General features: G+C 40.0%; 42 protein-coding genes (2 of these 42 running past the window's edge). 23 read left to right on the plus strand and 19 right to left on the minus strand.

The genetic code is table 11. The features are described from left to right. The 7 genes from IPO27_03940 to IPO27_03970 all read left to right on the plus strand — a co-directional run. Nucleotides 1-310 carry the 3' portion of a hypothetical protein gene (locus IPO27_03940; GenBank protein ID MBK8845747.1) on the plus strand. It extends 47 nt beyond the left edge of the window, so 310 of the gene's 357 nt are visible here — the last part of the coding sequence; the start codon falls outside the window, past its left edge; its stop codon occupies nt 308-310. 6 nt (nt 311-316) lie between these two features. Then, nucleotides 317-1,519, plus strand: a complete 1,203-nt coding sequence (locus IPO27_03945) for a hypothetical protein (protein ID MBK8845748.1) — start codon at nt 317-319, stop codon at nt 1,517-1,519. A 21-nt stretch (nt 1,520-1,540) separates the two neighbouring features. Then, nucleotides 1,541-3,718: a hypothetical protein gene (locus IPO27_03950; protein MBK8845749.1), complete on the plus strand. Its 2,178-nt coding sequence runs from the start codon at nt 1,541-1,543 to the stop codon at nt 3,716-3,718. Next, a complete protein-coding gene (locus IPO27_03955; GenBank protein ID MBK8845750.1) occupies nt 3,715-8,190 on the plus strand; it encodes a SprB repeat-containing protein in 4,476 nt (1,491 codons plus the stop codon). The genes IPO27_03950 and IPO27_03955 overlap by 4 nt, the downstream gene beginning before the upstream one ends. After that, complete coding sequence (locus IPO27_03960) at nt 8,153-9,073, plus strand: T9SS type A sorting domain-containing protein (GenBank protein MBK8845751.1); 921 nt, start codon at nt 8,153-8,155, stop codon at nt 9,071-9,073. The genes IPO27_03955 and IPO27_03960 overlap by 38 nt, the downstream gene beginning before the upstream one ends. Before the next feature lie 458 nt (nt 9,074-9,531). Beyond that, complete coding sequence (locus tag IPO27_03965) at nt 9,532-10,812, plus strand: T9SS type A sorting domain-containing protein (protein ID MBK8845752.1); 1,281 nt, start codon at nt 9,532-9,534, stop codon at nt 10,810-10,812. Nucleotides 10,813-10,959: 147 nt separating this feature from the next. Then, entirely contained in the window at nt 10,960-12,987 is a 2,028-nt protein-coding gene (locus IPO27_03970; GenBank protein MBK8845753.1) for a thioredoxin domain-containing protein, read from the plus strand. Here IPO27_03970 and ruvC read toward each other — a convergent pair. Beyond that, nucleotides 12,974-13,540 carry a crossover junction endodeoxyribonuclease RuvC gene (gene ruvC / locus IPO27_03975; protein MBK8845754.1) on the minus strand — a complete coding sequence of 189 codons (567 nt, stop codon included), beginning with the start codon at nt 13,538-13,540 and terminating at the stop codon, nt 12,974-12,976. The genes IPO27_03970 and ruvC overlap by 14 nt on opposite strands. A 129-nt stretch (nt 13,541-13,669) precedes the next feature. On the opposite strand from ruvC, the gene IPO27_03980 reads away from it, so the two are divergent. Next, nucleotides 13,670-17,413 (plus strand): GHKL domain-containing protein, encoded by a 3,744-nt coding sequence (locus tag IPO27_03980; protein ID MBK8845755.1) that lies wholly within the window; start codon nt 13,670-13,672, stop codon nt 17,411-17,413. On the opposite strand, the gene IPO27_03985 is transcribed toward IPO27_03980, so the two are convergent. The 6 genes from IPO27_03985 to IPO27_04010 form a co-directional block, all read right to left on the minus strand. Further along, complete coding sequence (locus IPO27_03985) at nt 17,410-18,024, minus strand: hypothetical protein (protein MBK8845756.1); 615 nt, start codon at nt 18,022-18,024, stop codon at nt 17,410-17,412. The two genes, IPO27_03980 and IPO27_03985, sit on opposite strands and share 4 nt — an antisense overlap. Nucleotides 18,025-18,056: 32 nt before the next feature. Continuing rightward, the gene (locus IPO27_03990) at nt 18,057-18,896 is read right to left on the minus strand and encodes a hypothetical protein (protein ID MBK8845757.1); all 840 of its coding nucleotides are present in this window, start codon (nt 18,894-18,896) and stop codon (nt 18,057-18,059) included. After that, on the minus strand, nt 18,862-19,677 hold the full coding sequence (locus tag IPO27_03995) for a hypothetical protein (protein MBK8845758.1): 816 nt from the start codon (nt 19,675-19,677) through the stop codon (nt 18,862-18,864). Before IPO27_03995 ends, IPO27_03990 begins: the two co-directional genes overlap by 35 nt. A 4-nt stretch (nt 19,678-19,681) precedes the next feature. After that, nucleotides 19,682-20,068, minus strand: a complete 387-nt coding sequence (locus IPO27_04000) for a membrane protein insertion efficiency factor YidD (protein ID MBK8845759.1) — start codon at nt 20,066-20,068, stop codon at nt 19,682-19,684. Then, nucleotides 20,034-20,714, minus strand: a complete 681-nt coding sequence (locus IPO27_04005; protein ID MBK8845760.1) for a hypothetical protein — start codon at nt 20,712-20,714, stop codon at nt 20,034-20,036. The genes IPO27_04000 and IPO27_04005 overlap by 35 nt, the downstream gene beginning before the upstream one ends. Before the next feature lie 135 nt (nt 20,715-20,849). Further along, nucleotides 20,850-21,284, minus strand: coding sequence for a hypothetical protein (locus IPO27_04010; GenBank protein MBK8845761.1), 435 nt, complete (start codon nt 21,282-21,284; stop codon nt 20,850-20,852). Between the two features lie 214 nt (nt 21,285-21,498). On the opposite strand from IPO27_04010, the gene meaB reads away from it, so the two are divergent. Beyond that, nucleotides 21,499-22,365, plus strand: coding sequence for a methylmalonyl Co-A mutase-associated GTPase MeaB (gene meaB / locus IPO27_04015; GenBank protein MBK8845762.1), 867 nt, complete (start codon nt 21,499-21,501; stop codon nt 22,363-22,365). Between the two features lie 147 nt (nt 22,366-22,512). On the opposite strand, the gene IPO27_04020 is transcribed toward meaB, so the two are convergent. After that, nucleotides 22,513-22,695 (minus strand): hypothetical protein, encoded by a 183-nt coding sequence (locus tag IPO27_04020; GenBank protein MBK8845763.1) that lies wholly within the window; start codon nt 22,693-22,695, stop codon nt 22,513-22,515. Between the two features lie 190 nt (nt 22,696-22,885). Then, complete coding sequence (locus IPO27_04025) at nt 22,886-24,052, minus strand: T9SS type A sorting domain-containing protein (protein MBK8845764.1); 1,167 nt, start codon at nt 24,050-24,052, stop codon at nt 22,886-22,888. Between the two features lie 60 nt (nt 24,053-24,112). On the opposite strand from IPO27_04025, the gene IPO27_04030 reads away from it, so the two are divergent. Next, a complete protein-coding gene (locus tag IPO27_04030) occupies nt 24,113-24,475 on the plus strand; it encodes a DUF4258 domain-containing protein (GenBank protein ID MBK8845765.1) in 363 nt (120 codons plus the stop codon). A 69-nt stretch (nt 24,476-24,544) separates the two neighbouring features. Here IPO27_04030 and IPO27_04035 read toward each other — a convergent pair whose 3' ends face one another. Next, a complete protein-coding gene (locus IPO27_04035; GenBank protein ID MBK8845766.1) occupies nt 24,545-26,818 on the minus strand; it encodes a T9SS type A sorting domain-containing protein in 2,274 nt (757 codons plus the stop codon). Nucleotides 26,819-26,908: 90 nt separating this feature from the next. Here IPO27_04035 and IPO27_04040 point away from each other — a divergent pair, with 90 nt between their 5' ends. Beyond that, nucleotides 26,909-27,409, plus strand: a complete 501-nt coding sequence (locus tag IPO27_04040) for a DinB family protein (GenBank protein ID MBK8845767.1) — start codon at nt 26,909-26,911, stop codon at nt 27,407-27,409. 13 nt (nt 27,410-27,422) lie between these two features. On the opposite strand, the gene ruvA is transcribed toward IPO27_04040, so the two are convergent. Genes ruvA through IPO27_04055 form a run of 3 tightly spaced genes read right to left on the minus strand, consistent with a single transcriptional unit; the run spans nt 27,423 to nt 31,069 of the window. Further along, nucleotides 27,423-28,013 carry a Holliday junction branch migration protein RuvA gene (gene ruvA, locus IPO27_04045; protein MBK8845768.1) on the minus strand — a complete coding sequence of 197 codons (591 nt, stop codon included), beginning with the start codon at nt 28,011-28,013 and terminating at the stop codon, nt 27,423-27,425. Between the two features lie 23 nt (nt 28,014-28,036). Further along, a complete protein-coding gene (locus tag IPO27_04050; GenBank protein MBK8845769.1) occupies nt 28,037-30,301 on the minus strand; it encodes an NADP-dependent malic enzyme in 2,265 nt (754 codons plus the stop codon). A gap of 24 nt (nt 30,302-30,325) precedes the next feature. Next, nucleotides 30,326-31,069 (minus strand): glycosyltransferase family 2 protein, encoded by a 744-nt coding sequence (locus tag IPO27_04055; protein MBK8845770.1) that lies wholly within the window; start codon nt 31,067-31,069, stop codon nt 30,326-30,328. A 354-nt stretch (nt 31,070-31,423) separates the two neighbouring features. Here IPO27_04055 and IPO27_04060 point away from each other — a divergent pair, with 354 nt between their 5' ends. Genes IPO27_04060 through IPO27_04070 form a run of 3 tightly spaced genes read left to right on the plus strand, consistent with a single transcriptional unit; the run spans nt 31,424 to nt 32,536 of the window. Further along, nucleotides 31,424-31,573, plus strand: a complete 150-nt coding sequence (locus IPO27_04060; protein ID MBK8845771.1) for a hypothetical protein — start codon at nt 31,424-31,426, stop codon at nt 31,571-31,573. 2 nt (nt 31,574-31,575) lie between these two features. Further along, entirely contained in the window at nt 31,576-31,971 is a 396-nt protein-coding gene (locus IPO27_04065) for a hypothetical protein (GenBank protein MBK8845772.1), read from the plus strand. Then, nucleotides 31,952-32,536, plus strand: a complete 585-nt coding sequence (locus tag IPO27_04070) for a T9SS type A sorting domain-containing protein (GenBank protein ID MBK8845773.1) — start codon at nt 31,952-31,954, stop codon at nt 32,534-32,536. Before IPO27_04065 ends, IPO27_04070 begins: the two co-directional genes overlap by 20 nt. 334 nt (nt 32,537-32,870) lie before the next feature. Here IPO27_04070 and IPO27_04075 read toward each other — a convergent pair whose 3' ends face one another. Further along, nucleotides 32,871-34,100, minus strand: coding sequence for an alanine dehydrogenase (locus tag IPO27_04075; GenBank protein MBK8845774.1), 1,230 nt, complete (start codon nt 34,098-34,100; stop codon nt 32,871-32,873). A 337-nt stretch (nt 34,101-34,437) separates the two neighbouring features. Between IPO27_04075 and IPO27_04080 the strand changes: the two genes are divergently transcribed. Beyond that, entirely contained in the window at nt 34,438-39,852 is a 5,415-nt protein-coding gene (locus IPO27_04080; GenBank protein ID MBK8845775.1) for a gliding motility-associated C-terminal domain-containing protein, read from the plus strand. A gap of 122 nt (nt 39,853-39,974) precedes the next feature. Here IPO27_04080 and IPO27_04085 read toward each other — a convergent pair whose 3' ends face one another. Further along, nucleotides 39,975-44,369, minus strand: a complete 4,395-nt coding sequence (locus IPO27_04085) for a hypothetical protein (protein MBK8845776.1) — start codon at nt 44,367-44,369, stop codon at nt 39,975-39,977. A gap of 229 nt (nt 44,370-44,598) precedes the next feature. Between IPO27_04085 and IPO27_04090 the strand changes: the two genes are divergently transcribed. The 3 genes from IPO27_04090 (at nt 44,599) to ychF (ending at nt 47,097) form a co-directional block, all read left to right on the plus strand. After that, a complete protein-coding gene (locus tag IPO27_04090) occupies nt 44,599-45,384 on the plus strand; it encodes an EI24 domain-containing protein (GenBank protein ID MBK8845777.1) in 786 nt (261 codons plus the stop codon). A gap of 72 nt (nt 45,385-45,456) precedes the next feature. Then, a complete protein-coding gene (locus tag IPO27_04095; GenBank protein MBK8845778.1) occupies nt 45,457-45,945 on the plus strand; it encodes a methylated-DNA--[protein]-cysteine S-methyltransferase in 489 nt (162 codons plus the stop codon). Between the two features lie 51 nt (nt 45,946-45,996). Next, entirely contained in the window at nt 45,997-47,097 is a 1,101-nt protein-coding gene (gene ychF, locus IPO27_04100; protein ID MBK8845779.1) for a redox-regulated ATPase YchF, read from the plus strand. A gap of 184 nt (nt 47,098-47,281) precedes the next feature. Here the strand turns inward: ychF and IPO27_04105 are convergent, their stop codons facing one another. From IPO27_04105 to IPO27_04115, 3 genes are all read right to left on the minus strand, one after another. Beyond that, on the minus strand, nt 47,282-47,704 hold the full coding sequence (locus IPO27_04105) for a transposase (GenBank protein MBK8845780.1): 423 nt from the start codon (nt 47,702-47,704) through the stop codon (nt 47,282-47,284). Nucleotides 47,705-47,990: 286 nt separating this feature from the next. Continuing rightward, a complete protein-coding gene (locus IPO27_04110) occupies nt 47,991-48,545 on the minus strand; it encodes a hypothetical protein (GenBank protein MBK8845781.1) in 555 nt (184 codons plus the stop codon). A gap of 195 nt (nt 48,546-48,740) precedes the next feature. Continuing rightward, a complete protein-coding gene (locus IPO27_04115; GenBank protein ID MBK8845782.1) occupies nt 48,741-50,282 on the minus strand; it encodes a PKD domain-containing protein in 1,542 nt (513 codons plus the stop codon). A gap of 173 nt (nt 50,283-50,455) precedes the next feature. Between IPO27_04115 and IPO27_04120 the strand changes: the two genes are divergently transcribed. Then, nucleotides 50,456-50,752 carry a sigma-70 family RNA polymerase sigma factor gene (locus IPO27_04120; GenBank protein ID MBK8845783.1) on the plus strand — a complete coding sequence of 99 codons (297 nt, stop codon included), beginning with the start codon at nt 50,456-50,458 and terminating at the stop codon, nt 50,750-50,752. On the opposite strand, the gene IPO27_04125 is transcribed toward IPO27_04120, so the two are convergent. Then, entirely contained in the window at nt 50,692-50,925 is a 234-nt protein-coding gene (locus IPO27_04125) for a hypothetical protein (GenBank protein ID MBK8845784.1), read from the minus strand. The two genes, IPO27_04120 and IPO27_04125, sit on opposite strands and share 61 nt — an antisense overlap. Before the next feature lie 331 nt (nt 50,926-51,256). On the opposite strand from IPO27_04125, the gene IPO27_04130 reads away from it, so the two are divergent. The 4 genes from IPO27_04130 to IPO27_04145 form a co-directional block, all read left to right on the plus strand. Further along, nucleotides 51,257-51,562, plus strand: a complete 306-nt coding sequence (locus IPO27_04130) for a type II toxin-antitoxin system RelE/ParE family toxin (protein ID MBK8845785.1) — start codon at nt 51,257-51,259, stop codon at nt 51,560-51,562. A 728-nt stretch (nt 51,563-52,290) separates the two neighbouring features. Beyond that, nucleotides 52,291-55,563, plus strand: a complete 3,273-nt coding sequence (locus IPO27_04135) for a PD40 domain-containing protein (GenBank protein MBK8845786.1) — start codon at nt 52,291-52,293, stop codon at nt 55,561-55,563. Between the two features lie 5 nt (nt 55,564-55,568). Then, complete coding sequence (locus tag IPO27_04140; protein MBK8845787.1) at nt 55,569-56,078, plus strand: 6,7-dimethyl-8-ribityllumazine synthase; 510 nt, start codon at nt 55,569-55,571, stop codon at nt 56,076-56,078. A 628-nt stretch (nt 56,079-56,706) separates the two neighbouring features. Continuing rightward, nucleotides 56,707-57,671 carry the 5' portion of a ribonucleotide-diphosphate reductase subunit beta gene (locus IPO27_04145; GenBank protein MBK8845788.1) on the plus strand. It continues 31 nt past the right edge of the window, so 965 of the gene's 996 nt are visible here — the first part of the coding sequence; the start codon lies at nt 56,707-56,709; its stop codon lies beyond the right edge, outside the window.

Consider the following 57,671-nt stretch of genomic DNA (forward strand, 5'->3'; position numbering starts at 1 on the left):
GCTTATGACGTGTATGCTCCTGGCTTGCTGCGCCTGGGGGGCTTTTGGGCAAAATGTAACCGTATCCGGGGCATCTGTAGGAAACGGAACGTATGCTACTTTGCAAGCAGCTTTTGCAGCTATCAATGTTGCGGGCAACAATGGATCTCCTGCTATTGATGTATTGGTTCACGCCAATACAACAGAAACTGGAACTGCGGTGCTTGACAATTTTACATGGTCATCAGTAACAGTGCGTTGTACATCTGCAGTTACAATTCAAGGCTCAATTACTGGTGCTATTGTCAAATTAAATGGAACGACAATGTAACCATTGATGGGCGCATTTTCAGGCTCAGGCAGAAACATGACTATACAAAACAATAGTGCTTTGGGCTCAACAGCAGCTATTTGGTTGGCAAGTGTAACTGCAACAAACGGATATACCAATAATACCATTCGAAATCTGGAAATTGCGTGCGGTGCAGATCAATCAACCTCTACAAATTCAACCTTTGGTATTGCAATGTGCGGAACCACTATTAGCACAATTGCTAATGGAACTAATAACGATAACAACACATTTACCGCAAATAGAATTATCAAATGCCGTTTTGGTATTATGACACGTGGTACTACCACAGACAACAATTTCAATATTACGGTTTCGAATAATATCATAGGTCCAACAGCTTTTGGAAGCGACCAGATTGGCAAGGACGGTATATTTATGCAAGCCGATTCTTTATCATTTTGTACAGGTAATTTAGTTCAATTTGTTGGAGTAACTGAGCCTCAAGCAGCAGGTGGTACCGACAGAGCTGGTATTGCAATCGGAACAGATGCATGGTCTAGTACTTCAACAACAACCATTACTTCGGGAGGATATAGGGTAACCAATAATTTGGTGCATGATATTGTTGAAGAAAATACATTTTCGGCTGTTGGAATAAACGTTGGAACTACACGTTCAGGTGGCATAACTGGTAACTTAATAGCAAATAATTGCATATATAATGTAAGATCGAATGGTACTTCTGGAGATGCAGGAGCTGGGATAGGACACACTGGTGGTAGAGGAGATATTATTGTCTTTAATTCTATTCGTTTAACAGGCGATGTGGACCCTGGGTTAGCCACAAGTGCCAGTACAAATCCAATTCATATAGGAATTTCAAAACATTCAAGTGCAGTAACAGACACTGCCCATACAATAAAGAATAACATCATTTATATGGACTTATATAGCAACACAAATACATTGTTGTTCGCATGTATCCAAGCACCCGCAGCTCATACCTGGGGTACAGGTGGATTAAATAATAATGATTACTTTTTCCCTATTGCTAACACACAAGGTCGCACAGGAGGCACAGGTACAGGCACCCCTACATTTTTAACTTTAGCCAACTGGCAGACCGCCTATGTACCCGCTCAAGATGGGGCATCCATCCAAGTTGACCTAATTTTGTTTCTCCAACCGATTTACACATATAAATGTAGGCACCACAGCAGTAAATGCTTTAGCAGTCTCCTATAGCAGGAGTAACAACAGATGTAGATGGTGATATTCGTAACGTCACTACACCTGATATTGGTTGTGATGAATATACACCTTTGGTATGCTCAACAGCAACAGGAGGTACTATTGTTCCCGCAACAGCTAACCACATGTGTAGGAAAAACGTATAATATGTCAACCACGGGTAGCGAAGTTGGAGCAGGTGTAACATATCAATGGCAAGTTTCTACAACGTCAGGTGGTCCTTACTCAAATGTTGTTGGTGGCACAGGAGCAACAACTACATCCTATACTACAGATCCTCTGGTTGCAGGGGTATATTATTATGTACTTCAAGTTACATGCGCTAATTGTGGTCCATGTTCTAATCTTTCTTCTCAGCTTACGCTTACGGTAAATGCAAATCCAACAGTAACCGTATCTCCAACATCGGGCACGTTTTGTAGCCCTGGTGGTACGCCAGTTACGTTAACCGCAGGAGGAGCAAACACGTATGCCTGGATCCCAACCTTAGGTTTAACACCTACTTCTGGTAGCCCAGTTTCTGCTAACCCATCTGCTAATACAACCTATACGGTAACAGGTACTGATGGTAATGGCTGTACCGGTACTGCTACAGCTTCAATAGCAGTAAATAATAATGCCATTATAACAAACGTTAGTGCCAATCCTGCAAATGTATGTTCAGGCAGCAATTCACAGTTAACTACATGTGCGCTTATTCCTACTGCGGTAAACGGCTATACCTATGGCACCGGGACAGGTACACTTGACCCAATGACAGGTGCTGCTACAGTTGTAAGTTCGCTTACTGATGATGCCCCAATGAATACTTCAAATGGTGGCAATACAACAGCAGGTGCTTCATTGGCGCTTCCTTTTGCATTTAACTTCAATGGTACCAGCTACACACATTATTCAGCTTCACCTGATGGTTGGATGGTTTTTAGTAATTCAGCCGGTGCTGCCACAAGTCAGTTTATAAATGACATTACAAGCACAACTAATACTCCTAAAATATATCCCTATTGGGATGATGTTGCTACAGGCACTACAGGAAATGTTACAGTAGTAACAACGGGAACTGCGCCAAACCGCATATTTATAGTTCAGTGGTTTGTTACAATACCGAGAAATACTTCTGGTCCTGCCAACTCTACTTTCCAAGCGTGGATACACGAGTGTGGTGGTGCCATTCAATTTGTATATGGAGCTATGAATGCAGCCGCAATGAGCGCATCGGTAGGTATGACAGGAAATGCTACAAATTTTCAAAGTGTGACTATCAGCCCCAACTCTGTAAGCATTGTAACAGCAAACAACAGTAATGCAGGACAACCAGCTAATGGTGATATGTATTCCTTTACTCCTGCTACTCCAACTTATAGCTGGTCACCTGCTACCTTTTTATCATCAACAAGTGTAGCAAGTCCCTTGGCTGTAGGTGTTAATGCAACTACAACCTATACTGTTACCGTTACAGGAGCAGGCGGCTGCACTGCAACCAGCACTGTAACTATTAATACATCAACATTAGTTTGCAACGCACCTACAGCTGCCCCCGCTTGCGCAGGTTCTAACTTTACCGTAACAGCTTCGCATACCGGTGGTGGTGCTCCATATACGTATTTATGGAGCAATAGTCAAACCAATGCAATCATGACAGACAACCAAGCAGCAGGTACATATACCTATACGGTTACAGTTACTGATGCTTGCGGCTCAATATGCACATCAGGTATTACTGTAACGGTAAATGCTCCTCCTACGGTTACAGCTAGTCCATCATCAGGGCTAATATGTAATCCAGGTGGTACCGCAGTTTCAATAACAGCAAATAATGCTGTAACCTATACGTGGGCACCCGCTTCAGGATTATCTGCAACTACAGGTGCAACTGTTTCTGCAAACCCTACAGCCAGCACAACCTATACCGTTACTGGTACAGATGCAAATGGATGTACAGGCACTGCAACAGTAGTAATTACGGTTGCAACTACTCCAGTTATAGCAAGCATTTCAGCAACACCTTCAATCATATGCTCTGGTGGCAGTTCAACATTAAATGTTACGCATCCGGCTATAAATTATTGCCAACCAACATATAGTTCTGGTACCGCTTTTGGAGATTCAATTACCTTGGTTAACATCTTGACCACAACACTAAATAATGTAACAGGTGGGGCTCCATCACCATTTTATACGCTATTCCTATGAGTGGTAGCACTACTGCCACCCTTAACGCTGGCACGACTTATAATATGAATGTTAGAGGAGGTTCTTTTATCACATGTTTGATTGGTGCATGGTTAGATTATAACAATAACGGAACTTTTGAAGTATCTGAATTTCTTGGGGTAAGCCCCAATTGTGGTTCTGCTTTAACGGTTGCATTCCCAGCCTTTACGATTCCATCAGGTGCAGTTAATGGCAAAATGAGATTACGCCTGCGCTCAAGCGATACGTCTCCCGGTCCGTCAAGTGGGCATTCATGTGGAGCTACCAATAGCGGATTTGGTGAAACCGAAGATTATGATGTAACTATTACAGGTGGTGTAGATCAATATACTTACTTATGGAGCAATTCGGCAACCACACAATCAACTAGCGTAACCCCTGGTTCAACAACAACATATACAGTAACAGTAACAGGCGCTGGTGGTTGTACAGCAACAAGCAGCGTAACGGTAACTGTTAATCCATTGCCAACACCTGTAATTTCAGGTAGTAATCCGCTCTGCGCTGGCGGCTCTGTAACGTTAGATGCAGGTGCATACACAAGTTACCTTTGGAGCACAAGTGCAACTACTCAAACTATTTCAGTTAACACAGCCGGCACATTTACGGTAACTGTAACTGATGCTAACGGTTGCACAGGAACTGCATCATACACCGTAACTCATCCTCCAGTATTAACAGCAACATGCAGTGGAACAAATGTTTCATGCAATGGAGGAACAAACGGAAGTGCAACTGCAACAGCTGGTGGTGGTACATCACCTTATTCATATTTATGGAGCAATTCAGCAACAAATGCAACGGCCATGAATTTATCAGCAGGCACCTATACAGTAACCGTAACAGATGCCAATGGTTGTACAGCAACATGCTCATACACTGTAACACAGCCAGTTGTGTTAACAGCTACGTGCAGTGGAGCTAATGTATCATGCAATGGAGGTAGTAATGGAAGTGCATCAGTATCTGCAGCAGGTGGTACTTCTCCATATTCTTATGCATGGACTGGTGGCAGCACAGATGCAAGTATAACAGGGTTAGCAGTAGGTACCTATACCGTAACCGTAACTGATGCCAACGGTTGTATAGCAACATGTTCTTATACAGTAACAGAGCCAGCAGTGTTAACAGCTATGTGCAGTGGTACCAATGTTTCATGTAACGGTGGTAGTAATGGCAGCGCATCAGTTACAGCAGGTGGAGGCACATCACCATACTCATATTTATGGACCAATTCAGCAACAACTGCAACAGCAATGAATTTATCAGCAGGTACATATACAGTAACTGTTACAGATGCAAACGGATGTATAGCTACATGTTCATATACCGTGACTGAACCTACAGCACTAACGTTATCGACTTCTCATCAGAATGTTAATTGCTTTGGAGGCAGTAATGGTTCACTAACGGCAACTGCAGGAGGTGGTACACCGGTTTATTCTTATTTATGGAATACTGGTGCTGCAACTTCAACTGTTACAGGTCTTGCACTAGGTACTTATACGGTTACAGTTACTGATGCTAATGGTTGTACAATTACTGGCACAGCCCAGGTTGGATCACCTCCACAGCTTATCGGTACAATAACAGGAACTATAAATGTTACTTGCAACGGTGCCAGTACTGGTTCAGCAACTCTTACTGCATCAGGCGGACATTTACCTTATAATACTTATATGTGGTCTAACGGACAAACAACAGCTACAGCTACTGGACTAGCAGCCGGAACATATACAGCAACAGTTACTGATCATAATGGCTGTACAGCATCAGCTTCGGTAACAATTACGCAGCCGGCATCTTTAGCCGCTACATGCAGCGGAACAAATGTAACATGTAACGGTTTTAGTGACGGTAGCGCATCAGTAGTTGCAGCAGGAGGTACATCACCTTATAGTTACGCATGGAGCAATGGAGCAACGATGGCAACTGCAGCAGGATTAGCAACTGGTACCTATACAGTAACGGTAACAGACAATTGTGGTGCTACGGCTTCTTGCTCATTCACAGTTACAGGCCCACCGGCATTATCTGTAGCATGCAGTGGAACAAATGTTTTGTGTAACGGTGGCAGCACCGGTAGTGCATCAGTAACAGCAGCAGACGGTATAGCACCATATACATACGCATGGAGCAACGGATCAACAAATGCAAGCATAACAGGATTAGCTGCCGGTACGTATACTGTTGCAGTAAATGACGCTTGTGGTGCAATAGCAACATGTTCATATACCGTAACAGAGCCAGCAGCGTTAACAGCCTCATGCAGTGGAACAAATGTTCTGTGTAATGGAGGTAGCACTGGCAGCGCAACGGTAACAGCGGCAAATGGTACTTCTCCTTACACGTATGTATGGAGCAATTCAGCAACAGATGCAAGTGCAACCGGATTGTCGGCAGGAACATATACGGTAACCGTAACAGATGCAAACGGATGTATAGCAACATGTTCATATACCGTAACAGAGCCAACTTTATTGACTGCAACTTGCAGTGGCACTAATGTATTATGCAACGGAGGTAGTGATGGAAGCGCAACAATAGCAGAATCGGGTGGTACATCACCTTATACTTACGCATGGAGCAATGGAGCAACTATGGCAAATGCTACAGGATTAGCAGCCGGTACCTATACAGCAACGGTAACAGATGCCAATGGTTGTATGGCAACATGTTCATACACAGTAACTGAGCCAGTTGCAATAACTGCCACATGCAGCGGAACAAATACAGCATGTAACGGTGGTAGTGACGGTAGCGCATCAGTAGTTGCAGCGAATGGCACATCACCATACACATATTCTTGGAGTAATGGTGCATCAGCTGCAAGCGCAACTGGTCTTGCAGCAGGAACCTATACGGTAATGGTAACAGACGCCAATGGTTGTACAGCAACATGTTCATACACCGTAACTCAGCCAGCTGCATTATCTGCTACATGCAGTGGAACAAATGTTTTATGTAACGGTGGTAGTACCGGTAGTGCATCAGTAACAGCAGCAGATGGTACATCACCATATACATACGCATGGAGCAATGGATCAACAGATGCAAGCATAACAGGATTATCTGCCGGTACGTATACTGCTACAGTAACTGACGGTTGTGGTGCAATAGCAACATGTTCATATACCGTAACAGAGCCAGCAGCGTTAACAGCCTCATGCAGTGGAACAAATGTTCTGTGTAATGGAGGTAGCACTGGCAGCGCAACGGTAACAGCGGCAAATGGTACTTCTCCTTACACGTATGTATGGAGCAATTCAGCAACAGATGCAAGTGCAACCGGATTGTCAGCAGGAACATATACCGCAACAGTAACAGATGCAAACGGATGTATAGCAACTTGTTCATACACCGTAACTGAGCCAGCCATATTAGCAGCTACATGCAGCGGTGTTAATGTATCATGTAACGGAGGTAGCGATGGAAGTGCATCGATCGCGGAAACAGGCGGCACATCACCTTATACTTACGCATGGAGCAATGGAGCAACTGGGGCAAATGCTACAGGATTAGCAGCCGGTACCTATACAGCAACAGTAACAGATGCCAATGGTTGTACAGCAACATGTTCATACACGGTAACTGAGCCAGCAGCATTACCAGCTAATTGCAGTGGTACTAATGTATCATGCAACGGTGGTAGTGACGGTAGTGCATCAGTATCAGCAACAGGTGGCACAGCACCATACACATATTCTTGGAGTAATGGTGCAACAGTTGCAAGCATAACAGGTTTGGCAGCAGGTACCTATATGGCAACTGTAACAGATGCCAATGGTTGTAATGCCACTTGTGAATATATAGTAACACAACCAATGGTATTGGTTGCAACGTGCAGTGGAGTTAATGTAAGCTGCAATGGTGCTAATGATGGTACTGCAAGTGTAGTAGCTACAGGCGGTACAATGGCCTATACATACTTATGGAGTAATGGTAGTACCGATGCTAACATAACAGGACTATTGCCGGGCACTTATGCAGCAACCGTAACGGATGCCAATGGATGTACAGCTACGTGTGAATATACCGTAACCGAGCCGGCAGTATTAACCGTTTCGTTGACACCTACCAATGTTACTTGCCTTGGAGGAAGCGATGGTAGCATAGCTGCCAACCCAGCGGGAGGCACCATGGCGTATAGTTATATGTGGAGCAATGGACAGACTACAGCAACAGCCACTGGCCTTATAAGCGGAACATATACCGTAACGGTAACTGATGCCAATGGATGTACTGCCACGGCTTCAGCTACCATCACACATACCCTTGCAATACCGGCAATGCCGGGTGCTATAACAGGCCCAACGTTGGTATGTCGCAACACTACACAATCGTATAGCATAGCTGCTGTACCCGGTGCATCAACCTATACCTGGACGGCCCCTGCCGGAGCAACAGTTACCGGTGGTCAGGGGAACAACCAATGCAACCATCTTCTATAGCAATTCAGCGGTTACAGGCAATGTAACGGTAACAGCGGGCAATGTGTGTGGCACCAGCGGCCCACGTAGCGTATTGGTAACCGTTGTACCAAACAAACCTGCCATGCCAACCGTAACCGGTTTGCAAAATGGAGTGTGCGGACGTAAGAACCTGGTGTACACATGTTCGGTTGTAGCAGGAGCTACATCTTATACATGGACCGTTCCTACAGGAGCAACACTAGCGAGCGGACAGGGAACCAACAGCATACTAGTACACTTTGGCAATACATTTACCGGTAGCGGATTTATTACCGTAACTGCAAATAATATTTGTGGAAGCAGCAACGTACGTTCATACTTTGTAGGTGGCAAGCTGCCAACTCCTGTAATTTCAGGATTAAACTGGGCATGTCCTGACTCTATAAGAACATATACCGTTGCTCCAATAACCGGAGCCACCAGCTATACATGGACTGTTGTTCCGGGTAGCACATTATTAAGTGGTCAGGGAACAACGTCTATTACCGTTAAATGGGGTATAATAAATGGAATAATCAAAGTGAAGGCTAATTCAGTATCGGTATGTTCAGGAAGTAACACGGCTCAAAAGCCGGTGTCGTTTACCTGTATCCGTGAGGGCAACGAGCTGTTTGGTTCTTTAGGAGTATATCCAAATCCAACTGATAACTTTACTATAGTAGACTTCGATGCATTTGAAACTAGCGAGGGTACATTGCAGGTATATAACATGTTGGGTTCATTGGTTTACGATAAAGCAATAAGTGTAGCCGAAGGACGTAACCGCTTAGAACTTAATGTACAGAACTTTGCACCGGGTGCATACATCATTAAGGTTTCGAGCAAGGGAACTACTAAGAATGCACGCTTGATTGTTGAATAAATAGTTAGATCAATTTTATAGAAAAGGGTGCTTTTTAAGCACCCTTTTCTGTTTTAGTTACTAACCGTAGTTAACAGGGCATCGTATAATTTTTAGGATTTGAAGTCAGTATTTATTAAAGGCTTTGGCTCAATAGTATTTGATGTTTCAACGCTCAATATAGCACTTGGTGCTAGCGGGAGGAGATTACAGGTTACAAAAGTCTTGTTATGAACAGGTGTGATTATTTGATTAGTATCAAATCAGATGGGATAACAGCAGCCGTTAATTGCATATTGTAAGAGATGCCGCCTGTGAGTTGTTTATAGACAATCTTTTTTTCGTGACCAGCTCTTTCAATAGATACAAACGGAAGTGTTTTTTTAGGACACAGCTACTCCCATTACAATAGGGACTTACTAAAAGAATAAACATTTGTTTAAGTTTGCACGTATAAGAAGATAAAATACTATAATATCATGAAAAACAAAATTTTTACTTTATCAGTTATCGTAATGATGGCAGTATGCATTGCAAATGCACAAACATGGACTCAAATGAACAGCGGTAGCGGTAGTGATTTAAAGGGCATATATTTCCCTAGTTCTAATGTTGGCTATGCAGTTGGCACCTTGGGCACTATTTTAAAAACCACAAATAGTGGTACTACCTGGCAAAGTACCACCAGCAATTATCAGGGCTATTGGTTTTGGGATGTACATTTTTTGAATGCCGATACTGGTTTTGTTGTTGGCGAAAGCGACCCGGGTTTTAATCCCAATGGCGCAGGCATCATTTTAAGAACTACAAATGGTGGTGCTACATGGAATGCAATGGTGATGAACGCGCCAAATCCATTTCGCGACCTTTTTGTTTTAGATGCAAATACTATGTTTGCTTGTGGTGGTGCCGAGGGAATAAACACAGCGTTATTGAAATCGACAAATGGTGGTACAACATGGAATAGTTTGGGCCTCACCTTTGTTGATGCTACAATGGGCGGTATGTATTTTATAGATAATAATGTTGGTTTTGTAGGCATGTACGAATCGGTGTTTGGTACTGCAAATCCAACTTCTTCTACATGGTTCACGACTACCAACGGAGGTGCAATGTTTACACCATTTGTTATTCCCAACAGTATTTCGTACTGGAATTTTGCAACTGACTTTGGTGATGCAACTACCGGTTATTCTACACGTTCTACTTATTCAGGAATTGATTTGGTTTATATAAAAAAAACAACCGATGGTGGTAATACATGGACAGAAACTACTATCCCGAATTTTATAGGCAGTATTTATGGGCTCGATTTTATTGCTGCCGATACCGGCTATATTGTAGGTGCACAAGGAGTGATTAAAAAAACTTCTGATGCAGGTGCTACATGGATAACAGAAACATCGGGCACCTTCAACGAATTGCGCTCAGTTTATTTTCCGAACAGTGCTCTTGGTTTTGCAGCCGGGGCAAATGGTACAATTTTGAAATGGACTGCTTCTTCCATTGGTATAAACGAAAACAATAGTTCTGCATCAAGCAACGTATATCCAAATCCCAATACAGGAAAATTTACTTTAAACAATTTTGAGGGCAACAGCATAGTTGAAATAGTTAACGCAAAGGGTCAAATTGTATTAAGCGAACAAGTGGTGTTAAGTAATCATATGTTAGATATCTCAGATTTTGCAGCCGGAGTATATTCCATTGTGGTTAGAAGTAGAAATAAAGTTGAGCGTATAAAAGTTGTAAAGGAATAATAGCGCTCATAGAGACTAAGATTGCACGCTTGATTGTTGAATAATTGGTTTCGATTTATTTTATAGAAAAGGATGCTTTTAAGCACCCTTTTCTGTTTTAGTTACTATTCTTGTATTTTATTAATGCTAACAAACGGAATTAATCAGATGATGAATAAGCTAAAAAATTGTACAAGTCCATATTTGCTGCAGCATGCCAATAATCCTGTGCATTGGTTTCCTTGGGGCGATGAGGCTTTGGCAAAAGCCAAAGCTGAGAACAAATTAATTATAATCAGTATTGGCTACAGTGCCTGTCATTGGTGTCATGTCATGGAGCACGAGAGTTTTGAAGATGAGGCGGTAGCCGATATCATGAATGCACATTTTGTAAGTATCAAAATAGACAGAGAGGAACGTCCGGATATTGACATGCTCTACATGAGTGCGGTACAGATATTAACCGGCAGAGGAGGATGGCCGCTTAATGTAATTGCCTTACCGGATGGACGACCACTTTGGGGTGGCACCTATTTCCCGCAGAAACAATGGAAGGATGCCTTATTGCAACTATCGGAATATTATAAACGTGACGAAAAGCAGTGTTTACAGTATGCATCGGAATTAAGCTCGGCCGTTACCAAAATGAATGAATTGGTTCGCATTGACTATGATTCGGAATTGAGCCCCGAGGTGTTACATAAAAGCTATAGCGTTTGGGAGAGACAGTTTGATAATGTTTATGGTGGCCCTGATAAAGCACCTAAGTTTGCTCTTCCGTGCTCTTATAATTATTTATTGCAATACAGCCTGGCATTTGATAATAATGCCTGCCGAGAGCATGTGTTATTGACATTAAATAAAATGGCGGCCGGTGGAATTTATGATCACCTGGGAGGAGGATTTGCACGATATTCAACAGATATATTTTGGAAAGTTCCACATTTCGAAAAAATGCTTTATGATAATGCTCAACTTGTTTCGTTGTATTGCAAAGCATTTATGGTTACCAAAGAATTGCAACTGTTGCATGTGGCCGAGGATATAATTCGATTTGTTATGCGCGAATTAAGAGCTAATAAAGAGGGATATTTTGCTGCACTTGATGCCGACACCGAAGGTGCCGAAGGAAAATATTACGTGTGGCAGGAAGAAGAATTGAAAGAATTGTGTGGGGATAAGTATGACATGGTGCGCGAATATTATCAGGTAGGTGGGCTTGGTCATTGGGAACATGGAAATAATATTCTCATACCCGTAGCATCAATAAATGATTTTGCTGCACAGAAAAATGCTGATGCTGCAGCGTATAAAAGCATGATAAGTACTATAAATGAAAAGTTGCTTGCCAGGCGCGAAAGTAGAGTAAGACCAGGTCTTGATGATAAGCAGATATTGGCATGGAATGCCATGATGATAAGTGCCTTTGTAGATGCTTATATGGCATCGGGTAACTTAAGCTATTATCTGTTGGCAGAATCGGGTGCTGCATTTATTGAAAAAGAACTTGCACAAGGAGATGGCAGATACTACCATCAGTATACCAAAGGAGTTGCTGCTATTAATGCTTTTCATGATGATTATGCCTTTTATGCAAAGGCATGCCTTGACCTTTTTACTGCGCACTATAATTTTAGTTTTCTTGAAAAATGTGTTTCGCTAATTGAATATGGTATCGAACAGTTTTTTGATGTGGAAACCAATAGCTTTTATTTCACTCCGTTAAGTGAAAATATACTCTTTTCAAAAAAACCGGAAATGCAGGACAATGTTATTCCGGCATCTAATTCGGTGATGGCGCAAGTTATTTTTCAATGTGGATTAATAACAGGTAATGCGCAATGGATAGACTTGTCGAAGCGCATGTTATTGAATGTACAGCCTGAAATAGAAAAATGGGGCAGCGCTTATAGTAATTGGTGCTCCTTGCAACTGATGCTTACGCAACCATATTACGTGCTGGTTGTTTGTGGTGAGAATGCCAATGAAAAAGCTGAGTTACTAAGAAAGAGTACAACCTATAAGGCTATAGTTATAGCAGCAACCGAACAACATGATTTTCCATTTTTGGAAGACAAATTATTTGCGCCTGATGCATGGATATATCCCTGCACTAAGCAGGCATGCATGCATCCTGTGGCATCTGTTGATGAGGTCTTACTGCTATTGAAGCAGGATAATGCTAGCTCTTCTTAAGCTTTTCAGGATTGTTAACTAAAAAAGCTTTCCAGCCGGTATAGTTTTTTTTATTTTCTGATGAAAGGCTCTTTTGCAACGAATGGCATACAGCCACAGCTAAGGCATCGGTTGCATCCAGAAATTTAGGGGTTACATCAAAACCAATTGTTTGCTTTAACATGGCTGCAACTTGCTCTTTACTTGCGCTGCCTTTGCCGGTTACGGCTTGTTTTATTTTTCGGGGCGAATATTCCTGTACCGGAATTTCTTTATATAATGCTGCGGCAATAGCCACACCTTGTGCCCTGCCAAGCTTCAACATGGACTGTACATTCTTCCCATAAAATGGAGCTTCTATTGCCAACTCATCAGGGCAGTACTCTACGATAAGCGATGATACCCGATCGAATATTTTTTTTAGTTTAAGTGTTGCATCATCAACTTTGCTTAATTGAAGTACACCTGCTGCAATTAATTTTGTCTTGGATCCTTGCACTTCAATAATGCCATAACCCATTACTACTGTGCCGGGGTCTATACCCAAAATAATTTTTGCTGTGTTGCTTGTCATATCCCGCAAAGGTAATCTGCTTTTTTCTGGCCTTGCTTCAAACAAGGGAAACTATTCATTTTATTTTGCACAAAGATTGTTTTGGAAATAGCGGCCAATTGGGTTACTTTGCTTCTCACCGGTTTTTTTATGAAAATTAAATACTACCTTTTTCTTGTATTTGCTATTACGTGTTTTGTAGGTGCATTGATGATAGAATCAGGCTACCGCGAATCGAATAGTAATTACAAGGTACGTACCAAGCGATTTGAAGAAACCATTAACAAATATATTGACAACCTCGAGTCCTACTCCGATGTTATACTAAGTAACATTGGGCAAAATCCCCCCTCGCTTCAAATAGAAAAGTCTTTACCTAAGTCCGACTTGTATGGATTTAAAGAGGATGGCTTAAAGATTTTTATTTATAGGAACAACAAACTTATTTATTGGAATACAAATCAGATTAGCCTTCAGGCTCAGGAGATAGAAGCCGATAGGGAAATAGTTAATATTAAGAATGGCTGGTATTATATACGGCAGAAGGAATCAGGGGATCATAAATTGATATGTTTGATTCTTATTTATACTGATTATAAAATCGAAAACCAGTTTTTAATAAATAAGTATCAGCCGGCTTTTAAGAATTTAGTCAATGTGGTTATTTCCCGATCCCGAAGTGAATTAAACTCCTTTCCGGTATTTTACAAAGGAAATCGTTTTTTGTGTTCGATGGTTTATTTGGAAAACAAGGAAAGCATACCCTTGCTCATTCCGGTATTATACATTCTTGGTATACTGTTTATTTTACTCTATCTTAATAATTACCTGGTCAATATACAACAGTCGAAAAAATGGCTGGTTTACCTTTTGCTCTTACTGTTAGTGGCTGTGCGTGTTGCTATGTATGTATTTAAGGTGCCTGCCGGATTATACTCGCTGCCTATGTTTGAGCCAACGTTGTTTGCTTCCGGCTATAGCATGCGCTCACTTGGCGATTTTTTTCTTTCGTTGCTGGTGCTATTATTTATTATCAGCTATATCTACAAAGACATTATTTCTATAAGGCGTACCCGGATATTTTCGTCTGCCAATGCAACTACAGTAATTGTCTTAATTTCAGGTACGTTGTTATTGTGCCTGTACTCGGCTTTTATTCATTACTTAGAATTCAATCTGGTTTACAACAGTAAAATTTCGCTTACCGTAAGTAACCTATATCAGTTGTCGCAGTACAGCTACTTTGTAATGGGTATGATTGCTTTAATGATGCTGACCTTATTTTTATTGATAGATGCATTTATTAGTACAGTAGTAATTAAGGTGAAGCAAATGCAAACCATTTTGTTATGCGTTGGCGGTACGTTGGTGGCATTTTATTTTTTTGCAAATAATTTTCTGCCCCTCGATATATGGAAAAATTATTACGCAGGAAATTTTATTTGTTTGATAACATGTATCGTATTGTTGTATGCATTGCGCATGCAGCGTAAACGAAATATTTCGTTTGCAGCCGCACTGGTTTTCCTTACCATATTTGCTTTTAATACTGCAGTAATAGTTGATGTGTTTTATGATAAAAAAGAAAAGGAACAACGTGTGGTGCTTGCTGAAAAAATTGCTGAGCGAAAAGATCCCGTTGCTGAATATCTTTTTTCGGACATGGCAACACGAGTTTCGAACGATGCTTTGTTGGTATCCTATTTTGATCAATTGCTTGAAATAGAAAATCCAGACCGCAACCTGCTTTCGCAAAAAATAAGTAGTCGTATTATTCAACAATATTTTGACGATGGTTATTGGCAAAAGTATGACATTAAGTGTTTTGCTTTTGATATAAAAAACGAACCCATCGGCAATCTTGAAAATGGCACGCAGGCCGAGTTTGGCTATTTTAAAAATTTGATTGATAAAAGTAGTGATACCCAATTTCCGAATTTGTTTCATGTGTCAAACCTCATCACCCGAACAGGATACGTAGCCATATTTCAATTGTTTGACAAGGAAGATGAAAATGCCTTGCGTGGCACCGTGTACACGCAGATTTCCGAAAAAGCGGCCAATGCGCGGATTGGGTTTCCGCAATTGCTCGAAAAAGATGTTAAGTGGCAAGGCAAGCAACAACTAATAAAAAATTACTCGTGGGCTTTTTATAAAAAAGGTAAGTTGGTTGACATGAATGGTAGCTATGCTTTTAGTGACGATTTGATCGAGATAACCGGAAAAGCCCAGAGACCAGAAGAAAAATATTTTGAAACGCCTGGTAATTCTATTTTAGTTAAAAATCTTAGTAACCAAGAAACTTTGCTGGTGCACAAAGCGGTTAAGCCGAGGGTAATCTTATTTACCGAGAGCGCCTACTGGTTTTGTTTTTACTTAATCTTATTTGCTGTGTTGTGGACTATATACCGAGTACTGCAGGGCAAAATAGCCTTCGATATTAATTTTAAAGGAAGGGTTCAGCTTACCGTAGTAGCTATTGTGCTTTTGTCCATGGCACTTATTGGAGGGTTTACGGTTTATTTTATCAATTCTAATTACAAATCTTTTCAGCAGGTGCGTATTCTTGAAAAGATAAACTCTCTACGTATGGTGATTCAAAAAAACATGGGAAACGACTCTACCAATGCGTATGGCGATAACATGCTACAGCAACTTGCTTATATCAGCAATGCGTTTAATTGTGATTATACCATCTATGATCTTAGAGGCAATAAAATATTTTCGACCAAGCCAACCCTCTTTAGTATGAATATAGTAGGTAGTGTAATTAACCGGCAGGCATATAACCGTTTATATGTAAATAGTGCAACCTCATTTGTGCAGCCAGAAAAAATTGGCAAACTCGAATACATGAGCAGCTACACTACCTTGTTGGATGAAGAGAATAAACCATTGGCTTACCTTAATCTCCCCTTTATTACCGATCCGGAAGAACTTGCCAATCAGATTTCAGATTTTATAAGCTCGCTTATCAATATCTATGTTCCGTTGTTTATACTTTGTATTATACTAACCTTTATAAGTGCGAATCAATTAGTGCGTCCGCTTCAAACGTTGCAAAAGAGTATGTCTAAGCTTAGGCTTGGAAAAACAAGTGAGCCCATCCTTTGGAATAAGGAAGATGAAATAGGCGTATTAATAAATCAATACAATAAGATGGTTGAAGAGTTGGCACAAAGTGCCGACAGGCTGGCACGCAGCGAACGCGAAAGTGCATGGCGCGAAATGGCCAAACAGGTGGCGCATGAAATTAAAAATCCGCTAACGCCAATGAAATTAAGTGTTCAACATTTACAACGCGCCTGGCAAGATCAAAATCCGAATTTGAGTCAAATTATTCAAAGGCTATCAGTTTCGCTTATTGAACAAATTGATACACTCAGTGCTATTGCAACAGAGTTTTCAAGCTTTGCCAAAATGCCAACTGCACAATTTGCTGTTGTTAATCTTAATACAATTTTAAAAACTTCTACCGACCTCTTTGCTAAAGAAAGCAATGTAAGCATGGAATATACCGAGCCCGAAAATTCGCAGCTCATGGTGTTTGCAGATAAAGACCAGTTAATTCGGGTCTTTACTAATCTGCTAAAAAATGCAATACAAGCAATACCGGAAAACAGGCGTGGCGTAATAGAAGTAGCTGTTAGTAGTTCCAATAAGGACTACGTTGTTGCTGTTAAGGATAACGGAAGTGGTATTCCGGTTGAGAAACAATCAAAAATATTCGTGCCCTATTTTACAACCAAATCATTTGGTACCGGGCTGGGATTGGCCATGGTGAAAAATATTATACAAACTGCTAATGGCAATATTTGGTTCGAAACAGAAGAAAATGTTGGAACCATATTCTATGTGCAATTGCCTAAATTTAAAGAATACCTTGCTACCTAATTAAAGATAGGTAATTTTTTAAGGTATCGCTTATTGTCTGCAATTACTTCCAATAAATAAATCTGGTTGCTTAATGACGAAATATCAAAGGAAAACACATTGCCGGACACCGGCAATGAACGTATAACGTTACCGTTAGTACTCAATAAATTTGCAGTGCCATTTTTCACATTGGTTTTGTTAATGGCTATGATACAACTGTTATTTTGGTAGTCGAATAGGGCAATGATGTTTTCATCGGAGTAATTGTAATACCTTATCTTTATAATTTCTGAATAACCAAGGCCCCTTAAAAAAATCTGGTAGTAATTATCGCGGTTTAGTAGTGGTTTTTCATCGGTAAAGTCATAACTTACATTTTCGGTAACCGAACCGCATATACCTGATATTATCCCGACAGTTTCAAAATCAACACCATCCGGGCTTCTTAATATTTCTGTATCAAGGCATGTGTTTCCCATTACCAGGGTGAAGGTAAGATATACACCATCATTAGCTTGCCGTGCAGTGAATCCGGTAACCAGACTCTGGCTTTGCAAGGTGTAGCTTGCTGCAAGCGAACAAATAAAAATAGTAAGTAATTTTAACACGCTACCTGTTTTAATACTCAAAGGTACATAAGTAAACTGCAACAAGCGAATGTTTATTGTAAGGACTTTGCAAGAAAGTTGCGCATAATGGTGTTTTTTTCGAGTTGAAGTCTGTTAGCTGCAATGGCTCTGGCTTTTTCAGCATTACCATAGTAGTAGCGTTGAAGCCATGGGGCAACTGAAATGATAGCATCCACAACCCCGGCATTAATCCATACGTTATATCCCAGGTAGGTGAGCCCTGCAACAAGAAGTAATGCGTTAATCCCATTTTTTATATCACCAGAATAAAACTGCCCCATGCCGGGCAACAGAAGACTAAGCGTATATGCTTTGCCTGGTTTATAGCGCTTTGTTTTTTTATGAGTAATAGACATGAGTTGTGCAATCGTATCTTGATGCATGTGAACCATGTTGGCAAACTGATTTAGATAGGATTGCGATTTCTCGAAATCGTTCAGGTAGTAGTAAGCAACACCGGTGTATAACAGCTTCCTTTTTTCAATTGTTTCGTTGTTGTTTGAGTATATATCAAGAAGTGAAATTAATGCCGTGCTGTAATCATTCATCAGCATATAACTAAGCCCGGTACCAAAGAGTGATTCGGTGCGCACACTATCATCGGTTGTAAGTTGTGCTGCCATTTCAAAATGAGATGCTGCGTTGGCATAGTCTTGTTGCCTGAAGTAGGAATCGCCTGTAAATAGATGGCAAATAGCCGTGTGTTTATAGGTAGTGTCAAAATAAATAATGCGTTCACCAAGCTCTGTACAGTAGGAATAATTTCCTGCGGCATAAGCTTGCTGCATTAGCGCTTTTGTTTGTTCAATGTTTTGTGCATATACATGCACCGTTATACTAAAACACAGTATCAAGAACCGCATCCATTTCATCCCTGTACTTTTTGTTTATTAATTGATTTTTCTGTTTGGCTGCATGATAACTGCCGTAAATATTGCCTAAATAAAATCCCGTACCAAGGGATGCAAATATCCAGCCTCTTGGGCTCTCGATTCCGGAAATATGAAATGCCCGATAGGCTTGAAACGCAAATACTCCACAAAACACAAGCGAGAAAATACCATCCTTCCATTTGCCGGCATATATCTTTCCGGTGCCAGGTACTATGGAACTCAAGATTCCTGCAACAGCGGGGCTTTTAAACGATTCATTGCTTTGTTGCATCAGGAGGTTTTGTAGAACCGGCCGTGAATTTAGCGCGGTAGTTGTCGCATTGGCCTGATATAGTTTTTTTGCATTTTTCCAGTTGCCCGAATAAACATGTTGCAATATACGGGCGCTGATTTTTTCGTTTGTATCTAAAGGATAATAACTAATGGCTTCTTCTGATTTTTTCAGGTCTGCCTTTATCCAAAGTAGTTTGATATACTCTTTTCCATACATCAACGATTTGCTGCTGTCGTATAATTGGTCGAAGCGTTGCAGCCCTGTAACAGGATTATAATTCCGGTAGGATCGTAGCAATAATATTTTTGAGCTATCTGCTTGGGGATGCAAAAAAACAATGCGTTCAAACTCTTTAGCAGCTGCTTCATATTTGCGTGAATCAAACAGGTTGCGGGCATAAGCAAATGAGTTGCTGTAATTAAACAGATCCTGACTATAGCCGGTACAACATTGTAAAGAAAAAAGTACAAAAAGAAAAATTCGCATGCTGTTAAGGATGGTCAATGTAAAATTTGGTTTTATAATCGATTTTATAATTTTCAGGGCTGAAGGCATTGCAACGGCTCATTCGGTCAAACGTTAATAACATTCCTTTTATAGCGCCATATTTCCTAACAGACATTATTCCATACTCTGAGCAGGATGGTTTAAAAACGCATAGATTCATATCCTGTGACGAAATGAAATTTTTATAAAATTTAAATAAACCAGTAAACACTGTCTGCAGTTCGTTCTTGCTTTTATCTACCGCATATTTTTTTGCAACTTTTACATGCACATGAGGTGCGGCATTTTGTAAGGCTGCAATTTCAATTTCGGTTTGTGCTTTAGCCAAACCTGCACTACTTATTGCGAGTGCCAAAAAAATATATTTCATCTTCTCCGGGTTTATTAATTTCGATATTGCTATATTCATAGTACTGCAAAGTTTCGCCTTTTTTTGTATAAATATATTGTGTTACATGTTGAGGAAACCACACGCCTTTCACATAGGTATAGTCTTCGTAAAACTGTTTACTTGCCAACAAGTTGTCGGAGGCGTATACTATCATTCCATTTAACTTTTGTGCTTTTTTTGCTAATAAAATCTTGCTTATAAGAGTTTTCTTCTTGGGGTGATAAAGCGTCCAGGTGGAAATAACCAGGCTGTCTTCTTTTTCAACTTTTTCTAATGTGAAAGGAGAGTCGCGTAAGCCAAAGTCGGCTACATTATTTTTTAGTGCCATATTAAAAATTGAAAAATCTACCAGCACAAATGATTTGGTGGAGTTTACCAGTTTAGTTCCCTCGTAATATAATGTAGTTGTATCGCGCATCACGATGGTCTGCCTAGAAGGCATTCGCAACGAATATACCACCTGCTTGCTGTACATGTCAAAATAGACCTTGCCTTTGGTTAGGCTAATAGAGTCGTCTGCAGTCTTTTCCTTAATGGTAATATCTGCTTTTATACGGTAAGGAAGTTGGCCATAAACATTAGCCAAACAAAACAAAAGAAATAGTGCTGTAAAATAATACTTCATCCCAATTAATAATAAGGGTTGCAAATAACGCAATATTTTAATGCGTTACATTTGTATTCAATGAAAGTGCATTCTCAAGTCAAAAAAAAAGCCCGGTATCGACCGGGCTTTTATATAATTTTTGGAAAGAGTGGATTAAAATCCAGAAGCAAAAATAATCACAACTACTACGTAGTAAATAATTACTAAAGCTGTAGGAATCAAACAGCCCATAAACGCTTTCTTGGTTTCTTCTCTTTCACCACAAAGAAGATAAACTAAAAGAATACCTATCCATCCTAATACACATCCCCATACGAATGAAGGAATTCCAAGTGGAGGACAATCGCCACCTTTTGGAGCTGAAAGGGTGCTTCCTTCAGCATTGAATTTGCTGTCGCTAACAAGATTTTTATCTTGTACATCAGCATAAGACATGTTTGGGTTTGCATTTAAATAAGCATCCAGATTTTCGATTGAACTGAATTCTGATTTAACAGCATTTTGATCATGCTTAAAAAGATCTGCATTTCCGGCAAAAACGGCTACACTTATAAAAAGTGCTGAAACAAGAGACAAAATTTTTCTCATAATTAATTAATGTTTTAGTAGTTTAATTGATGCCAAATGAAATAATTAAAATTATAACCTGCAAGAGTTTTTTTTAAAAAAGCGAGTTGTTTTAACATCTTGATTTAGTTAAAAAGTATTCTATTTGAAAGATTACGCAGGTAATGCGGTTTGCAGCTTAATATTGTTTTCTTTTCAAAGGGGTATATGTGTACTTTAGCCCCCAACCGAAAAAATCGGAAGTGTGATTCAATATAAAGATCTTTCGCGCCAAATAACCATCATCGAGAATGAACTTGATGGCTATGAAGAAATATTATCGCAACTCAATACAAGTGTTGGAGCAAAAGTAATAGGTATAACCGGTCCGCCAGGAGCAGGAAAAAGTACACTGCTCAATGCCCTTATTTCGGAATTGTGTATTAAGCATAAGGTAGCCGTTATAGCGGTCGATCCATCCTCTCCGTTTTCGCATGGTGCGTTGCTTGGCGACCGACTGCGTATGATGCAACATCACAATAACAGCAATGTTTATATCAGGTCATTGGCTACACGTGGCGTGCTTGGTGGGCTATCGGCAAAAACCATGGAAGTTGCCGACCTATGTCGCAATGCCGGGTTCGATTATGTTTTTATTGAAACAGTAGGAGTAGGGCAATCAGAAATGGAAATTGTTTCGTTAGCAGATGTAACCGTGCTTGTATTAGTTCCGGAAAGCGGAGACGATATTCAGGCCATGAAGGCCGGAATAATGGAAGCAGCTGATATGTACGTTATAAATAAACATGATCGTGATGGTGCAGATAGGCTCTTTCTGCACCTTAGCAATTTATTGCAAATGCATCACAAGCCGGCAACTATTCTCAAAACTTCGGCAATAAATAACGAAGGTATACTGCAACTGTTAAGCATGATTGAAAAAGCCCTGGAAAATCCGAATGAAAACACCTTGTTAGATAAAGTTTACTTGCGGGTTATGCATTTACTGTATGGCCAATGTCGAAAAAAAATTAACTCTCTTGATTTTCGCCATCAACTTGAAGAGGAAATTAAAAGTGGAAATTTTAACATTCATAAGTTTGTTAAAAATATCAGGTTTTGAGCTATTCTATTTTGCACTCGGGATTCACTATTTCGGCCATTTCCCAACCTGCTACCCAACCTTGCGTATAATCAGCACATTCAAAAAAACCTTTATAGGCAGTGGGACTAAAATCACTTGGTTTAAAAGTGTCTTTTAAGCGATTGCTTATTTTACATCATTGATGTTGCTTATATCAAGTACCAATAAGTCGGGGCCATTATCTGCATACAGTTTATTGTTTTGAATCGAAATATCTTTGTTGGCAGGAATAGACAGAAACCAAATTTTTATAGGATTAGCCGTATCAGCCATGTCAATAATATGAACACCACGATTATTTTCAACCATAAAAGTAACGAATTGTACAATACGATTTTACCACTGTTCTCAATGGGTTGTGGTGCTATTTGTTTAAAATCGGCAAGAGCTGAATAAGGAGTGTAAATTGGTTTCATGCCTTCCACGTATTCATCCTGAGGCTTGCACGAAGTCACAACAACAATCATTGAAAAAATGATAATAAGCAGAGCAGAAATTTTCATCGGTTGATTAAAAATTTATACGATCGGGATATAGTTTGGTTGGATATAGAAATCAAATAAAGGCCGGTGGCATAGTCGGTTATCGATTGGTCAATCTGTCCTACGAATACTTGCTTGAACAGCACCCGACCCGTAAGGTCAGAAACTACCACATTGCAGGGCTGTTTGTTGTTACTCTTAACATGCCAGGTATTGCCTTCGGTAAAAAACTGAAAGGGGATATTTCCATTTGTTGAAATGCCTTGAGGATTGCTGCAAAGCGTGCATGACTTTTGAAAATTAATTTCGTTATCAGCAATTATTGTGCTGTCAAACCATGCCCCTGCCGTACAATTATTTTTAAGATAGAAATCAAGCCAGGGTAATAAGTAACGCTCCATTATAACATGTTGGGTGCTATCGCTAATGGTAGCTTGTGGCTGACAACTGCTTTGTCCCAGTTCACAAAAGAAATTACCGTTAGCCATTTTACAATGATCTCCCCCTTTTATTTCGACATACGTTTTACATGGGCTGGTTAATGCATTATACATCGGTATTTGATTGGTGGCAGGTGGAGTTACACAGTCATTTTCTCCTGAAATAATTAGGGTAGGTATACTTATACCTGCGCATGCACTAATTGCAGAGGGATTTGTTTCTGCAGGTGCTAAATTTGCAATAGCAGTAATACTTGGATTGAATGAGTAAGCCAACAGGCTGCTTCCACCTCCCATGCTATGGCCCATTGCTGCACTAGTTAAAGCAACGCGATTGTAAAAAATCGAATTTGGATTTAACGCTTCTGCCTGAAGCTGCGAAACAATAAATGCAATATCGTTGGCAAAAGTTGAATGGTTTGGCGACAAGCCGGTTTCGGTTTTTGGGAAAGCAATAATGTAACCTGAGGGAACAACATATTCCCATACATTAGCATACGCACTCCACGCCATCACAAAGCCATGTCCAAAAACAAGAACCGGAAAGGAATCTGCTACAGAGGTAGTAAGTGGTACGTTTGTGCCTTGCACATCTGCCGGGTAATATATTTCGGTTGGTATAGAACGGTTGTTTCTACTGCTATCGGTGTACGTTACCGTAACTTGACCTATGTTGAATTGCCCATGTGCTTGAAGGCCAATTATGCAAAAAACAATTGCTGCTATTAATTTATTATTTAGCATTGCGTATATATTATTTCTCAAAGGTAATAAACGGTCTCAAAATTAAAATATTAAATAACTATGTTAAAGCCGATTATATTCTTGCTTTTGCTTTGGAGTTTTGCAGGATGCATTCCGGCCGAAGTATCAAATGAAATTAAAGATGAAGGTTATCGTGAAACCGATATTGTGTTTACAAAGCACGCCAAATGCCGCATGAAATGCAGGTTTATAGACGAGGCCGAAGTGCGCGAAATAATTGCCAATGGTGATGTTAATATGGCCAAAAGTAATTCGAGGGATAGGCCGTGTCCCACTTTTGCTTTGGAAGGCATAACCAGCGATAAGCAACATGTGCGCATCGTAATTGCCGATTGCGATGGCCCGAATAAAGTTGTAACTGCCATTGACCTTGAAAATGACTATGCCTGCGATTGCAAATAATCAGCATAAAGAAACGCCCTGCAAGGCAGGGCGTAGTATTTTTTAAAGCTATTAAAAAAAACAGCAATGCTACTCCTTTGCAAACTTAACACGGGCTACCGAATTTTTTTGAACCACCTCCAGTGTATATAAGCCTGATGAAATATTCTTTAAATCAATTTTTAATTGACCATTGACTCCTTGAAGCAATTGCTGTTGATTATATACGATCCTTCCGGAGGCATCGTATATGGTTATAGTTATTGCTGAATTTGTAACAACCCCGGTTTGAATATAAAGTGAATTGCCGGCAGGGTTTGGAAATAACACCATGTCGCTTTGGTTTAATTGTGATATTCCAAGATAAAATCCAACCACGTTGCTTGGAACCTGACATCCATTGCTATCAGCTATAAGTACATAGTAGTTTCCACTAACCGTAGGAGTATATGTTTGTGCGGTGCTGTAAACGGTGGTGTCGCCAACAATAAACCATTGATAACTAAAAGCTGAAGTAGAGCTAAGTACATTGTTATTTAACGTAGCAACCGGTGCCACAGGCAATTGAAATTCGGTGATGAAGGCAGGAAATACTACCGAATCGCATCCAACATTATTGCATGCTACAAGGGTTACATCAAATGTTCCATAATTATTATAGCAAATATTTTGTGGGTTTTGATCGGTAGAAGTAGCAGGAGAGGCACCGGTAAAATACCACATCCATGAGTAGGGGCTGTTTTGTGTAAGGTCAGTAAAGTCAATACAGTTTTTATCACAAAATAAAGAGTCGTTAGCGGCTATATTGACAATAACATTAGCGCATGCTGTATAAATCAACGCAACAGAGTCAGCGCTCTTACATCCGTTAATGTCTGTTACTGTAACAGTATACGTTCCACTGTTGAGCGTGGTTATGTTGCCGGCAGTGCTGCCATTGCTCCAAAGGTAGGTGTTAAATGCTCCCGGGTCAAGCATATAGGATTGGCCTATACATAAGGTACTGTCAGGTCCCAGGTTGGGTTGTGGTGCAGGATATATGGTTATAGGATACACTAAAGTGTCAATACTTAAGTTTAGGTATACAACTATAAGTTGCACATTATAGGTGCCGGCAGCGCTGTAGTAATGTGCCGCGCTATAGTTAAAAGAGGTATTAAGAGGCCCCGATCCGGGGTCGCCAAAGTTCCACGATACTGCAGCTAATATTACAGAATCAGACACTACGAATGTTGTAGTATCACCCAGACAGAAGTTTTCAATTTGTGCATTATTATTAAAAAATGCGGATTGAAAATTAGGCAATCCTAATCCGCAAAATTTGCCTCCAAGCGAAGGGCCAACAGCATTAAACCCGCATGCTACTCCAGGCGAATCGGGGTATTCAATTACTCCTAAATTGGATAAGCCATCACGTGCCAGATATACTTTATTGTCAGGCCCAATTTGAAGGTGACCTTCATCATTGCTAAATCCTGAACCAACCAATACCTCTGAAGCTATAACAGCTGCCGCACTGCCGGCATTGCAATCATATTGATAGATTGCGCTGCCAAACGGATTGTGACCGCGGTATAAAAACCGGCTGTTAGGAGAGAAGCTTAAACCATACACCTGATTCGAAACTGGAATATCAATTGGATTCGAAACAATTCCCGTTGCCGCATCAAAATCAAAAATGCCGCAATTATTGGTGCCTCCATAAGTACCAAAGGCGCATTTTTTACCATCTGGTGAAAATTGCATTTGTCCAATAGCCCCTATATCAACTATACCTATTGATGTGGTAACCGGAGTCAATGTTACACCAGCCGCAGAAACAAGATATGCGTAAAATGTGCTATTGCCAGTGCCGTGCACCATTACCCAAAAATCAACACCGTTGGCATGTTTTACACCTGCCAGTTTTTCGGAACACGAAGGATTAACAAGGGTGTTCTTGGTTGCTAAAACAACATCGCCCTTGCCTCCGTTTAAGGTCATATCAACTTCACTGAAATAAAGACTGAAGGTTGAATTGCTGAATAGATAATATTTAGATGGATTGCCGGGATTTGGAATTATCAATGCCGATTGATTGGCAGAGCTATTTCCCATAAGTCCTGTGCCATTGGGCATGATGGCATGAGTGCTGTCAACTACAATCACTCCATCGGTATAAAAAAGTAAATTGCCAGTTGCGTCTGAAATGGAAGAGCTTCCTTCATATTGATTCATGATACTGTTAAACAAAGGTAAGGGTGCACCGGTCGAAAAATTAAGAGCGCAGGTATTTCCAAAATACCAGTTCCAGGCTTCTTTTTGGGCAATTGCAAGTTGTGCTATGCTTAAAACTCCAATAAGTAGATAAAAATATTTCTTCATTGATTTGTTATTTTTAAAGATAGGAGCAAAGTAAAGAACAATTTGGATTTATGGTTTTAAAAAAATTACTTGCAAGAAAAAATTCAGATCATGTATTATAAAATAGACGACTTTGTAAAAAATTGTACTTACGAAATGCAAAGTACCATAAAGCTTTGGAAAAATCTCACAGACCAATCGTTAAGTTTTAAGCCACATCCGGATGTTCGTTCGTTGGGATTTATGGCTTGGCATATTACCGTAACTTTTACTGAAATGATGGGATTAACAGGTCTTAAGGTAGATGGAACGCATCAAGCGGATTATAATGGAGAAAGTGTAACGACTATTCTCGAAACATATGAGCGTAGCGCCACATCACTTATGAATCTTTTGCAGAGCCAATGGAAAGATGCAGATTTAGATATAGAAGATGATATGTATGGACAACGATGGAAGCGAGGAAATACGTTGCAGATTTTATTGCGACATCAAACGCATCACCGTGGAGAAATGATTCCGCTAATGCGAATGGCCGGATTGAAAGTAATAGGCATATATGGACCGAGCAAGGAAGAGTGGATAGCCTGGGGCCGCGAGCCAATGAATTAACTCCGGTAATGCATTACATATTATTTAAAGCGCCTTTAATTAATTCTTCTACAGTTGCAGTTTCGCCTTTTTGTTTAAGAGTAGTTTCCAACGCTTTTTCTGCACTGTTACGGGCAAAACCAAGGGTTACCAATGCACTCAGCGCTTCGCTGCGTCCCGATGAACGGGTTAAATTTGCAGAACTTCCGGCCAATTCAGGAACTTCCTTAAACACTTTATCGCGCAAATCAATAATTATTTTTTGTGCGCTCTTGGCACCTATCCCTTTTATTTTTTGCAATGCCGGGGCATTGCCGCTTGCTATGGTATGTTGCAAATCGTTTGGCGATAGTGATGACAATATCATGCGGGCAGTATTAGTTCCAACGCCATTTACCGTTATTAAATGCCTGAACATTTTTCTTTCGGCATCCTCTGCAAAACCATAAAGCGTATGGGCATCTTCTTTTATGGATAAGTGCAAAAATATTTTGCCCTTATGTTCATCTTTTATTTTTGAATAAGTGTGTAAGGATATATTAATTTCATATCCAATACCATTGGCTTCGACTACTATTTGTGTAGCCGTTTTTGTTATAAAATTCCCTGTTATGTATTCGTACATTGGAGTAAAAAAATAATAAATTACTAGGACTGTTTTTTCCTGCTCTGAGCATCAACAACGGCAATGGTTATCATGTTTACAATTTCGCGAATGCTGCTTCCTAACTGTAAAACATGTACAGGCTTGTTTACACCTAACAGTATGGGGCCTATGGCCTCATATCCTGCAAGTTCCATCATGAGTTTGTAGGCAATGTTGCCAGCTTCGAGCGATGGGAATATTAATGTATTGGCGCCACCATTTACCAATTCGGTAAAGGGATAATTATCCTGAAGCAGGTTTGTGTTGAAAGCCATATTTGCTTGTATTTCGCCATCAACAATAAGTCCGGGATAATTCTGATGCAGGTATTCAACGGCTTTACGTACCTTTATTACTTCGGCATCGTTGCTCGACCCAAAGTTGCTGTAAGACAGCATGGCTATGCGTGGCTTAAGATTGAATTGTTGTATAGAAGTAGCTACCAACAAGGTGATATCGACCAGTTCTTCCCAGGTTGGGCGCACGTTCACAGTGGTATCAGCAAAAAATATAGGCCCGCGTTTAGTTATAATAATATACATTCCCGCTACTACGCGTGTATTTGGCTGTTTGCCAAAAATTCTCAAGGCCGGACGAATGGTGTCTGAATATTGTCGGGTAAGTCCTGAAATTAAAGCATCTGCTTGTCCGGTTTCTACCATCATGGCACCGTAGTAATTCCGCTCGCGCATTAATTTTTTGGCTTCATACAAGGTATAGCCTTTACGTTGACGCCTTTCATAAAATTGCTCGCCAAAGCTTTGAATATAGGTGTCGTCTACACGCGGATCTATAACTGGAATTCCGCTAATGTCTAATTTGTTTTCACGGCTTATTTGTTCAATTTTTTCTTTGTTGCCTAATAGTATTGGCTTAGCAATACCTTCATCACGAGTTATCTGCGCAGCTTTCAGCATTTTGTAATTGTCGGCTTCGGCAAATACTACTCGCTGCGGATTTTGTTTGGCAGAGTTGATAAGCACCTTGCTCACCCTATCATCGCGCCCTAGTCGGTTATCCAGACTTTCGGCATAGGCAACCCAATCTGCAATGCGGGTTTGTGCCACGCCCGAATCAATAGCTGCTTTAGCTACCGCTGGAGCCACCGTGCTTATTAGGCGAGGGTCAAGAGGCTTGGGTATAATGTATTCGGTGCCAAATGATAAATTCTTTTTATTGTATGCCATGTTTACTATTTCGGGTACAGGCTCTTTGGCAAGTTGGGCAATAGCGTGTACTGCAGCCAGTTTCATGGCTTCGTTAATTTGGGTAGCTCGCACATCCAATGCGCCACGGAATATAAATGGAAAACCTATAGCGTTGTTAACCTGATTTGGATAGTCGCTTCGGCCGGTTGCAAAAATAAAATCGGTGCGTGCAGCCTTTGCGTCTTCATAGTTTATCTCAGGGTCGGGGTTTGCAAGAGCAAAGACGATGGCGTTGGGTGCCATACTTTGTACCATTTTTTTATTTAGAATATTTCCTTTCGACAGTCCAATAAAAACATCGGCATCCTGCATGGCTTCTACCAGCGTTGAAATATCGCGATGGGTTGCAAACTGCCTTTTGTGGTTGTCAGTAATCTCCATATCGGCACGAATTACTCCTTTACTGTCAAGCATAACTATATTATCCAGCTTTGCCCCTAACGATACATAGAGCTTAGTACAAGATATGGCTGATGCGCCTGCGCCATTTACAACAATGCGCACATCTTCAATTTTTTTATTGGCCAGTTCAAGTGCGTTTATTAATGCTGCTCCCGATATAATTGCAGTGCCATGCTGATCATCATGCATTACCGGTATAGTAAGTTCTTCCTTTAGCCTACGTTCAATTTCAAAACACTCGGGCGCTTTAATGTCTTCAAGGTTAATGCCGCCAAAAGTAGGAGAAATGGCCTTTACGGTTTTTACAAAATCATCTACATCGGTTTGGTTTATTTCGATATCAAACACATCAATGTCGGCAAATATTTTAAACAAAATTCCCTTGCCTTCCATTACCGGCTTCGATGCTTCGGGACCAATGTTGCCCAGGCCCAATACTGCCGTGCCATTACTTATAACCGCAACCAGGTTGCCTTTGCTTGTGTACTTATATACATCTTCGGGGTTGGCAGCTATGGCCAAACAAGGCTCGGCTACACCCGGAGAATAGGCCAAAGACAAGTCGCGTTGGGTGCTGCTGGGCTTGGTAGGTATAACTTCTATTTTTCCTGGCCTGCCCTGGCTGTGATATTCTAATGCATCTTTTGGTTCATTCATTTCTTTCTTGGTATATAGTGATAGTTATTTTTTGAATAGGTAAGATTTATAGATTCCTGTTTTTGCAATTAAGTATAAAAAAGAAACGCCCAATACGCCTAAGCCATATTTCATGCTGCGCGAAAAATTGATGGATGAAGCTTCGTCAAAATATTTAGTTGGGCAAGTTACTTCGGCAATTTCATATCCGGCATAAAAAATTTGCGCCAGCATTTGATTGTCAAATACAAAGTCATCGCTGTTTGCATGGTAATTAATAGTTTGTAAAACCTCACGTGTAAATCCACGATACCCTGTATGATACTCACTCAGTTTTTGATTCATCATAATATTTTGTGCCAGTGTAAGCATGCGGTTAAAAATATATTTATACAAAGGCATGCCGCCTTTGAGTGCTCCTTTGCCTAGTACCCGAGAACCCATCACAACTGGATATACTTCGTTTGCCATGATGCTTGCCATAGCTTCTATCAGCTTAGGCGTGTATTGATAATCGGGATGTAGCATGATAACCAAATCAGCGTTCAACGATAATGCTTTGTCATAACACGATTTTTGATTGCCACCATATCCTCGGTTTTTTTGGTGCACTATTACATGTTTAATTCCTAATTGTCTGGCTACCTCAGTTGTGTCGTCTTTGCTGGCATCGTCCACTAATATTACTTCATCCACAATGTTAAAAGGAATTTCAGCATAAGTATCGCCAAGCGTTTTTGCTGCATTGTAAGCGGGCAATACAATTACAAGTTTCTTGTTCTTGATCATATCGGTTGTAAAGGAATTAAATTTATGATGGAATGGAAAATTACGATGCGAGAAGTTATACAGCTAATTCGATTTGCTTTTACCTGAGGAAGGAAATATCTAGTGATTTTATTCGCAAATTCATTGATGAAATTCTTTCAGAAGGCCAAAAAAAAACTTCGTTTTTGAATGCCCCAATCATTTTTAACTTTTGAATTTACACACTTTATGAAACAGTGTTGTTCCAGGCAATATACACGTTTGCTCTTTCCCGATTTTTCACAATCATTAATATGAACTTGCTTTTGCTCTTTGCTAAATCGCGATTTGTTTGTTTGCATTTTTTCTCTTTATTTTACTGCAAACTAACAGACTATGAAAAATATACACAATATGGGTTGGTCGGTGGGATACAAAGGAATAAATAAGATTGATGTTTCTTTATTTGCCAATGGAATTTACAAATTCAAATTAGTATCAGGCAATAAGGCAATAAATTCTAAGTCACTTTTAATTTTAAAGTAGTGATGAATTTACTTATTCAGAGTAGAGCAATATTTTTTGCTTTACTCTGTGGATTTATTGGCCTCAAACAAAATTCGAATTGTCAAAACCTTATTATAAATGGCAATTTCGAAGATACGATTCCCTGTGGCATTTGGAATGTTGGTTGGTTGCCAATTTTGCCATGTTCACTTTGGTATCAATCTTATTCATCCTCTGATTTTTTATCATCTTCTTACACACAATGGTGTGGATCTGCTCCTATCGGAATTATTGGATACCAACTACCCAAGAGTGGTAGTTCTTATTGTGGATTTGCCACATATGTAGCGCATCCTGATGAAGGTTACCGTGAATTCTTAGGAGGAGTATTAACTGATTCATTTATATTATACATCTATGTTTGTAAGTGCTGCTAATGATTGTCAATTTTTTACTGATAAAATTGGAATGTATTTTTCTGTAGATAGTTTTTATAGCGATACAGGGTATTATTTTAATGTAACGCCACAAGTAGAAAATACTTCTGGCAACATTTTAATGGATACATTAAATTGGATAGAAGTTGGAGGTTATTTCATTGCGCAAGGAGGTGAGAAATATATTTGTTTAGGTAACTTTAGTAATATACAGATGACTTTGGTAGATAGTAATTATAACACTAATGGTCTAGCACCTGGAGCATATTACTACATTGATGACATCTCCGTCATAGACTGCACCGCATCTAGCATTAACGAGATACCTGCATTGGAGTTTCAATTATTAAACAATGCAGCAAGGCATACACTCACCGTTACAAGCGAGAGCATCAGTGAGTTTACTATTTTAGCATTAGATGGCAAAAAAGTAAAGAGCCAATATTATCATAAAGAAGAAAGTAAAATAGAAATAGATATTGGCTCGCTTGCGCGTGGTATGTATTTGCTTCAGGTAATGGATAAAAGAAAACGGCTGGGGTATAAAAGGTTTGTGAGGTGGTGAGGTCTAAAGGGTTTAATTGATCAAGGGTTCAATAGTTCAAGGGTTCAGGGTTTAAAAATTGTTAGTTGGCTCATACTCGCGTGAGATTTCTAGAGCCATGCGTGGCAGCCCTCTCGTGCGCTCTATACATATGGATTCTTCATGATCATATTTCATTTGTTTACAATATAGACCCATAATCGCCCCAGGTGTACACAAAGCAAATACACGCAAAGGGTACAAAGTTTTTTGGCATTTCTTCGTTGCGAACTTGGCGGCATTCCTTAGCGTGCTTTGCGGTAAAAATAAGACGTAACTGCAAAGAACACACAGCGAAGAGAATTGTAAATACCCCTTAAATTCTACTTGCCATTATTAAATCTAAATCGCGAAATGGCAGATTAAAAAAGTCGCTCATAAATTTATTGGTTATAGTTCCCTTAAACATATATACACCATGACGCACATGAAGGTCGCTCCATAGCATCTCATCAACGCCCCCACGGTCGCCAATTGCTAATAAGATTGGTGTAAAAATATTACTTAATGCATAGGAAGCAGTGCGCGGAACCCGGGAGGCTATATTAGGCACACAATAATGAATAACGCCATATTTTCTGTATACAGGGTGTTGATGTGTTGTCATTTGACTGGTTTCGAAACATCCACCCTGATCAATGCTTACATCCACTATCACCGATCCATATTTCATATCACTTACCATTTGTTCACTTACAATGCATGGGGTGTGTCCGTTATTGCTATAAATAGCACCAATTACAACGTCCGCTGTTTTCAATACATTGCTAAGTATGTTCGGGCTAATGGTACTGGTATATACGCGCGCGCCAATATTGTTTTGCAACCTTTTTAAACGGTACACACTGCTGTCAAGCACCCTTACATTGGCACCTAACCCCAGTGCTGTGCGCGTGGCATACTCACCAACTGTGCCCGCTCCTAATATGACAATTTCGGTAGGGGGTATTCCGGTTATGCCACCTAATATAATTCCCTGGCCGTTTTTATCTTTTGCAAGGTATTCGGCAGCTATAATTATCGAAGCACTGCCTACTATTTCACTCATCGCTCTTATTACCGGAATAAGTTCTGTTTGATCGCGTATGTACTCATAACCAATTCCTGTTACTCTTTTTTGCATCAATGCTTTTATATACTCTTTTTTTTGATTCCGCGCCAATACAATGCTCATGATAGTTTGCCTGTCTTTTACAATAGCAAGTTCTTCATCGCTCAATGGGGCTACTTTAAGTATGCAATCGGCTTCAAACGCTTCTTTTGCGCTATAAACTATTTCTGCTCCTGCTTCGCTATAATCCGAATCAGTAAAATTGGCATTGCTGCCCGCACCGGCTTCTATTCGAATACGATGTCCATTGTTTACTAGTAGCGCAACACTCTCGGGCACAAGTGCTATTCGATTTTCCGAAAAAACCGTTTCTTTTGGAATACCTATAAACAGTTCTTTTCGTTCCCTACGAATTTCCAATACGCTCTCCTGTGGTAAGAGTGCACCTGTTTGTGCCAACACTGAAATTCCTGCACTTGGAATTTTACTACTCATAATGCCGATTAAATAGTTTAGTTCTTGATTGACTAAGCACTTATCTTTTCAAAAGGGGTTCGATTGTTCCTTTTAGCTTAGTTAAGTATTACAAAGATATAAAAATTAACAATGAAATGACCTGATAGGAAATAGTATTCTTTGGGAAAATTATTGGTTACACTATAAAATATATAAGACAGATAGGTTGTTTCTTTTGACAAAAAACAAGACGTTTTTTGATGATGCATATTTAAATCGTTAATAATCAAATTTGTATATTTGCAACATATTTCCTAGTTAGCGTATCCTCAATTTCGAAAACAGGTTCTAATCGTCCTCTTTAATACCTCAACTTATGAATTTAAATGTAAGAAAGCTAATTGGCATTTTATTAATGCTGAGTTTGTTTCAATTATTTATTGCTAAAAATGTGCAGGCCTCGCATATTATGGGCGGCAGTATTCAATACACATCACTTGGGTTTGATTCTATTGTCGGTAAATTTAAATTTGATATTCGAGTTTTCGTTTACCGCTATTGTGAACCGGGTGCTGCACAATTTGCACCTAAGCTTTGGTTGGGAATTTACTCCTCTAATATTAATCAAGTTAACATAGACACATTAACATGGTCGAAAAAAATTAATCTCATCTCAAAGAAATTTATTCAACCGCCCAATTTGAGCGACTCCTGTGCTACGCTTTTAAATGTGTGTGTTGAAGAAGCAATTTATGCTGAGACGGTATTTTTGCCATCAACCAATGTTGGCTATAACCTTATAGCAGATGTGTGTTGCCGCAATCCGAATATTCTAAATTTAACCAACCCGACAAATCAGGGAATTGCATTTTTTGCAAAAATTCCAAAAACATCCATTGTAAATAATAGTCCGCAATATGCCATACCTCCGGTTCCTTTTTTGTGTACAAGCGATACTAATATTGTATCGAACACAGTATATGATATTGATGGCGATTCATTAGATTATTCATTTGCATGGCCATATAATGGACTTGGCCCTGGCGGAACTACTAACGGAATGCCAATTTTATATCCCGATCCTATACCTAAAGTAGTATATGCACCAGGCTACAGCCAACTTGATCCATTTGGTCCTTCTGGTTGGCATTCGATTGATTCTTTAACTGGATTAACGAGTTACTATAATCCCAATACTGGTTTTTTTGTGGTTACTATAATTATACGCGAGTATAGAAATGGAAATTTTATTGCTGCCTATAGACGCGATTTGCAATTGATTTTTATTCCTTGCCCCGTCAACAATGCTCCACAACTTGTTGGAAATACACAAATTGATTATACCATAAACGAAGGAGATTCATTGTGTTTCCCAATAGAATTTGTGGATCCGGAGGGTGACAGTATTTTTATTACACATTCGGGGTTGATATTTGATTCAACGGTAGTTAATCCCCCTGCTATTTTAAATGACGTTAGTGGACTTGCTTACGATAGTACCCATTTTTGTTGGTACACCACCTGCGATGCAGGTGGGCCAAACGCCTATAACTTTACGGTGGTAGCCAGTGATGATGGATGCCCACCCAAGCAAACCTATGTAGTGTACACTATCAATGTGATACCTGTTACCTCTAATGCTGTTATTCAAGGGCCTTCTGTTATTTGTGATCCCAATGCAGGGCCATTTATGTTCTATGTTCTCAACACCAACGGAGATACCGCTAATTACAATTGGCTAGTTAGCAACGGAACCATTGTTGGTGGTGGGCCTGGCTCAGATACCATTTATGTAAGCAATGTAAGTAATGCGCTAACCGTTACCTTTTATGAAACTGGGCCTAATGGTTGTAGTAGCGATCCATTATCGCTCACCGTACCGGTTGGCTCAGGCATACCTGTACAGGCATTTAGCAACGACACCATCTGCGAGGGAGAGTCAACAACGCTTTCTGCATCCGGAAGCATTACCTATGTCTGGAGTGATGCAGGCGGAGTTATCGGAACCGGCACTTCCATCACCGTTTCGCCAACAGTTACAACAACCTATACGGTAACGGGTACAGATGATGTGGGCTGTACTTCCGAATCTTCAGTTACCGTTACAGTAAATCCGAATCCCGCGCTATCAGCTATTGCAGGCGTAACCTCTGCATGCCCCAATCTGCTTGGTGCTTTGTATTATGTGATAAATGGAAATCCCAACTCAACATATACATGGACCGTTACAGGAGGGACACTAATTAGCGGGCAAGGTACCGACAGTATTATTGTCAATTGGGGAGGTTTTGGCACAGGTACAGTTACCTTATTTGAAGTAACTGATGGGAATTGTACATCCCAGCCTGTTAGTATTAGCGTGTCGATAAATTTATTTATAGCTGTTCCTACCGGGCCCAATCAAAATATTTGTATTGGTCAAACCGCACAACTTGGCACTGCGGTTGTTTCGGGCTATTCTTATTCCTGGAGTCCCGCATTCGGACTTTCGGGTACCGACATCAGTAATCCGGTTGTTACAATCAACAATACAGGAACATATATATACACGCTGACAGTAAGTGATACTTCCGGATGTAATAATACCGACTCAGTTGTTGTAACTATCAATCCATTGCCATCCATTAGCGTTTCGCCTTCTACTAATGATACGATATGTGCAGGCGATACAGTAACATTAACCGGATCAGGAGCCGGGACTTTCGTTTGGTACAACAATGATTCATTAATTAATTCGATAGGCACCGGAAATCCTTTTACTGTGAATCCTGTTTTAACTACTACCTATTATACGATAGGCAGCGATGTCAATGGCTGCGAGGATATTGATTCTGTTACCATTTATGTATTTACGCCTCCACCTACATCACCAGTTATTAGTGGCGATACAGCTTCGTGTACCAATACCCAAGGGCTTGTTTACACTGTATTAAATGTAGTTGGAACTTCAACGTATTTATGGAACATAAGTGGCGGTGTAATTGTATCAGGGCAAAACACGCCATCAGTAGTCGTAAATTGGACAGGAACAGGAACGGCAACTCTTTCTGTATACGAATTAACTTCCGATGGATGTCCATCAGTTCCTACCACCATCATTATTAGTTTAAATGTGCCTGCTCAGGTTCCAACGGGCGGACCTCAAACTATTTGCGAAGGACAAACTACTATACTGGGCGATTTTCCGATTCCCGGTTATACATATGCCTGGTCACCAGCCTTTGGGTTATCATCAACAAGCATCAGTAATCCTACCTTAACCCTAACTCCTGCAGGTACTTATTTGTATTATTTATATGTGACCAATGCAGCGGGATGCAATAACTTCGACTCGGTAGAGATTAATGTGTTGCAAGCGCCTGCTATTTCGCTGTCGGCTCAACCATCCACTATCATATGTCCGTTTGATACAATAATACTTACCGCCAATGGAGCACTTACCTATACGTGGTATATAGTTGGTAGTGCAGTACCTATAGGTACTGGAACTTCTATTACAGTGACGCCATCTCAAACATCTACTTACTATGCTATAGGTAGTTTGGGCACGATATGCGATGGCTTTGATTCGATTACCGTAGTGACTCACCCTCCACAAACCTTTGGAGGTATTACAGGCGATTTAAACCCTTGTTACGATACAATAGTTTATGCCATTATTAATCCGGACTTATCGGCAACGTATACATGGACGGTTACTGGCGGTGTTATTCTCAATGGACAAAGCACACCTACGGTTACCATTTACTGGTCAAGTAATTCAGGCACCATTTCTATTACCTCGTTGGATACGAATGGCTGCGAGTCGCAACCATATCTTTTCAATATACAACAAGGAGCACAAACGACTTCGCCTTTAGCCACCGGGCCACAAACTGTTTGCGAAAATCAAGCAGGCAATTATAATGCTGTCGTTGTTCCGGGTGGAGCGTATCAATGGTTTGCATCGGGTGGAACCATAAATTCCGGGCAGGGAAGCAGCTCGGTAAATATTACCTGGAATGGCCCTGCACCTGCTACCGGTTATGTATATTATCAAATAACATTTAGTACCGACTCTTTTTGCTACGGCATGTCCGATTCTCTTACTATAGCCATTTTACCTTTGCCAATAATAAATGGAATAAACGGTAACAATTTACTTTGTGGTATTGATACGGGTTGGTATAGCATAAGCACCGCACCTTCGGCTACTATAGTATGGAGCACTACAGGGGGTACCATAATCACTACAGCCAATCCGGATAGTATTGGGTTGTATCTAAGTGCCAATGGAACATATACTATTACCGTTATTGCCACCGATACCATATCAGGATGTGTTAGTAATCCTGCATCACTTCAAATTACCAAGGGTAATTTAATTAATGCAACTGCCACGGGTGGAGGTATTTTGTGTCCGGGTGATAGTATTCAGATTGGAGTTACAGGCAATGGAAATACGTATCAATGGTTGCCCGCCACCGGATTAAGCAGCACTACGGTAAGCAACCCAAATGCTTCGCCTTCGGTTACTACGACCTATACAGTTACTACAGGTGATGGTAGCGGATGCACGGCATCGGCAAGTGTAACGGTAACTGTAAACGCACAGATAAATGCGCAGATAAGTGCAAACAGCACTACCGTGTGTCCCGGTGCAGGTGCTCAGTTAACTGCAAGTGGAGGCACTTCTTATTCATGGAGTCCGGCCAATGGCTTAAGCAATACAAGCATTGCTAACCCAACGGCCAATCCAAATCAGAATACCATTTACACGGTTACCGTTAGCGATGGTAATTGCACCGCCACGGCAACTATTGAAATTACTATCGGAACAGTAAATGCGGTTGCCACTGCAAATGCCAATTCAGTATGCCTTGGTCAATCGGTTCAACTTAATGCTAGCGGAGGGGCCACCTATGCGTGGTCGCCACCCAATGGATTAAGCGATCCATCTATCAGCAATCCAACTGCATCACCAACAACAGCAACTACGTATACGGTATTAGTTACAGATTCAGTGGGATGTACCGGCACGGATACAATTTCCCTGGCTATATTGGCCGCACCAACAGTTGCTATTAGCAACGATACTATTATATGTCCCGGAGCTCAGGCTCAGTTGTTAGCAGCAGGAGGAGTGCAGTATAGCTGGCAACCTGCCAATAATTTAAGCAGTGCCACGGTAAGCAACCCTGTTGCAACCCCGGGCAGCTCTACAACCTATACGGTTACTGTAACTAATACGGATGGATGCACCGCTACGGAAGATGTAATAGTAAGCATAGACGCAACCCTTGATGCGGATTTTGAATGGGAAGATTCGCTTGATTGTAATGGAGCTACTTATCAATTCATTAATAATAGTCAGAATGCTGTTTCTTATCAATGGATTTTTGGTGATGGTAGCAGCAGTACCGACCCAAGCCCAACACATACGTTTACACTTGGACAGGCTATACAGGTTACATTAATTGCTACTAATGGCACATGTAGCGACACCCTGGTGCAATTTATTAACATTGCTTCGTTAGACACCATGGTAAAAAATGCCCCCAATGTGATTACTCCTAACGGGGATGGGTTGAATGATTGCTTCGAAATAGGTTCTATCGTAAGCTTTAGAGAGTGTAGCACTTTTGAAATATTTGACCGGTGGGGAGAGTTGATGTATGAAACCGGAACCAAAGTAAACTGCTGGGATGGCACCAATCGCGATGGCAACGCTGTACCAGAGGGAGTTTACTATTACATTTTAAAAATCGATAAAGAAGAGTTTAATGGTTTTGTTCATGTAATAAGAAATTAAAAAATGAGAAAACGCCCGATAATGGGCGTTTTTTTTTGCATTTGGCAACTATTTATTCAGTCAATATTTTTATGTAAACTCATTTTTTATAGCAAGATAAATTCGATGCATTAATTGAACTTCTATTTCTGAATGTGCAAGGAGAGTCCTTTTTCCCAATCGCGATATTCGTTGGTATAATATAGGTATCCGGTACTTGCATTGGCACAATAGTTACCGGGAATTTCAGCACGCAGATCAAAATTTAATTCAATTTTTTCAGACGGTTTCATTTGACGATAATAAGCTATTAAATTGTTGCCTTTTAGTTCATAGAAGTCGAACAGTTTCTTGTCAAACATTTCCTTTAGCTGCCATGGTTGAACAGAACAGCCTGCCGGAATACCAATCACTGCCATCGTAGATGGTAGCCCCTCGTTGGTAGTATTTTTTATGGTGGCTGTAAGTCGTACGGTATTGCCTTGTTTAACTGTCTTTTCTGAAAGCGAAGTGTTTAGATCAATTTTGCATTTGTTTTGGCTTGACGGCAATTCAGAGTAATAGGAAACTGCTATGGTTGATGGCAATGGATTTTTACATCCTTTAAATCTTACTTCGAGTAAGTGTGATCCACCGGTAACATACTTTTCAAGATTTGACAATACAATGGCTTCACGAACACCTGCCTGATAATTTTTTTCGGTTACTTTTTCGCCATCCACATAGAATTCGATGGTGCCGTTTTCATGTGTACGTTTGCCGAATGTAGCAAATGCTGTTAGTGCTTTTAATGCAAGTATTGTGCTTTGTGTATTGCCAAAATCACCAGCTCCCTGACGAGATTTTACAAGGAAACTAGCGCCAAGATTTATCTTTTCAATAGATTTACGCTCAGACTTAAGCAAGGCCAACAAAGCCAGCGAAGTGGTTTCTATGGTAAGCGCCCGGTCGGTGCTGCAGGTTATACTTTGTGTTTTGCCAGTCCAGCTGCCGTCTGTATTTTGATTTTCCATAAGTGCCACAAGGAGCTCATTGGCACGGTTATCTTTACTATTTATTAAAGCTATTGCAGCAAGTGCAGTTATATATGCGTCTTTGCTGTTGATGGCATTTTCATAAGCAAGGTCTAATTCTTTTTTAAGGTCTTGATAGTTAGCCTCTGTAAGGGCATAAGTGATGTAGGTGTTTGTTACATTGGCATTTGCACGTCCATAGCTGTCGGCAGCTTTATCGCTGCGCAGGTAGCCACCTTTGCCATCTTTTCGGCTTAGTAGCCAGGCGGCAGTGCGGTCAAGCATCTTCTTGTCAACATGACCATATACGTTTTGCATATCATTAAATTGCATGAGTCCGTATGCGGTTAATGCTTCATGCCCCGGAGCACTTCCAAACCATTCATAACCTTTTTGGCTTGTTTCAAAGCTGATTAGTTTTTTATAACCACGGTCAATCATAGCACTTGCACTTGCCATCATTTTTTCGTCTTGTTGCCCCGAGGTTTTTAAATAATCCATGACCATCACATTGGGATAGCTGCTCATGCTTGTTTGTTCAAAGCATCCTCCGGGCTCACGCATGATGCCTTCAATTCCTTTAAGTATATCGCTTACTACATTAGGAAAGGCAGTTACATTAACTTCAACAGAACCTTTTACTGCTGCTGAAGTGTTAATGCGCAAGGAGGTATATTTTTCATTATTGCTGATGCTTTCCGTAACCGGAAATCCTTTAGGCACAATTTTTATTTTCTTCTCAATTACATCTTCCATGCCTCCACCGTTTGCCTGAATGGTGATTGGGAATTCGCCTTTTGTAAAACCCGTCATGTAGCCATAGTGCACGGTTTTAGATTCTCCGGCAAGCAAGTCAACTTTATTTATTATTGGAGCAAATGCCGTAAGTGCATCGGTGGTTTTTATTGAAACATTTACCAATAATTTTTTGTCGCTATTATTTTTAAAAGTAACAGGAATATAAACTGCGTCTTCAGTAACGAGCTCTACAGGAAGGGTTGCATTAACAGAAAATGGAAGTTGAGTATAAAATAGTTTTTCTGAATGTCCTACCAAGCCATTCTTTCCAATTCCTTCTGCAATGGCACGGAACGAAGTGATTTCATCAGATGCAAAGAATTCAGCTTCGGCTATGCCCAATTCGTTGGTATTCAAAACGCCATCAAAGAATAACGTGCTTCTAAAGTCATCGCGCACTTTAGTTTTTGTATCGGCATAAGTGACTGTTGGAAATTCTCTTGCTCGATAAAACTCTGCTACTGCAGGAGCTTCGAGGGCAATGGTGTCAGGCATTGGTTTTTTATTTCTGTTATCCCGTCTTTCAAGTTTTAGATCCATGTCTAAGTCATGGGCCATTAATTCTTTTCCGTTGGCTTCGTTTTTATTTTCTTTTTGTACAGCTTTAATTTCATCCTTGGCAATTTCTCGTTCTGCGTTTTTCGCCAATGTTTTTTTCTTCACTGGGCTAGGTGGCGAGTTTCTTATTCTATTTGCTTTAGCCTGAATACGATTATCGTCCGCAATTTCCACCATCTGCATGGGTGCATCTTCTCTCATTTGCATTGCTTCTTCCACAACAACTACTTCATGCAATGCCACAGGTATTGCCCGTTGCTTCATTTCCATTTGATAATATTGTTCGGTGTATGATAGCAGCGATTGTTCTAGTTGCTCATACTCTTCAGCTTTTACTATGAGTTTCTTATACTGACTGATATCAATGCCTTTGAGCAGGAATTTTCCATCTCGATTGGTTCTAACTAATTTGTTGCCCGCCATTACTTGAGCACCTGCAATGGGAGATCCATTGTTCGATGAAATTACAGTTCCTTTAATTTCGGCTTTTTCAGGCTTGAACGCAAATGGTGCTATGCCTTGTTCAGTAATTTTACTCCAGCTAAATCTTCGCCATCCGTTAGTCATTAATAACAAGTCAAGCGTTTGCGTTGCCTTTGGATGATTACTGAAATAAAATGCTGGTTCTTCAATTTTACCTTTGAGGTCGGGCTGCAAAAGTAATTCGCTGATAATGTTTCCTTGTTTATCATCGGCCATACTTAATAACTGATCGTTGGTTACGCAAAGCGATAAAGATGCTGCACAAGGTGCACCCAATTCATTTTTTGTGGTGATTTTTAATTTCACTTTTTCGCGAGGCAGATATTTTTCTTTATCAGTGTGAACGCCAATTTGGAGCGTTGTCTGCTTATTGATAAAGGCCAGGCGCTCGCATTGCGCAGTAACCGAAGCATCAAAAAGTGTGAACTGTGCAACGCCCATCGGCATGCTGGTTTTGTTTATGGTTACAGTATTAATTCCTTTTGTGCAAGCCACCGTGTTCGAATAAATGAGTTGCTCGCGCATGCGACCAACAATGTTTACTTCGCCAGCTTCGGGAGCATATATGGTCATAGTTGTAACTTTATTGTCTTCGTTTTTTACATTAAGGCTATATCCATTTTCAAGCGCAAGTGGTAGTTCGAATGTTTTATCTGTATTAATCGAAGTTAGGTAGGCGGTGTAATTTTCTCCAGCTTCAGGGGTAAGCGCAAACGATCCCATACCAAAATGAAATGATGTGAAGTCGGCCACCTTACGGTTCCGACTATCTTTTATTACACCTGTAACATCTGCAGGCTTGCCAAATTCGTTTAACGCCTTAAACGCAATACGGCCTTCAACTCCGGTAATCATATCGCCACCCTCAGGGTAAAAGCTAAGTTGAATATCGTTTAATACAATGGGTATGCTGCGCGAAATACTCTCGGTTATACCATCGTGCTCAATCATTACATTGAGTATCCCATCATTTGATTTTAGTTTTCGCGGTAGCAAAAAACGTATATAGGTGCTGCCATCGTTGCCCGTGCTGCTTTGCGACTCTATCAGGTTTTCGCCATCAATGGAAGCTTTAAAAGATAGAGGATGGTTAAAAAGGGGCGTGTTGTCGTTGGTAGCAACATCAAGCTTTGCCATAACTTCATCGCCTCCGGCATACGATTTTCGTTCAAAGTCGAGTTTCATTTTCAAGTGCTGATTAATCATTTGTTGTACCGTAATTTCCTTAATAAAGAATAAGCTATCGGGTTCATTACATTGATAATGCGTATATGCTTTAATCTTATAGATACCACCTGCGCATTCATCCCCCAACTGAAAATCGCCAGAAGCCCGGCCACCTTTTACTACCAGAGCTATCTTTTTTTCAGTATTTCCTTTTGGTCCAATAAGTTCGGCATACATGATATCGCTAAGTTCAGAGGGCTTCATAGTTGCCGCATCGCGCAAGTAAGCACCAAACCAGATAGACTCGCCAGGCTCATAAAGCGGTTTGTCTACTTGCAGGTAGATCCTTTCCTGCGGAAAATCTTCTGTATGTTTAATGTACTTGTCTTTTAGTTGCTTCAATAATTCGCTCTCGAAAATGGGGGTGAATACAGTGTCTGCAATAAGCAGCGCTCCTGTAATAGACAGAAAGCATAGTGTAGCCATGACCGTTACAGCAATTTTTTTTATTGACTTCATCGTGATTAATTTTTTTGATTGTTTATAAATTGATGCAACAGGGAAGGTGAATCCATAAGCCAATAAAAATTATTTTTGCCCACAGGCTAAAAAACGAATAGGGTGATGTATCGTTTTGCATTTCAATGTTCCACCAAACTTGCACTCCGTAAACCGAAAAACATTTTATTCTTCCAAATAGAATTGTATCAAGAATAATTATCAGTAAAATTTTATTTTATTTAACGCCATGAATGCAATAGAAGATCTTACAGAAGGTGTTAATTCCTATGTGCAGGCGCATAGGTTTATCTGGAAACATAAGCTTTGGTTTTACATCCTGTTGCCGGGCATTATCAACCTTGTTATTTTTATAACTACGTTTATGGTAATGTGGACATGGGCCGATACTATCAGTCAGTCAATAGTTGCTTTTATTGATGCGCGCGTGTTTACACTTTCTATTTTGGACTGGTTGAAAAGCGCAACCACTCTTTTTTTTAGCATCTTGCTTAAAGTGCTTTTTGTAATGGGTTATATGGCTATATATAAATATGTTGTATTGATAATCATGGCTCCTGCAATGGCATTGCTTTCCGAACGCACCGAAGAAATCATTACCGGAAAAATCAATGCATTTAATTTGACACATTTTTTAAAAGACGTGTTGCGAGGCATTTTAATTTCGTTGCGAAATTTATTTATCGAGTTATTTCTGTACCTGATTTTATTAATAATAAGTTTCATTCCGATAATAAATATTCCGGTACCGATTATCATGTTTTGCATTTCTTCTTATTACACCGGATTTGGAATGATGGACTACTATAATGAGCGCAAACGAATGACCATGCGCCAAAGTATTGCACTTTTAAGATATCATAAATGGAAGGCCATTGCAAATGGAGCAGGGTTTTATGCGATACTTGCTATTCCAATTATTGGATGGTTAATTGCTCCTGCCTATACAATAGTCGCTGCAACCTTGGTACGGCATCGCATACAAAATGGCTTACCTCGCATAGGCCATAGCTAATTACATTTAATAAAAAAAAATTCAACATTTGGCATTCAATCACTTTCTTGCACGCGTTTAATTTTTACAGATATGATAAAATCAGTAAGCTATTATAATTCGCCAATTGGCTCGTTAGAAATTGTTACCTACGATTTTGAAGTACATGGGTGCCGTTTTTTAGAAGATATGAATACGGGGACTTTTGCAGCTTCGCCATTCGGCAAAGTAGTTATTGATCAGCTCGAAGAATATTTTAATGGAAAGCGAAAGTCGTTTCAACTTACGTTGGGAGATGTTGGGACAAAATTTGATGACCTGGTGTGGGATGAAGTATGCCGCATTAAATATGGAACTACACAATCGTATCAACAAATTGCCGAGCGCATAAATGCACCCGACAGTGTGCGTGCTGTAGGTGCCAGCAATGGCCGCAACCCCATATTAATAATTGTGCCTTGCCACCGTGTGATTGCTACTGATGGGTCGCTCAAAGGTTATGCAGGGCAGGTTTGGCGTAAGAAATGGTTACTCGAACACGAAGCCAAAATAGAGTGGGGAGTGCAAACGCTTTTTACTTGATTGTACTTGGTGGTTAACTATATTTGCGCACTTTTTTAAAAATTCATAATAATGGGATTGAAGTGTGGAATAGTAGGATTACCCAACGTGGGCAAATCAACTTTGTTTAATTGCTTATCAAATGCCAAGGCGCAGGCCGCCAATTTTCCGTTTTGTACCATTGAGCCTAACATTGGTGTAATAACCGTGCCTGACGAAAGGCTGCTGAAATTGGAACTGCTTGTAAAGCCACAGCGTGTAGTACCTACTACCATTGAGATTGTTGATATAGCCGGCCTTGTAAAAGGTGCAAGTAAGGGCGAAGGTCTTGGTAATCAGTTTTTGGGAAACATTCGCGAAACCGATGCTATATTGCATGTGCTGCGCTGTTTTGATGATGAGAATGTGGTGCATGTTGATGGCAGTGTTAACCCTATTCGTGATAAGGAAATAATTGATGCAGAACTACAATTGAAAGATCTTGAAACAGTTGAAAAAAAAATGCAACGGGTAGAAAGGGCTGCTAAAGTTGGTACTGACAAGGATGCAAAAAAAACCTATGAGGTACTGAGCACCTATAAGCAAACCCTTGAAAGTGGCCGCAGCGCAAGGCTTGCACCACTAAGTGATGAAGATCGTAAGTATGCTGCCGACTGTTTTTTACTTACCGAAAAACCCGTGTTGTATGTGTGCAATGTTGACGAAAAATCGGTAACCCAAGGCAATAAGTATACGCAAGTAGTGGCCGATGCTATAAAGGATGAAAATGCAGGTATGCTGATAATTGCAGCAGCTATTGAAGCCGAGATATCGCAATTGGAAAGCTTTGACGACCGGCAAGTTTTTCTTGCCGATATAGGGTTGACCGAAAGTGGCGTTAGCAAACTCATTCGCGAAGCATATAAGTTGCTTAGCTTGTCAACCTATTTTACAGCAGGCGAAAAGGAGGTGCGTGCGTGGACCATACATCAGGGTATGACAGCGCCACAAGCAGCCGGTGTTATTCATACCGATTTTGAAAAAGGATTTATCAAAGCTGAGGTAATATCGTTTTCCAATTTTATACTCTACGGTTCAGAATCGGCTTGCCGCGATGCCGGCAAGCTTTCCATCGAAGGGAAAGAATATGTTGTAAATGATGGCGATGTAATGCATTTTAGATTTAATGTGTAATAGATTCTTGCACGCAGGTACGTAACAAATTATTGAACCACCTCTAATACAATAGCGTTTGTATATTATAACATTACAAATGCTTTTTTTGAACGAAAAGGCATTGGTATGCAAGTAATTTTTTTTTCAAAGTCATACCCTTAGGTTAGCGAGATTAGAAAAACTCAAGTGTGTAGTTATTACCTTAACCCACATTGCAGCTACCCCGATATTTTTGCGTATTCATTGTACGTACAATATCGCACCATTGTGTGTTTATGTTGTTTGCTTTTAGTTGATGCCGGATAGTGTTTACAGTCCAGTAAGCGAGTAGCGCCAGGTGTATGTGTGCCGTTGATGCTGCATCGGTTTTGTGATATATAGGGCGCAGGTCTATATCTGTTTTAAGGTAACGGAAGGTAGATTCTATTTCGCGAATGCTGTTGTAGATTTGCCATAGTGTGGCGTTGTCTTTTTTATTGAGCGAGGTGCGTATAAAATAAGTGCCGTGTGTGTTGGGGTGTTGGTTGACAGTCCAATTTAAATCGATAGCTATGTTGCCTTTGCATGCAATGTCAATGTTGTAGTGCTTGTGTATGGAAGGATATTTTTGTTTGAGTCGGCCGATGCGTTCGTGTACTTTTTCTTTTTGCTTTACTCCGCTTTTTTTTTGACAGTGCCTCTTTTATATTTTGCAAGCCGAGTTCAAATTTTTTAGAGAAGCTTTCGTCCATGCTTTTTTCTTTAGCACTCGAGTACACTTTTACAACATGGTCGGTGTTGCTTTTTTGCTTTAAGCTTTCTAGGGAGAGTAATTTTTTGTTACTATCAATGAGCACTTCTTGTGGTGTACTATCATCTATCTGATTGTGTTTGTAAGTTTTACACGATACGCATATATATCTGATAGGGTATCAATATTCACATATGCCCAAATTTTGTTTTATCCATTTAGCCGTTTTAAATTCTGATGCAGGATATACAGCGCGGCTGATGATGTGCGTATATGCTAACCGTATATGCTCATCGCTCCAATTCATTTGTTGTAAAAAACTTCCTATCCCTAACAGGTCCAATGCTTGCGAGCAGAGCCACTTCGAACCCACCTCTACTATATCTTTGTTTTCTATGGACTCAGTATCGATTGCTTGTATTTTATTGTTGGCCGATACATCCAATCGCTTTTTTAATTTTATCTCGTCAAAAAATGCGTTCGCTAATTTTTCTATAACATCCGTTTCGGGCGGAAATAATTTGCCCATGCCTGTTCGACTCTCCTGCACCAATTCGCTGATGCGGATACCTAATTTTTTCTTATCCTCAACCTCGGGTAGCTCTTCCAACAAACCCAAATTTAATATCACCTGATGCCGCACACTATCGGCCGTGCGATAGCTTTCGCATAGTTTATAATATAAACGTTGGTCGCCCGTAAGGGCACGTGATTTTCTATATGGTTTGAGGAACACGCAGCAAATCTATATACAAATTTTTGCTTATAAAAACAAGCTGGGGTGACTACATTTTAATTTTTTAAAAACATGACACACTCTTTGCAGCATTATCAATGGTTTGATTTTTTTGCCGTGTGCCATTCGCCAAATTGGCAATGGAATTTGGCTGTTTTGTGGCTTTTGCCCTGCAATGTGGGTTAAGGGGGCGGTTTAAGGTTTGTTCACTATTTTCAAAACCTGCGTACTTCCATCCAATCCTTCTACCCGAATAAAATAAACTCCGGTGGAGGTAAAACTGTTTTTGGAAATGATAATTTTCTGTGTTCCGGTTATTTTTTCTTGTAAAATAATCTTTCCGCTCATATCGGTGACGGCATAACCAACCAAAGGCATTTTGCTTTCAATCACAAAATTATCGTTGTTCCAGTAGGAATTAATTGTACTCAGCAAAACTTCGTATATACCTACCGTGGATGATATATTGGCCGACACATTTTGACATTGATTACTATCGGTAATAAGCACATAGTACACTCCTGCAGTTGATGGCACAAAATAATTATTGGTTCCTAAAATCAGGTTGGCATTATTAATATTGAACCATGCGTAACTTGCAGCAACAGTGGTGCACACGAGCGAATCGCCTTGCACTATAACTACCGGTGGTGACGGTACTTGCAACTCATTAATAAAGGCAGGTAATAAAAGCGTATCGCATCCGGCAGCATTGCACGCTATAAGTTGCACATCGAATGCTCCGTAATTATTGTAACAAATTCCTATTGGGTTTTGGTCGGTAGAAGTTGATGGGCTGCCTCCCGAAAAAGTCCACAGCCATGATGTGGGCGTGTTGATTGAAAGGTCTGTAAAATCAATACACTGCTTATCGCAAAAAATGGTATCACTTGATGATATACTGATAAGTGGCACACCACAAACTCCCTGAGTAACAATAACGGTATCGATAAGAAATCCGCATGAGCCGTTAACAGTGAGTATATACGTACCGGGTGCAGAGACAATAATTGTGGAAGTGGTATCACCGGTATTCCAAAAGTAAGTGCCAAGGTTTGGAGTTCCGGCAATAGTAACCGATTGACCGGGGCAAATACTTGTATCGGCCCCCAACGATAAATTACACGATGCTGTAAAGCCAAACATGGGCCTGGCAGTATTGCCAGTTGCATTGGAAGCGCCATTGGTTGCTGCATACACGCTTATAGGCACGCCACCATTTTCGGCATAAAAGGGAGCAGGAAACGAATTGGTTTGATATTCCATTTGAACCACAAGATTGTTTATGCCATCATAGGTAAAATTACCAATAGGAAAAGCGGTCCATTTATCGGAAGGAACATTCCATGCACCAGGCAGAGTGGTAATAGAAATATTAGGTGCATTGAGCACAACCTGCGATACTCCTACATTAAAGTTAGCAGCAAAATTATTTACCGGCACATTAAGAGTACTGTGGCCTATTGTGATTACCAAGCCGGTCAAATTCATTGTGGACGACATATTACTGCGCAGGAAAAGTGTGTCGAAGGACAAGGAACCCGTTACGGGCGATACCATAGATGCCAGTTCTGCTTGTGTATAAATGAAAAGAAATTTTTTAGATACTCCATCATTGAGGAACAAATTGTTTACCCCCACATTGGCAGGTTGGTGAAAATAGTGTGGTGGAGTTTGGGCAATGCCTCTTAGGCTCAACAACATCAATATTACAAATAGACTATTTTTCGACAGCATGATTTTTAATGATTAAGTAATGGCAAAGTTAAATATTATTCATTGATGAGGAAAATGCCAGGATTATTGATTTCTAAGGGTAAATAAAAAAATGCTGAGCAAGAATAAAATTATTTCACACCGTTACCCAACCCTTTCTTTTGTTAATGCATCTACATATAAAAAGATAGTATATGTTTGCTTTATCACTACACCTACAAAAGGACAATACTTCGGTTTCGATGGATGATACTCGAAAAAATATGCAGGTTGCAGTTATAGATGCTAAAGATGCAATAAAAGAAATAGTGTCGGGTTTCATTCGTAACGAAAGGGTTTATCAGCAAAAGTTATATAAGCTTTATGCCGGTAAGTTGCTGGGTATTTGCTTTCGGTATACAAAAAATAAAATGGAAGCTGAAGATTTGTGTCAGGATGCATTTGTAAAAATATTCAATAAACTCGGTTCTTTCAATTGGGATGGCTCGTAAACGGCTGGTGGGTGGTTGTTTACAGAAGGTACGCCTTGTGTGCCATAAACGCCAACGGCATTTGCAATGCTATCACCACTAATCCATGTCCAGGTACCTCCCTGAGCGTATATGGTTATGGTTACAAAATTTTGTAAGAGTAATATAAGTAAAATGGCGCAATGCTTTTTCATGACAATAAATCCATTTTTGAGTGTTATGATATAATAATTGAGAGCTGCTGTTTGTAAATGTAACTAAATTTCCTTTAGTGATTTCACTAATTATCAATAAGAAAATATTTTTTTCAGCACCTACTTGTAAAAATAACAAAATGTATATTTGTAATAAAAAAAATGATAACAAAAGAAAAATTAAAAATTCATATAGAATCCTTTTCCGAGAATATTTCGATTGATGAATTAATCGAAAGGCTAATTTTTATTGAAAAATTGGAAAACAGAATTGCTGAATCGCAACAAGACAAACAATTTCTGAAGAAGAACTAAAATTGGAAATGGCAAAATGGTTCAAATAAAGTGGTTACAATCTGCTAAAAATGACTTGCGAGAAATTTATGATTACATTTCTAAAGATTCCAAACGATATGCACAATTGCAAGTTGAAAAAATTCGAACCAGGACAGAAATATTAAAGAATCAAATTGAAATAGGTAAGGTAGTTGTGGAGCTTGAAAATGAAAATATCAGAGAATTAATTGAAGGCAACTACCGCAAAATTTATAAAATAACAAGCAAACACGAAATTCATATTCTAATGATTCAGCACGGAGCCCGAGATTTGTCGAGAAGGATTGAGTTTGGTGTATAATTATTACAATTTTTTGTAAAGGTTTATGAATGTTTATTGGGGCACAAACAATTGCAATTACAACAAAGTTAGTTTCCTGTTTTTTGATACGCACATTATCAGACACGCTTTGTACCTTGCATCAGAATATTAAACTGCATAATGGATAAAACAAAATTTGGGTGATTGTGAAAATACAAATTACCCTTTGCAAAAAATAATCAAAGATAAATTGTACTCCATCAGCAATCGCTTGTATGAGCAAAAGTATTATCTTGAAAAACACTGCTTACTACATATTAAAACCTTGATCTACTTGTGCTACAACCCGCTCAAGCGGGTAAATTTTTAGAAACACGACTTCACTTGCTTTTTAGAACAGTACTTGTTATTAAATTCAAAAAAGTTAAAGCCATTATCAAACGTCTTAGAAAAACCGTATCGCCATTTTCGCTTTTTTGCATTATCAAAAAGTGCCGCATGGCAATTATGCTTCCGAAAGAGCTATCAGAAATGCAAAAGTGAAAATGAAAGTATCATACCACTTTAAAGCATTAGCCTTTGCCTAAGGATAGGCTATTTTACATTCTGTAGTTGACACGACTATTAAAGAGTCTTAGAATATTTTGAGTTTGCTCTCCTTTTTTTCTAAATTAGCTGTTGAGTAGTTACTGAAATTTTCCAAATTAACCTTTTGATAAAAATATAAATCATTTATTTGCAATCAATATCCTGAAAATATTTTTATTATGAGAATAAGTAGCATAGCAGCAATTGTGCTGTTGGTGCAAGTAAGCTTTGCACAAAATAATGACATGCGCTTAATGCGTTTTCCGGCCATGAATGGCCAAACCGTAGTGTTTAGTTATGCTGGTGATATGTACTCCGTAAATCGCGATGGAGGCGTAGCACGAAGAATAACTTCGGATATTGGGCTAGAAATATATCCACGGTTTTCGCCTGATGGCAGCACTCTTGCCTTTACTGCTCAATACGATGGCAACACCGAAATTTATAAAATGCCTGCCGAGGGTGGCGTTCCTACTCGATTAACTTACACTGCTACGCTTGGCCGCGATGATGTGAGCGACCGTATGGGGCCTAATAATATTTGCATGGCCTGGCGAGACGATAAACAAATTGTTTATCGCAGTCGCAAACAATCGTACAATGACTTTGTTGGTCAATTATTTTTTGCAAATGTAAATGGAGGGTTGAGCGAACAACTGCCGGTTCCTGCCGGAGGCAATTGCAGTTTTTCGCCCGATAAAAAACGTATGGCCTACAACAGGATATTTCGTGAGTTTCGCACATGGAAATATTATCAGGGAGGCATGGCCGATGATATTTGGATATACAACTTTGACACGAAAAAAACAGAAAACATAACCAACAACAAAGCGCAAGATATATTCCCTATATGGGTAGGCGAGCGTATCTACTTTTGTAGCGACCGCGATCGCACCATGAATATATTTTGTTACGAAACAGCAACACATGTTGTACGCAAGGTGACCAACTTTACCGACTATGATGTTAAATGGCCAAGCCTTGGAACCGATGGAATTGTGTTTGAACACGGAGGCCATCTTTATTATCTTGACTTTGTAAGCGAGGTGCCAAAAAAAATAACGGTTACTATAAACGAAGATTTTGCTATTGGTCGCGATGAGTGGGTAGATGCAACGAAGACCATCAGCAACTGGTCATTTTCGCCTGATGGCAACAGAGCCCTATTTGCTGCACGTGGCGATATTTTTTCGGTTCCTGCCAAAACAGGCATTACACGCAATTGTACCAGCACCTCTACTACCAACGATCGATCGCCTGTATGGTCACCCGATGGAAAATGGATTGCTTACCTTAGTGACAAAAGTGGTGAAGACGAAATTTATATGCAAGCCGCTGATGGCCTTACACCTGCTAAACAACTTACCAAAAATGCTGATACCTATAAGTACTCTATTACCTGGTCGCCCGACAATAATAAAATAGCCTGGTGCGACCAAAAGAAACGCCTTAATATTATAGAAGTAAACACACAAGCTGTTACTGTTGTTGCAACAAGCAAGACTTCGGAGATCAATGATTTTGCTTGGAGCAGCAATGGTAAATGGATTGCTTACTCCGATCGCATGCCTGCACACATGGACCAGATTTTTTTATACGAGATAGCAACGCAAAAAGCTATGGTCATTACCACCCAATCGTATTCATCTTATTCACCAGCATTCAGCAGCGATGGAAAATATTTGCTTTTTGTTTCTGACCGCGACTTTAATCCCATATACAGCAGTACCGAATGGAATCATGCATATGCCGATATGAGCCGTGTGTATATGATTACATTAAGCAAAGACACCCCTCATCCTTTTGGACTAAAAAACGATTTAGTCAAAAGCAAAGAAGCCGAAAAACCTGCTGCCGAAAAAGAAAGCAAAGACAAAGAAAAATCGAAAGAAGAAAAGAAAGAAGAAAAGAAAGTACTCAAGGAAGTAAAAGTTGATTTAGATGGAATACAAGAGCGCATTACTGTTCTTCCGGTAGATGTAAGCAGCTATTGGGGACTGGCCTGTATTGACAACTCCATTTATTATGCAAAGCGCAGCCGCAGTGATAATGCCACCATGCTTAAGCATTTTGATATCAAAGAAAAAAAGGAAACGGAACTTGGAGAAATAGATGGTTACGAAATTAGCGCTGACGAAAAGAAAATGTTGATTGCAAAAAAAGGAACTTATTACATTATCGATTTGCCTAAAGGCAAATTTGAATTGAAAGACGCAATTAATATGAGCGATGTGCGTGTGTTAGTAAATCGAAAGCAAGAGTGGAAACAAATATTTGATGAATGCTGGCGACAAATGCGCGACTTCTTTTACGACCCAAATATGCATGGTGTTGACTGGAAATCGATGCACACCAAGTACTCAGCTTATTTACCATATGTAAATCATCGCACCGACCTTACATACGTTATCGGTGAAATGATTGGCGAGTTAAATGTAGGCCATGCTTACGTAGGTGGAGGCGATTATCCCAAAGCTGAGCGCATAACGCTGGGATTGCTTGGGGCCGAACTTGCGCGCCACGAAAGCGGCTTTTATCAAATAAAAAAAATACTTAAGGGCGAAAATTGGTACAGCTCTTCGCGCTCGCCATTAACCGAAATAGATGTGAATGCTGCCGAAGGAATGTATATAGTTACCGTTAACGGAGTGCCAACAAACGATATGAACGATATCTATGCCTCACTTGTAAATACTGCCGGCAAGCAGGTTGAGTTAGGCTTAAACGCTTCACCGGCAATTGCCGGTGCACGCAATGTGCTGGTAAGTCCTATAAGCACCGAAGCAACCTTATACTATTACAACTGGGTAGAAAAAAATGCCGAACGGGTAAATGCTGCTACCAATGGTCAAGTGGGATATATTCACATTCCTGATATGGGTGTAAATGGCTTGAACGAATTTGTAAAACATTTTTATCCGCAACTACATAAAAAAGCGCTAATTATAGATGACCGAGGCAATGGGGGCGGCAATGTTTCGCCTATGATTATCGAACGCCTTAATCGCGAACTAGCCATGATTAGCGTACAACGCAATGTGGCCCCTTATACCAATCCGTTTCAAATGATAAACGGGCCAAAGGTTATGCTCATTAATGAATACAGTGCCAGCGATGGCGATTTGTTTCCTTATCGTTTTAAAAAATATGGAATGGGCAAAGTTATAGGAAGGCGCAGTTGGGGTGGAGTTGTAGGCATTCGCGGGTCACTTAACATAATGGATGGCGGATATCTGAACCGTCCGGAATTTGCACCCTTCGATACCGAAGGTAAGAGCTGGATAATAGAAGGCTATGGTGTTGACCCTGATATTGTAATAGACAATGACCCCGCCACAGAATATTCCGGCACCGACCAACAACTTGAAAAGGCTATTGAAGAAATAATGAATCAACTTAAACAAGCCAAAGACATGCCTTTACCTCCTCCATATCCACTAAAAAACAAGTAACAGCTATGGCAACAAAAAAGAAAAATCTTTCTCAGGTTGATCATTCATCACTGCCCAATGCTGTTGATTTTCGGATAGCTATAATCACCTCGGAATGGAATAGCGAAGTAACCTCCGCATTGCAACAAGGTTGCATGCGGATATTGAAAAAAGCAGGAGTAAAACCCCGAAATTTAAAATTGCTTGAGGTGCCCGGCACCTTCGAATTACCTGCTGCCACAGGCATGCTGCTTGCTGCGCACGGCAGCAATGAATACGATGCAATAATTTGCATCGGTTGTGTTATACAAGGTGAAACCCGTCACTTCGATTTTATATGCAGTGCGGTAGCTACTTCATTGGCCCACTTAGGTGCAGCCAATGCTATGCCTGTTATATTTGGTGTGCTCACTACAAACACGATGGAGCAGGCTCTTGCCCGTGCCGGTGGCAAACATGGCAATAAAGGGGTTGAGGCCGCAGCGACCGCTTTGCAAATGATTGCACTTGCAAAAAAACTAGGCAGCACTGCCTAAAAGCCTGGTGGGAAGCGACCTTAAGTGCGAATTTTTTTTCGTAAGTGAGACCTCGAATAACTAAATGGAGATAAAACGGATAAAATCACTTTACACACATTAAACTGACCTCCATTTGCGCTTAACCTTCCGAAGTCTTCGGAATGAATAATTTCGATTTGTTAATTATTTTTTAGCATTTTATTAATAATCATAAATGAAGTACTCGTATTTGCCCCACTCGTAATCCCTTGTGCCAAAAAACAAAAATCAGATTTTCATTCACGTGGTTTTTAATCCGATTGGCTCTTTTCCATTACGATAAATTTTAATATTTCAAAAATTATTTACCATTTAAATTATCAACCTATCTTTTGTTAAAAAATACAAAGGCTTGTCAACAAAATAAGCTTTGTTAGCGCTTAACTTTATTCAAAATTTGTAACCCTGAAAAATAGCCGTAAGCATAACAAGCAAATCAGTTATTTAAGGTCTGCGTTCTTAACTTAGTTGATACATCTTTTTAACTGTGCATAATATACACCTTAAACTGTACCAAAGCACCCGCAACAGAATAAATCAACTGAATATGAAACAGACAAATCAGGAAACATTTATTTAGTAATTTATTAATAATTAAATTCGGACTATGGAAGTATTGCTCGAAGAAAATAAAGACCGCTTTGTTCTCTTTCCAATAAAGTACCCCCAAATATGGGAGATGTATAAAAATGCAGAAATGAGTTTTTGGACAGCTGAGGAGGTTGACCTGCATCAAGACCTACGCGATTGGGAAAAACTTAGCAAAGACGAGCAACACTTTATAAAGCATGTACTGGCATTTTTTGCTGCCAGCGATGGTATTGTAAACGAAAACCTTGCAGTAGGCTTTTTAAGCGAGGTGCAAATTCCTGAAGCGCGTTGCTTTTATGGTTTCCAAATCATGATTGAAAACATACACAGCGAAATGTATTCGCTGCTTATTGATACTTATATTAAGGACACAGCCGAAAAAAATTATCTCTTCCATGCAGTAGATACGGTGCCATGTGTGCAGAGAAAGGCTTCGTGGGCATTACGTTGGATTCAAAATGGAAGTTTTATTGAGCGCCTGGTGGCTTTCGCATGTGTAGAAGGCATTTTCTTTAGTGGCTCGTTTTGTTCTATTTTCTGGTTAAAGAAGCGTGGCCTTATGCCCGGCTTAAGTTTTAGCAACGAACTTATTTCGCGTGACGAAGGTATGCATCGCGATTTCGCTTGCTTGCTTTATGGCATGATGGAAAACAAATTGTCGCAAGAGCGCATTTATGATATGATTAAAGATGCTGTAGCTTGCGAACATGAGTTTGTTACAGACGCACTTCCGGTTTCGTTAATAGGAATGAATTCTAAACTAATGTGTCAGTATATTGAATTTGTGGCTGACCATTTATTGGTTTCTTTGGGTTACCCAAAGATTTATAATGTTGAAAATCCATTTGATTTTATGGACATGATAGCGCTCCAGGGTAAAACCAATTTCTTTGAAAAGCGTGTGAGTGAGTATGTTAAAGGATCGGTAAAATCGAAAATGGTAGAGTCAGCAATGAATGCTCAGGACGAAAATCGGGTAAC

It is taken from the genome of Bacteroidota bacterium (assembly GCA_016714535.1).
Lineage (GTDB): Bacteria > Bacteroidota > Bacteroidia > AKYH767-A > OLB10 > JADKFV01.

Bases quoted from the DNA above. Each gene is read 5' to 3' on its own strand.
- IPO27_03945 (MBK8845748.1), top strand. From the start codon at position 317: ATGGGCGCATTTTCAGGCTCAGGCAGAAACATGACTATACAAAACAAT.
- IPO27_03950 (MBK8845749.1), top strand. From the start codon at position 1,541: ATGGTGATATTCGTAACGTCACTACACCTGATATTGGTTGTGATGAAT.
- IPO27_03955 (MBK8845750.1), top strand. From the start codon at position 3,715: ATGAGTGGTAGCACTACTGCCACCCTTAACGCTGGCACGACTTATAAT.
- IPO27_03965 (MBK8845752.1), top strand. From the start codon at position 9,532: ATGAAAAACAAAATTTTTACTTTATCAGTTATCGTAATGATGGCAGTA.
- IPO27_03970 (MBK8845753.1), top strand. From the start codon at position 10,960: ATGATGAATAAGCTAAAAAATTGTACAAGTCCATATTTGCTGCAGCAT.
- ruvC (MBK8845754.1), bottom strand. From the start codon at position 13,540: ATGACAAGCAACACAGCAAAAATTATTTTGGGTATAGACCCCGGCACA.
- IPO27_03980 (MBK8845755.1), top strand. From the start codon at position 13,670: ATGAAAATTAAATACTACCTTTTTCTTGTATTTGCTATTACGTGTTTT.
- IPO27_03990 (MBK8845757.1), bottom strand. From the start codon at position 18,896: ATGAAATGGATGCGGTTCTTGATACTGTGTTTTAGTATAACGGTGCAT.
- IPO27_03995 (MBK8845758.1), bottom strand. From the start codon at position 19,677: ATGCGAATTTTTCTTTTTGTACTTTTTTCTTTACAATGTTGTACCGGC.
- IPO27_04000 (MBK8845759.1), bottom strand. From the start codon at position 20,068: ATGAAATATATTTTTTTGGCACTCGCAATAAGTAGTGCAGGTTTGGCT.
- IPO27_04005 (MBK8845760.1), bottom strand. From the start codon at position 20,714: ATGAAGTATTATTTTACAGCACTATTTCTTTTGTTTTGTTTGGCTAAT.
- IPO27_04010 (MBK8845761.1), bottom strand. From the start codon at position 21,284: ATGAGAAAAATTTTGTCTCTTGTTTCAGCACTTTTTATAAGTGTAGCC.
- IPO27_04020 (MBK8845763.1), bottom strand. From the start codon at position 22,695: ATGGTTGAAAATAATCGTGGTGTTCATATTATTGACATGGCTGATACG.
- IPO27_04025 (MBK8845764.1), bottom strand. From the start codon at position 24,052: ATGCTAAATAATAAATTAATAGCAGCAATTGTTTTTTGCATAATTGGC.
- IPO27_04030 (MBK8845765.1), top strand. From the start codon at position 24,113: ATGTTAAAGCCGATTATATTCTTGCTTTTGCTTTGGAGTTTTGCAGGA.
- IPO27_04035 (MBK8845766.1), bottom strand. From the start codon at position 26,818: ATGAAGAAATATTTTTATCTACTTATTGGAGTTTTAAGCATAGCACAA.
- IPO27_04040 (MBK8845767.1), top strand. From the start codon at position 26,909: ATGTATTATAAAATAGACGACTTTGTAAAAAATTGTACTTACGAAATG.
- ruvA (MBK8845768.1), bottom strand. From the start codon at position 28,013: ATGTACGAATACATAACAGGGAATTTTATAACAAAAACGGCTACACAA.
- IPO27_04050 (MBK8845769.1), bottom strand. From the start codon at position 30,301: ATGAATGAACCAAAAGATGCATTAGAATATCACAGCCAGGGCAGGCCA.
- IPO27_04055 (MBK8845770.1), bottom strand. From the start codon at position 31,069: ATGATCAAGAACAAGAAACTTGTAATTGTATTGCCCGCTTACAATGCA.
- IPO27_04060 (MBK8845771.1), top strand. From the start codon at position 31,424: ATGAAAAATATACACAATATGGGTTGGTCGGTGGGATACAAAGGAATA.
- IPO27_04065 (MBK8845772.1), top strand. From the start codon at position 31,576: ATGAATTTACTTATTCAGAGTAGAGCAATATTTTTTGCTTTACTCTGT.
- IPO27_04070 (MBK8845773.1), top strand. From the start codon at position 31,952: ATGTTTGTAAGTGCTGCTAATGATTGTCAATTTTTTACTGATAAAATT.
- IPO27_04075 (MBK8845774.1), bottom strand. From the start codon at position 34,100: ATGAGTAGTAAAATTCCAAGTGCAGGAATTTCAGTGTTGGCACAAACA.
- IPO27_04080 (MBK8845775.1), top strand. From the start codon at position 34,438: ATGAATTTAAATGTAAGAAAGCTAATTGGCATTTTATTAATGCTGAGT.
- IPO27_04085 (MBK8845776.1), bottom strand. From the start codon at position 44,369: ATGAAGTCAATAAAAAAAATTGCTGTAACGGTCATGGCTACACTATGC.
- IPO27_04090 (MBK8845777.1), top strand. From the start codon at position 44,599: ATGAATGCAATAGAAGATCTTACAGAAGGTGTTAATTCCTATGTGCAG.
- IPO27_04095 (MBK8845778.1), top strand. From the start codon at position 45,457: ATGATAAAATCAGTAAGCTATTATAATTCGCCAATTGGCTCGTTAGAA.
- ychF (MBK8845779.1), top strand. From the start codon at position 45,997: ATGGGATTGAAGTGTGGAATAGTAGGATTACCCAACGTGGGCAAATCA.
- IPO27_04115 (MBK8845782.1), bottom strand. From the start codon at position 50,282: ATGCTGTCGAAAAATAGTCTATTTGTAATATTGATGTTGTTGAGCCTA.
- IPO27_04120 (MBK8845783.1), top strand. From the start codon at position 50,456: ATGTTTGCTTTATCACTACACCTACAAAAGGACAATACTTCGGTTTCG.
- IPO27_04125 (MBK8845784.1), bottom strand. From the start codon at position 50,925: ATGAAAAAGCATTGCGCCATTTTACTTATATTACTCTTACAAAATTTT.
- IPO27_04130 (MBK8845785.1), top strand. From the start codon at position 51,257: ATGGTTCAAATAAAGTGGTTACAATCTGCTAAAAATGACTTGCGAGAA.
- IPO27_04135 (MBK8845786.1), top strand. From the start codon at position 52,291: ATGAGAATAAGTAGCATAGCAGCAATTGTGCTGTTGGTGCAAGTAAGC.
- IPO27_04140 (MBK8845787.1), top strand. From the start codon at position 55,569: ATGGCAACAAAAAAGAAAAATCTTTCTCAGGTTGATCATTCATCACTG.